Raw genomic sequence first — 44,481 nt, 5'->3', positions numbered from 1 at the left:
GAGCCGGCCGGCGTCTGCCGGCCGGCCCGCCGGTCCGCCCGGTCCGGGGCGGATCGCCGCCGCCCTGCGCGCCCGCCTGGCCGAGGGCGAGCGGGGCGCCAACCCGGTCGAGCTGGCAGTGGTGATGCCGGTGATCCTGGTGATGTTGTTCGGCTCGATCCAGGTCGCCGTCTGGTTCGTGGCCCGGTCCACAGCGCTGAACGCCGCGCAGACCGCGGTGAACGCGCAGCGCACGATCGACGCCGGGCCGGACGCCGGCCGGCAGCGGGCGATCAGCTTCCTGCAACAGTCCGGGGACTGGCTGATCGGCTGGGAGCAGACCGGCCCGACCTGCGTCGAGAGCACCACCGGCGTCACCTGCACGGTGCAGGGACGCTCCCTGTCGGTCATCCCGGGCGTCTCGTTCGAGGTCACGCAGACCGCGCACGGCCCGGCCGAACGCTGGACCACCGGATGAGCGCCGGGCCGCGGCGGGACCGGGGTTCCGTCTCGATCGAGGTGGCGGTGCTCGCGCCCGCCTTCATCGGGCTGATGGTGCTGGCCGGGGTCGCCGGGCGGACCGCTGTCGCGGACGAGGCGGTGGAGTCGGCCGCCCACGACGCCGCCCGGGCCGCCTCGCTCGCCCGCAACGCCGACGACGGTGCGGAGGCCGCCGAGGAGGCGGCCCAGGACCAGCTCGGCTGGGCGGGGCTGAACTGCACCGGCCCACCCCGGATCGAACTCGCGGGCTCGGTGGCCGGGACGACGACGAGCTTCGCCGCCGCGTACGCAAGCGCCGCAGGCGTGCCGGCGACCGTGACGGTCACGGTGACCTGCACCGTCTCCTTCGACGACCTGAGCGCGCCCGGCCTGCCCGGCGTGCCGGGTGGCAAGACCGTCTCGGCGAGGTTCACCTCGCCGCTGGACACCTACCGGAGTCGCGGATGACCGGGCGGCGCGAGGCGGAGAGCGGCCGGGTGAGCCTGTTCCTGGCCGTGGCGATGACGGGCGTACTGGCGATCATCGGCCTCGCCTACGACGGCGCGGGTCAACTGCGCACACTCCAGCGCGCGGACAACCTGGCCGCCGAGGCGGCCCGCGCCGGCGGCCAGATGATCGACCGCGCGCGGGCCATCGAGGGTGGCCCGAAGCAGATCGACCAGGTCGCCGCCCGCGCCGCTGTCGCCGCCTACCTCGACGCCGCGGGCGGCGTCCAGGACCACGACGTCGACTTCCCCGTGGTCGGCACCGAGACCCAGATCCGGGTGAGCGTGCAGATCACCTACAGCCGGGACCTGCTGAGTCTGTTCGGCGTGCAAGAGACCGCCACCGTCACCGGTGAGGCCACCGCTCGGGCGCTCACCGGACCACCGTAGGAAGGGAAGGCCGCCATGGGCGCACCCCGACGCTCCCCCGTCCGCCGCGCCGGCCAGGTTCTCACCGGCCTCGGCGCTCTCGTCGTGCTCGTCGGCGTGCTGGCCGGCGGGCCGGTCGCGCTGCTGGCGTTCGCCGGCAACCCGCTCCCGGATCACCTGCCCACGCTGGCCGAGGTCGGTACGGCGTTGACCAGCCGCGACGACGGTCAACTGTTCCTGCGCGCGCTGGCGGTGGTGGGCTGGTTCGGCTGGGCCACGTTCGCGTTCTCCGTCGTGGTGGAGCTGCTCGCCGCGGCGGTACGCCGGCCGGCGCCGAAGCTGCCCGGCATGCACCGCCAGCAGAAGGCCGCAGCCGCCCTCGTCGGTTCGGTCGCGCTGATCCTGGTCGCGAGCCCGGCCGCGGCGAGTGCCGCCGCGCTGACCGCCCCGCAGCCGGCGGTCGCCGCCGTCACCTCACCGGCCGTGGCCGCGAGCCAGGTCACCCCGCCGGCCCCGGTCGCGTCGAAGGCGGACGACCCGGCCGTGTACCGGGTGGCGAAGGGCGACTACCTGGGCGAGGTGGCGGATCGCTACCTGGACGACTTCGACAGGTACAAGGAGCTGGCCCGGCTGAATCGGCTCGCCGACCCGGACCGGATCCGCCCGGGTCAGCTCATCACGCTGCCGGACGGCGCGACGGATTCGGGTGCCCGGCGGCACGCCGCCGGACGGATCGTGGTCACCAAGCCGGCCGAGACGGCACCGGTGAAGCCGGGTGGCGGCGGCGCCTCGTCGACCACCCCGAAGGCGAAGCCCAAGCCCACGCCGCGCGACGCGACGCCCACCGTGGAGGCGCCTGTCGGTCAGCCGCCGGCCATGTCGGCGGGCGCGTCCCGGGCCACCGCCGAGGAGGGCATCAACCGTCCGCTCGCCATCTCGGCGGTGCTGGCCGTGGCGAGCATCGTCGGCGCGCAGATCGGCGCGCTGCTCGGGTTGCGTAAGCGGCCGGTGCCGGCCCGGGCACTGTCCAGTGGGCGGCACCGGCGGGACTGACTCAGGGCAGCCGGGCCTCGACCTGGCCGGACACCACGCGGGTGGGCAGCACGACCTGGTCGTTGGCGGCCGGGCCGTGCACCACCTCGCCGCCGTCGAGCCGGAACGCGCTGCCGTGCCAGGGGCAGACCACACAGGCGTGGCCGTCGACCTGCTCGATCGTGCCTTCGCCGAGCGGGCCGCTCTGGTGCGGGCAGCGCTCCAGCATGACTGTGACGTCGTCGCCGTCCCGGTAGAGGATCACCGAGACGTCATCGATCTTCTTGGTGACCAGTTCGTGCCGGGGCAGGCTGCTCAGGTCGCCGACCCGGTGCCAGCCGTCGCTGATCAGGTGCAGCTCGGAGACGCTCTGGCTGGCCTGGGCACCCTGCTTGTACGCCAGGTGCCCACCCAGGTACGCCCCACCGCTCGCGGCGGACAGCCCCAGGTAGGACAGCGTCCGGCCGAGGCCGTGCCGCCCGTTGAGCCGGGCCGCCAGCGAGCCGGCGAACAACGCCAGGCCGACCGTGTTGGCGGCGGCGTGCACCAGCCCGACCCGGCGCTGGTCGCGGGAGAGCGTGGCCCAGTCGTTGAGCCCGGCGACCGCCGCGGGCAGCGCGCTGACCGTACCGAGACCCACCAGGGCGGTGGCGGCGCGGCGCTGGCCGGGCAGCAGGTCCACCACGGCGGCGGAGATCCAGGCGCCGACCGGCACCTGCACCATCGCGGGGTGCAGTGGATGGCCGAGCCACACGCCGTGCAGCGCGTCGCGTACCCGCTGGGAACGCAGCGTGCCCTGGACGGCGCGCTGCAGCCGGTCACCCACCCGGTCGAGCCCGGTGGCCTGTTCGAGCTTCGTCAGTAGTTCGCGCACTCGTTCCGACTTCCCGGCAGGAGAGCCCCCAAACCGGACGCCCCGGAATTCCCTCGCACGGAACCACCGCTGGATATACTCGGGCGGCCGACTGTATATAGGGAGCTGCGATGGCCAAGATCCTGGTGGACGTCGACGACGAGGCGCTGGCGGATGCCGCCGAGGCGTACGGCACGAAGACCAAGAAGGACACGGTGAACGTCGCGCTCCGCGAGGGCGCGGCAAGACTGCGCCGCGCCCGCGCGCTGGCGGAACTGGCCGAGCGCGGGCAGACCGGTGACTTCGACGAACTGCTCGACAAGGGCGCCTACCGCTCGTGAAGCTGGCCGACTACCTGATCGACACCAGTGCCCTGGTCCGGCTCCTGCGTGATCCCGACGTGCTGGCGCGGTGGGACCAGCAGGTGACAGCGGGCCTGCTCGCCGTGTGCCCCCTGGTCGAGCTGGAGTTCCTCTACACCGCCCGGTCCGTCGCCGACCGGAAGCGCCTGGCGGAGCAGCTCCGGGCCGCCTTCGGCTGGGTGGTGATGCCGGACCGGATCTACGAGCGCGCCGCCGAGATCCAGGGCGAGCTGACCGCGCGGGGCACGCACCGCTCGGCGGGCGCCGTCGACCTGCTCATCGCCGCCACCGCCGAATACCACGGGCTCTCGCTGCTGCACTACGACCGGGACTTCGACCAGGTCGGCGCCGTCACCGGCCAGCCGATGCGCTGGCTGACCCGGCCCGGCACGATCAAATAGACCGTAGCCACGACGGCGCCGTCGCGGGCATGCTGGGCCCATGGGGGTACGCGTCGAGCACGCCGGTGCCGTGACCACTGTGATCCTGGACCGGCCCGAGGCCCGTAACGCCGTGGACGGGCCGACCGCACGAGCGCTGGCCGACGCGTTCCGCGCGTTCGACGCCGACCCGGACGCGGCGGTCGCGGTGCTCTGGGGCGCGGGCGGCACGTTCTGCTCCGGCGCCGATCTCAAGGCCGTCGGCACGCCGCGCGGCAACCGGGTCGAGCCCGACGGCGACGGGCCGATGGGCCCCACCCGGATGCGGCTGTCCAAGCCGGTGATCGCCGCGATCTCCGGGTACGCGGTGGCCGGCGGCCTGGAGCTGGCGCTCTGGTGCGACCTGCGGGTCGCCGAGCCGGACGCCACGCTGGGCGTGTTCTGCCGCCGGTGGGGCGTGCCGCTGATCGACGGCGGGACGGTCCGGCTGCCCCGGCTGATCGGGGAGAGCCGCGCGATGGACCTGATCCTCACCGGCCGTCCGGTGGGCGCCGACGAGGCGTACGCGATGGGTCTGGTCAACCGGCTTGTCGCGCCGGGTGCGGCCCGCGCGGCGGCCGAGGAGCTGGCCGCCGCTGTCGCCCGGTCTCCGCAGACGTGCCTGCGCAACGACCGGGCGGCGGTGCTGGACGGCGCGGGGCTGCCGGAGCCGGAGGCGATGGCGACCGAGCTGGCCTACGGCCTGGAGTCGCTGGCGGTGGACGGGGTACGCGGCGCCGGCCGGTTCGCCGACGGTGCCGGCCGGCACGGCGGGCCGGCCGGCTGAGGCGTCACTTCAGCGCGCGCAGCGCGTCCTCGATGGCCCTGTGGAACGTCGGGTACGCGTAGATCATGTGCCGGAGCTGGCTGATCGGCACCGCCGCGTGCACCGCCACGACGAGGGCGGAGAGCACCTCCCCGCCGGCCGGTCCGGCCGAGGTGGCGCCGACGAGGACGCCCTGGTCGGCGTCGGCGATCAGCTTGATGAACCCGGCGTTGCCGGTCTTGTGGATCCAGCCCCGTGCCGACGAGGTGAGGTCGGCGTACCCGACCTGGACGTTGACGCCGCGCTCGCGGGCCTGCTGCTCGGTGAGGCCGACCGCGCCGACCTCGGGGTCGGTGAACGTGACCCGGGGCAGCGCCCGGTAGTCGGCGACCGGGACGCTGCCGGGCGCGACGCTCGACCCGCCCCCGCTCATCGCGCCGCCGACCGCACTGACCACCCCGGCCGCGCCGCCGACCACGCTCGCGGTGCCGCTGGCGTCCGGGCCGCCCTTGGTACGCCGCATGTGGTCGAGCACGTCGGCCACCACGATGCCGGCCTGGTACATGGCGATGTGGGTGAACGCGCCCTCGCCGGTGAGGTCGCCGACCGCCCAGATCCCGTCGGTGACGTGCATCCGGTCGTCCACCGGCAGGTAGCGCTGCCCGGCGTCCACCCCGACCGTGTCCAGGCCCAGCTCCTCCAGGTGCGCCTTGCGGCCGGTCACCACGAGCAGCTTCTCGCCGGTGAACTCGGCGCCGTCGGCGTACACGGTGAACGCGCCGCCGTCGTGGCTCACCCGGCCGGCCTTGACCCGGGTGTGGATCTCCACCCCGTCGGCGCGGAGCGCGTCGGCGGCGAGCGCTGACGCCTCCGGCTCCTCGACGGCGAGCACCCGGTCGGCCGCCTCGACGACGGTCACCCGGACGCCGAACCGGGCGAAGACCTGGGCGAGTTCCAGCCCGATCGCGCCGCCGCCGAGCACCAGCAGCGACGCGGGCAGTTCCTCCACCTCGATGGCCTGGTGGTTGGTCCAGTACGGCGTGTCGGCCAGCCCGTCGATCGGCGGGACCGAGGGCCGGGTGCCGGTGCCGAGGACGATCCCGTAGCGCGCCTGGAACACCTGGTCGCCGACGCGTACCCGGTTCGGGCCGTCGAGCCGCCCGCTGCCCCTGACGAACCGGCCGCCCTTGTCGGTGAACCGGTCCACCGCCACCTTGTCGTCCCAGGTGTCGGTGGCCTCGGCGCGGATCCGCTTCGCCACCGGCGCCCAGTCTGGCCGCACCTGGGCGGACCCGGCCAGCTCGTTGACCCGGTGCGCCTCGGCCAGCGCGTTCGCCGCCCGGATCATCATCTTGCTCGGCACGCACCCCCAGTAGGGGCACTCGCCGCCGACCAGGCCCCGTTCGATGCCGACCACGGTGAGGCCGGCCTCGGCGAGCCGCCCGGCCACCTCCTCGCCGCCGACGCCGAGCCCGACCACTACTACGTCCACCAGTTCCGGCTCCGCCATTGGGCAAGCATTCCGCACCTTCGGGACACCGACCACCGCACCGGGCCCGAATTCCCGCGCTCGTCCCGAACGCGACCGCCTACCGTGGCCGCATGCACACGCGCTTCACTCCGGTCCGGGACTGTTTCCACGACCTGTTCGCCACCGGCCGGGAGACGGGCGCGTCACTGGCGGTGTGGCACGACGGCGTACCGGTGATCGATCTGGTGGGCGGCACCACCGCAGCGGTCCCGCCCGGCGTGGTCGTACCGGTTTCCGGGGCGGACCGGCCGTGGCGGCCGGACACGCTCGTCGACGTCTACTCGACCGGCAAGCCGGTGGTCGCGCTCTGCCTGCTGCTGCTCGTCGAGCGGGGCCGGGTCGACCTGGACGCGCCGGTCTCGGTCTACTGGCCGGGCTTCCGCGCCCCGGCCACCGTCCGGCAGGTGCTCGCCCACACCGCCGGGCTGCCCGCCTTCCCGGTGCCCCGGCCCGCCGCCGCCGTCGCCGACTGGGACCTGCTCTGCGCCGACCTGGCCGCGGCCGAGCCCGAGTGGACGCCGGGCACCGTCGCGGCCGAGCACGCCTGGACGTACGGGCACCTGGTGGGCGAACTGGTCCGCCGGGTGGACGGACGCTCGGTGGGCCGGTTCCTGGCCGAGGAGATCGCCGGACCGTGGCGCCTGGACCTGGCCTTCGGGCTGGGTGAGGCCGACCGGCGGCGGTGCGCCGATCTGTCGTACGCGGATCCGGCCTGGCCGGACGCGATGCGCGGCGAGCCGGGCTCGCTGCGGGCGCGGGCGCTGGACAACCCGCCGGGCGGGCGCGACGTGGCGATGGTGAACAGCGACCTGTGGCGGGCCGCCGAGATCCCGGCGGTGAACCTGCACGCCACCGCCGCCGGGCTCGCCCGGCTCTACGCGGGCCTGCTCGCGGGCGGCACCCTGGACGGGGTACGCCTGTTCAGCCCGGAACTGGTCACCGAGGCGACGCGGGCGCAGTATTCCGGCCCGGACCTGCTGCTGGACCGGCCGGTGGACTGGACACTCGGCATGCAGTGGGAGCCGGACGGCAGCTGGGGCATGGGCGGGATCGGCGGCAGCAGCGCCTGGGCCGACCCGGAACGCGGCTACACCTTCGCGTACGCGACCGCCCGGCTGGCCGACCACGACCGCGTGGAGGACCTGGTCGAGGCGTTGCACTCCTGCCTCTGACAGTCGGTCACCCTCGGTGATTCCCGGACGTCGTCACGCAGCGCATTCGGCCAGCCGGGCGACCCTGTCTCCCCTCTTCCGACTTTGCTCTGCAGCCATCGGCGCAGCACCGCACTGAGCAGGGATTTCCTCGCAGGTCCGAAAACCGCGCGAAGCCCTGGCGGTGACGTTCCGCAACCGATGCGGATATGGCTGCAGAGCAAAGGGGACCGGAGGTGGACGGTGCCGGCCCAGCACGCAATCACCGACAGTACGCGGGCGACACAGCGGTCAGCGGAGCCAGACCGGGTCGGCGCCCGGCACCTCCAGCGGCGGCGGGTAGTCGAGCGTGCGGCGCACCTCGCCGGGCAGCCGCCACGGCTGGTGGACCGCCTTGCCCGCCACCGACGCCAGCTCGGGCACCCAGCGCCGCACGTACGCGCCGTCGGGGTCGTAGCGCTCGGCCTGCCGTACCGGGTTGAAGCCCCGGTACGGCCGGGTGTCGTTGCCGATGCCGGCCACCCACTGCCAGTTGCCCGAGTTGTTGACCCGGTCGCCGTCGAGCAGCCACCGGAAGAAGACCTCCAGGCCGGGCCGCCAGTCCAGGCCGAGGTGCTTGGTCAGGTAGCCGGCGGTGATCAGCCGCGCCCGGTTGTGCATCCAGCCCTCGGCGCGCAGCTGGCGCATGCCGGCGTCCACGATCGGCATGCCGGTACGCCCCTCGGACCAGGCGTCGAGCGCGTGCGCGTCGTCGCGCCAGTCCTCCCGCGCGCCGCGCCGGTAGGCGACCGTGGACAGGTCGGCGAAACCGGCCACCACCTGGTGGTAGAAGTCGCGCCAGCAGAGCTGCCTGACGAAGGGTCCGTCCCGCTCACCCGCCCGGTTCGCCACGGCCAGCGGCGACACGCATCCGAAGCGCAGGTACGGGCTGAGCCGCGAGGTCTCGTCGCCGGCCATGTCGTCGTGGATGTCGTCGTACCGATCGAGGGTGGGCAGCCAGGCGGTGAGCCGGCGCCTGGCGACGGCCTCGCCGCCGACGGCGGCATCCGGGCTGTCGCCCTTCGGCGGATCCGGCAGCCGGCCGGGGTCGACGCCGTCGGGCAGCCGGACCCGCTTCGGCGCGGCCAGCTCGTCCCGCCACCGCACGCCCTGCCAGACCCGGAAGTAGGGGCTGAAGACGCGGTAGTGGTCGCCGCCGCCGGGGCGCAGCGCGCCGGGCTCGACGACGGTCAGGCCGGGGAACACGCGCAGGAACATCCGGTGCCGCTCACACTCGGCGCGCAGCCGGCGTTCCCGGCGGTGGGCGTAGCGGCTCACGTCGGCGGAGAGCCCGATGCCCTCGGCGCCCACCTTCCGGGCCAGCTTCACCGTCTCGGCCACCGGGTCGCCACGCCTGACCACCAGGTCGCCGCCGCGCTCGCGCAGCGCCTCGCGCAGGTCGGCCAGGCTCTGGTGCAGGAAGCGGGTGCGGTTGGGCGAGAGCTTCTGCAGCGCCGGGTCGAGCACGTAGAGCGGCACCACCCGGTCGAACGCGGAGCAGGCGGCGGCGAGCGCCGGGTGGTCGTGCACCCGCAGATCACGGGTGAACAGCACCACCGCCGTACGGCCGGTCATCCGGCCAGGGCCGGTTCCAGGGCCGGGCCGGGCACCCGCACCGGCGTGCCGGGCGGCGTGAGCAGCGCCCGCGCGGCCACCGCCATCCGGCGCCGCTGCGGCACCAGGGCACGGCGCACGAAGACGTCGTAGTCCTGGGCGGCCACCTCGTCGAGGATGCCGCCGTAGAGCGCGTACGCGGTGCGCATGCACGCCTGCGAGGCCGGCTCCAGCAGCGGGATGCCCGGTGCGGCGGCCACGTAGTGGGCCTGGGCGCGGGTCACCTCGTACTCGATCAGCTCGCGGATGCGCGGCGTGGTGCGGCCGGCGGCCTTGGCGGCGAGCAGGTCGTCGCGGGTGAGGTCGAACTTGGCCATGTCCTCGTCGGGCAGGTACGTCCGGCCCCGGTCGAGGTCCTCGGAGACGTCCCGGATGAAGTTGGTGAGCTGGAACGCGAAGCCGAGCTGGCGGGCCGGCTCGCGGGCGGCGGCCGGGTCGGAGCTGCCGAGGATCGGCAGCATCATGGTGCCGATGACAGCGGCCGAGCCCTCCATGTAGTCGAGCAGGTCGTCGTAGGTCGGGTACGACATGACCGTCAGGTCCATCGCCATGCTGCGCAGGAACGACGCGAAGTCGTCGCGGTCCAGGTCGAACACGGCGATGGTGTGCAGCACGGCGGGCAGCAGCGGGTCGTCGACCGACGCACCGTGCAGCCCGGCGACGAATCGATCCGACCACTCGCGCAGCCGGGCGGCACGCTCGGCCGGCGGCAGGTCCTCGGTGCGGTCGACGATCTCGTCCGCGTACCGGGTGAAGCCGTACAAGGCGTGCACATGCCGCCGTTTCCAGGCGGGGAGCAGCCTGGTGGCGAGATAGTAGGTACGGCCGTGACGCCGGTGCAGCTCGCGGCAACGGTCATAGGCAGCGGTCAGATCCGTGTCCATCGGCCCTCCTCGGTTTCGACGCAGCAATCGACGCAACTCGTAACCCTAGGGTACGCTCGCCGACATGGCCAACGACGCAGTTGCGGGTAATGCGCTCCGCGTCGCGCCGGCTCAGGCCGGGGCGACGGACGATCCGGTCCGCGGCGTACTGGCCGCGTTCACGAAAGACCTGATCAAAGGGGTCGATGAGACGCTGGCGGCGTTCCTGGCCGCGGAAGTCGAATCGCTCACCGAGATCGACGCAGCGATGGGTGGTTTCGCCGCGACGGCACGTGACTGCGTGCTGGCCGGCGGCAAGCGGGTCCGCCCCACGTTCGCGTACTGGGGATGGCGGGGTGTGGTCGGCGGTGAGGAACCGCTGTGCTCGGTGCTCCCCGCGCTGTCCGCGCTCGAACTGCTGCACACGTTCGCGCTGGTGCACGACGACGTGATGGACGCCTCCGACACCCGGCGCGGGCTGCCGACCGCGCACCGGGCCGCCGCCGCCCGGCACCGGGCCGCCGGGCACACGGGTGACCCCGACCGGTACGGCGAAGCCGTCGCCGTCCTCATCGGCGACCTGTGCATGGTGTGGGCCGACCGGCTCATGGCACACGCGGCGGTCCCGGCGGACCGGCTGCTCGACGTGCGCCGTTGCTACGACCAGATGCGGGTCGAGACGGTCGCCGGGCAGTTCCTGGACGTGCTCGGCGAGAACGACCCGGCGAGCTGGACCGTCGACCGGGCGCTGCGGGTGGCCCGCTACAAGACCGCCAGCTACACCGTCCAGCGCCCGCTGCTGTTCGGTGCCTGCCTGGCCGGCACCGACGCGGACGACCCGCTCATCGCCGCGTACACCAGGTACGGGCTGGCCGTCGGCGAGGCGTTCCAGCTCCGCGACGACCTGCTGGGCGTCTACGGCGACCCGGAGACCACCGGCAAGCCGGCCGGGGACGACCTGCGTACCGGCAAGCCGACAGCGCTGCTGATGCTGGCCCGGCAGCTCGCCGACCCGGCGCAGCACCGCGCGTTGGAGCGGGCCGGCTCGGTCACCGCGGCACACGAGGTGGACCGGCTGGCCGACGTGGTCCGGGACACCGGCGCCACCGCCCGGGTGGAGCGGATGATCTCCGACCGGGTGACCGAGGCGCTCGCCGCGCTCGGCACCGCACCGATCGACGAGACCGCGCGCACCGCGCTGACCGGCCTCGCCACCGCCGCCACGGCGCGGCGGGCATGATGAGCAACTTCGTGAGCAAGGGGGCCGGAATGCGTACCGTCAAGGGACGGACCGACCGGGTGGTAGTGGTCGGCGCCGGGCTGGGTGGGCTGGCGTGCGCGCTGCACCTGGCCGGCAGTGGCCGGCAGGTGACGGTGCTGGAACGCGAGCCGGTGCCGGGCGGCCGCGCCGGGCGGCTCAGCGTCGACGGGTACGAGTTCGACACCGGCCCGACCGTCCTCACCATGCCCGACCTGATCGCCGAGGCGCTCGGCGCGGTGGGTGAGGAGCTGACCGACTGGCTCGACCTGACCCCGCTCGACCCGGCCTACCGGGCCTACTACCCGGACGGGTCGACGCTCGACGTCATCACCGACACCACCCGGATGGCCGCCGAGATCGCCCGCGTCTGCGGCCCCCGGGAGGCGGACGGCTACCTGCGCTTCGTCGACTACGCCCGCAACCTCTGGCAGTGGGAACGGGCCGACTTCATCGAGCGCAACCTCGACGCGCCGACCGACCTGCTCACCGGCAACCTGCTGAAGCTGTTCGCCAGCGGTGCCTTCCGGCGGCTCCAGACGAAGATCAACCAGTTCTTCCGCGACCCGCGTACCCAGCGGATCTTCTCCTTCCAGGCCATGTACGCGGGCCTGTCGCCGCACGACGCGCTGGCGATCTACGCGGTCATCGCGTACCTCGACTCGGTGGCCGGTGTGTGCTTCCCGCGCGGCGGCATCCACGCGGTCTCCCGCGGCATGGCCGGCGCGGCCGAGAAGCACGGCGTGCAGATCCGGTACGGCACCACGGTGACCCGGGTGGAGACCGCCAACGGCCGCGCCACCGGCGTCGTCACCGCGGACGGCGACTTCATCCCCGCCGACACGGTGGTGCTCAACCCGGACCTGCCGGTCGCCTACCAGGACCTGCTGCCGCCCAGCCGGCAGCGCAAGCTCACCTACTCCCCGTCCTGCGTGGTGCTGCACATCGGTTCGACGCAGGGCTATGGCAAGATCGCCCACCACAACATCCACTTCGGGCGCTCCTGGAAGGGGACGTTCGACGAGGTGATCCGGCGAGGCGAGCTGATGACCGACCCGTCGCTGCTGGTGACGAACCCGAGCCGCACCGACCCGTCGGTGGCGCCGGCCGGGAAGCACACCTACTACGTGCTCGCACCGGTGCCGAACCTGGAGCGGGCGCCGTTCGACTGGACCGGCGACCTCACCCAGCGGTACGCCGACCAGCTCGTGAGCACGCTGGAGGAGCGCGGCTACGTCGGCTTCGGCGACGGCATCGAGGTGATGCGGGCGGTCACCCCGGCCGACTGGGCGGCGCAGGGCATGGCCGCCGGCACCCCGTTCGCCGCCTCGCACAGCCTCTTCCAGACCGGCCCGTTCCGCCCCTCCAACCTGCACCGGACGCTGGAGAACGTGGTGTTCGTCGGCTCCGGCACGCAGCCCGGTGTCGGCGTGCCGATGGTGCTGATCAGCGGCAAGATCGCTGCGGCCCGGGTCACCGGGGCGATGTCGTGAGCGAGCGGGAGACCCACCTGGTCGAACTGGTCGACGACGACGGCCGGATGCTCGGCGAGACCACCGTGGCGGCCGCCCACCAGCCACCCGGGCGGCTGCACCGCGCCTTCTCGGTGCTCCTGGTCGACCCCGACGGGCGGGTGCTGCTGCAGCAGCGGGCCGCGGTCAAGACGCGGTTCCCGCTGCGCTGGGCGAACTCCTGCTGCGGGCACCCGCTGCCCGGGCAGTCGCCGGCCGAGGCCGCCAATCGGCGGCTCGCCGAGGAACTCGGCGTCGACCCCGTCGACCTCACCGAGGTCGGCGTGTACCTCTACTACGCCGAGGACCCGGCTACCGGACGGGTCGAGTTCGAGTACGACCACGTGCTGCGCGCCGACGTACCCGCCGACCTGGTCACGCGGCCCGACCCGGACGAGGTGGCCGACCTGCGCTGGGTCGACCCCGGCGCGGTGGTGGCCGACCTGGACGCCCACCCCCGCGAGTACGCCCCGTGGCTCGGCGGCGTGGTCAACCGGCTGCTGCACCCCACCGACGCGTCCCGGCCGGGCGTACCGGCCACCGAGGCACCGGAGCGGTCGGGTGGCCGATGAGGCGCTGAGCGCGGGGGCCGTCGCACGCCGACTGGGCGTGGCGGTCACCACGCTGCGTACCTGGCACCAGCGCTACGGCCTCGGCCCCAGCGAGCACGTGCCGGGCCACCACCGGCGGTACACGCCCGCCGACCTCGCCCGCCTGGAGATCATGCGCCGGCTGACCACCGAGGGGGTCGCGCCCGCCGAGGCCGCCCGCTGGGCCCGGCAGGCGCCGGCCGTGCCGCCCCCGGAGCGGCTCGGCCTCAAGGCGAGGGCCTCGACGGTACGCGACGGCGGCGGCACCACCATCCCGGTCGGCCGGGCCGGGCCGGCCGCGCGCGGGCTGGCCCGTGCCGCCATGCGACTGGACTCGGTGACCATCAGCCGGACCATCGCCGACGCGCTGGCCACCGACGGGGTGGTGGCGACCTGGGAGGGGCTGCTGCGGCCGGTGCTCGCCGGCATCGGGGAGCGGCACGCCGCCACCTCCGCACTGATCGAGGTGGAACACCTCATGTCCCGGTGCGTCTCCGAGGCGTTCGCCACGGTGGCGTGGGCCCACCCCACTTCCGGGCCGCCCCGGATCCTGCTCTCCTGCGCCGACGAGGAGCAGCACTCGCTGCCGCTGGAGGCGCTCGCCGCCGCGCTGGCCGAGGTCGGTGTGAGTTATCGCATGCTCGGTGCCCGCGTACCGGTGCCGGCCCTGGTCGAGGCGGTCAACCGGACCGGTCCGGCGGCGGTGGTGCTCTGGTCGCACATCCGCGCGACGGCCGACCCGTGTCAGCTCACCGCGCTGCTGGCGGTGCCGCGCCGGCCGCTGCTGGTGCTCGCCGCCGGGCCCGGCTGGCGGGCCGACTCGCTGCCGGCCGGGGTGGTCCGGCCGGTGGACCTGGCCGAGGCGTTGTCGCTGGCCGTGGCCGTGCGGGACTCGCTGGACCAGTCGACGACAAGCTGAGCCCCTCTCCCGTTCCGGGTCGGCGTCCACTACGGTCGGAAAGTCCGTCTGACCCCGACCCCTCCGGGAGCGACGAATGCGTCCACGCGCCCTGTCGGCGCTCGCCCTGGGCCTGGTGCTCCTCGTCACCGGCTGCGGCGACGCCGGCAAGTCACCCGAGAAGGCCGCCGCACCGGCGTCGGCCTCGGCGTCGCCGTCCCCGACGCCGGTGACGAAGCCCTCACCGACCCACACCACCCCCGCGAAGCCCAAGCTGCGCCCGCTGCCGAAGAAGCTGCCGGCGGGCCTGCACCGGGCCAGCGGGAGCGCCGGCGTGGCGCTCACCTTCGACGACGGGCCGGATCCCCGGTACACCCCGCAGATCCTGGCCCAGCTCCGGACGGCCCGGGTGAAGGCCACCTTCTGCGTCGTCGGCAAGCAGGCCAAGCGCTACCCGGAGCTGGTGGCCCGGATCGTCCGGGAGGGTCACCAGCTCTGCAATCACAGCTGGCACCACGACGTGAACCTGGGGCGGCGCTCCGCCGCCGAGATCCGATCCGACCTGGAACGGACGAACGAGGCGATCCACGCCGCCGCGCCCAAGGCGCCGATCACCTGGTTCCGGCAGCCCGGCGGCCGCTGGACGGCCGAGGAGGTCGTGATCGCCAAGCAGATGGGCCTGCGCCCGCTGCACTGGAGCGTGGACCCGCAGGACTGGGACCACCCACCGGCCAAGACGATCATCAAGCGGGTGAAGGGCGCCACCCGGCACGGTTCGGTGGTGCTGATGCACGACGCGGGCGGCGACCGGGCCCAGACGATGGCCGCGTGCCGCCACCTGATCCCGGACATCAAGCGGCGGTACGGCATCGCCCTGCCCCGCTGACCTGCGGTTCTACCCGGCACCACGGCCATCCCGATACCGGTTTTGTCGTCCGCGCAGGCATGACATATGCTTCTCCTGCCTCCGGCGGGGCCGGATGGGAGCAAGTCCGCTTGAAGTTGCGAGTGTGCAATGATGGCGGGGCCGCCCTCATCGTCTAGCGGCCCAGGACGCCGCCCTTTCAAGGCGGTAGCACGGGTTCGAATCCCGTTGGGGGCACGGTCCGGCTCACGCCGGATGCAACACCAGCCAGGTCCTGTGGAGCAGTTGGAGTGCTCGCCGCCCTGTCAAGGCGGAGGTCGCGGGTTCAAGTCCCGTCAGGACCGCAAGCGCTGACGCCGCGCAGCTCGATGCGCGGCGTTCTGCGTATCGGCCCGTGCGGTAGCATGTGCCGAGCACCACGGCCAGGTAGCTCAGTTGGTACGAGCGTCCGACTGAAAATCGGAAGGTCGGCGGTTCGACCCCGCCCCTGGCCACATAGCCTTTCGCCGGGCTACAGGAGCGCCGACCAGCGGGAACGCAGGTCGGCGTTCTGCTTTTCAGCCCAGGCGGGCCGCCTCCACCCGCAGATGCTCGAGAAAGTGCGTGACCGCCGGCGGCGGCGTCCTGCCCCGCACGGTCGCCGCGAATATCTGCCGTACCGACTCGTCGTCCGGATGCAGGCGTAGCAGGGCGATGTCCGGCGGGGTTCCGCGTACCGCCAGGGCCGGAACCAGAGCCACCCCCAGCCCGGCGGCGACGCATCCCAGCTTGCCGGTCCACTCGGCCGCGACGATGTCGACGCGTGGCGAGAAACCGCTGGGCAGGCTTGCGCGGAGCAGGCTGTTCTCCGCGGTGGCCGAGCCCACGACGAACGCCTCCTGAGCAAGGTCCGCCAGGCGCACCGAGCGGCGGCGCGCGAGCCGGTGGTCGCGCGCGACCGCGACCAGGAGCCGCTCGTCGAGCAGATGTCGCAGGTCGAATCGGTCGCGGTCCAGCTCGCCCGTGGGCGAGGTGCTGACCACTGCCACATCCGCCTCCTCCGCGAGCAGGCGCTCCAGCAGTTGCGGCGTCACGCCCTCGACCAGCGACAGCGAGATCTCCGGGTGGTCCGAGCGGAACGACGCCATCGCCCGGGGTACGAGAGCCGCGACAGCGGTCGGGAAGGCGCCCACACGCAGCCGCCCTCGGCCGAGCCCGCGCAGGTCGTCGAGGTCACGCCGGGCCGCGGCGAGCCGGTCGAGGACCGCCTCGGCGTGCGGGAGCAGCTCTCGCCCCTCCTCGGTGAGGGCGACGCCGCGGGGCAGCCGGTCGAAGAGCCGAGCGCCGATGTCGGCCTCCAGCGCGGCGATCTGCCGGGAGACAGCCGACTGGGTGAAGCTGAGGGCGCGGGCGGCGGTCGTGATCGAGCCGTGCTGCGCGACGGTGCGGAACACCTCCAGCAGCTGAGTCTCCATGGCAGGCATGTTACTCACGCATGGCATCTATGCGAGACATTCGTTGGCTGCATTGCTTCCATCGGCCTAGCGTTACCGCGTGAAGATCATCGCGGTCCTCGGGACCGGACACATGGGTACGCCGATCGCGCGCCGCCTCCTGTCCGGCGGCAACCGGGTCAGAGTGTGGAACCGCAGCCCGGAGCGTTCGGAGCCGCTCGCCGTGGCCGGCGCGACGGTAGCCGCGAGCCCGTCCGCCGCGGTCGACGGAGCCGACGTCGTCGTCGTCATGCTCGCCGACGCCGGCGCGGTCGAGACGGTGCTGTTCGGGCCGGACGGCGCCGCCACCTCGCTCCGGCCCGGGACGGTCGTGGTGCAGATGTCGACGATCGGGCCGGACGAAGTCCGAGCAGTGGCCGGTCGGCTTCCCGCGGGCGTCTCGCTCCTCGACGCCCCCGTCGGCGGCAGCGTCGACGCCGCCCGGGGCGGCACGCTGACGATCTTCGCGGGCGGCCCCGCCGATACCGTGGAGAGGGCGGCTCCGGTGCTGGAACAGCTCGGTTCTGTCCGTCACTGCGGCCCGATCGGGGCGGGCGCCGCCGTCAAGCTCGTCGCGAACACGGGCCTGGTGACGGCGGTCGCCGCGCTGCACGACGCGCTCGCTGTCGCCGCGGCGCTCGGTGTCGACAGGCAGACCGCCCTCGACGTGCTCGGCCGTGGGGCCCTCGCCGGCGCGGTCGGACGGGTCACCGCGCCGGGCGCCTCGTTCGCAGTCGCGTTGGCGGCGAAGGATGCGCGCCTGGCGCTGCGCCTCCCGGGGGCGGCTCCCCTGCTCGATGCCGCCCTGGACCTGATGCAGGCCGCGCCCGACCAGGACGCGGATCTCTCCTCCCTCGTCTCAGCCGACTCCCTGAAGGGATGCTGATGCACCTCACCCTGGACAACCCCGCATCCGTCGCGGCCCCGTTCGGCGACCGCTTCGCGCACGTCGCCCGGATCGATGTCGGCGGCGGCGCGCTGCTGATGCTCGCCGGACAGGTCGCCGTCGACGACGACGGCGAGGTGGTGGCCCCCGGAGACCCCGGCACCCAGGCCGAACGGATCTTCGAGATCGTGGGCGGCGTGCTCGCGGCGCACGGCGCGTCCTTCCACGACGTGCTGCACATCCGCACGTTCATGACGGACCTGGCCGACCTGCCGGCGTACGCGGCCGTCCGGCGCCGGCTCTTCCCGGGCACACCGCCGCCGGCGAGCACGACTGTCGAGGTCAGCAAGCTCTTCCTGCCGGGCGCTGTACTCGAGGTCGAGGTCACGGCCGTGGTCCGGTCCCGCTAGGGCTCGACACTCACGCGGCACAGAACTCGTGTGGGCCTCATGCCGGACGGTTGCGCTACTCCCGGTTCTTCCCCGCAACGGCGGATCCCCACCGGCGGGAGGGGTCCCCACCGGTGGGGACCCCTCCCGTATCCGGGTCAGACCGCGGCGGGCTGCTCCGCCGCGGCCGAGGTGCAGCAGGCGCTCTCGGTCACCTTCTCCAGCTGCGGCGAGTCGGCCTTGACCGTGTAGACCTCCCACGGCTCGTCGCCGGGGCCGCGCACCCAGACCTTGTCCTGGAGCGCGTAGCAGCACTCGGTGTCGTTCTCCTCCAGCGTGATGAGGCCGGACTCGGTGAGCCGGCTGGTCGCGGCGTTGACCTCCTCGGTGGTGGCCACCTCGACCCCGAGGTGGTCCATCACCGTCGGCAGGCCGGGCTCACCTTCGAGGAGTACGAGCTTCAGCGGCGGGTTCTCCACCGCGAAGTTGGCGTAGCCGGGGCGGCGCTTGGCCGGCTCGACGCCGAACAGCTTGCTGTAGAAGGCCACGGAGCCTTCGAGGTCGGAGACGCGCAGGGCGAGCTGGACGCGGGACATGACTGACTCCCTGTCTCGATGTTTATCGAAGCAGCCTCCACCCTGCCTTCTATTTAGAAGTCTGTCAACCTAGAGGAATATCGAAACAAGCGCTCGCCGGTGGTGGCGCCGACGGTCGAGCCCTCCTTGCGCCATTAGGTTTGCAATGCAAACCTATTTGAGTCACAGCACATCGGCTGCCGGGAGGAACCATGCCGTCCGAGTCACCCCGCGAGGACAGTGCCCAGGAACTGCTCGCCTCGATGACCAACCTCCGCCGGCAGGCCCGGGCGGCTCGTCAGGCGTACTGGCTTCCGCTCCTGCTCTTCGGAGTGCTCATCGCGGCGGCCGCGCCGCTGTACGTCGAGTCGACGGAACCAGCCCCGCTGCGCGCCGGGACCGACGGCCCTGCCCTGAGCGGTCTCGGCGGCGGCTTCCTGGAGAAGTCGACCGCGCTCGGCTGGTACTGGCTGGCCGCGCTCGTCGGCGGCTACCTGGCCGGCCTGACGTGGTACCGCTGGCACGGCCGGCGAGCCGGCGTCCAGACCCCGACCCGGTCGTACGTCATCGCCGGCCTCGCGGGCACTCTCGTCGGCCTCGCCCTTCCGGTCGTCCTGGAGTTCCTGCTGTTCAACACCAGCGGGCCGGTGTGGGGCGGCACCAGTTGGCTGACCGGTCCGCTGCTCGGCCTCGCCAACCGGGGCATGCTGCCGCACCTCGTCATCGCCGTCGGCCTGGCGGTCCTCGCCCGCCTGGAACGCAGCCGGAGCCTGTGGGCCGTGGTCGGTCTCTACACCGTCGTGCTGGTAGCCGTGAACGCCTGGTTCCAGCTCTCCGACCTGCAACCGGGTGATCTGACCCGGTTCAGCTTCATGCTGGCGGCCGTGCTCCCGGCACCGGTCCTGCTGATCGGCGGGGGTGTGGCGCTCGCCGCCGCCAAGAAGCAGCACAATCGGTAGCCGTGAGCACCGTGGACGACCCTCGCGCGAGCGGGCCATTCCCAACGAACGGCCTCGACGACACGGTCCACCAGCGGCACCGGCTCGGCATCCTGACCATCGCCGCTGAAGGCGAGCGGGTGGAGGTGGCCTATCTCCGCCAGGCCCTCGAACTCACCGCGGGCAACCTGTCCCGGCACCTCACCGTGCTGGAGGAGGCACGCCTGATCGAGGTGGAGAAGGGCTACCACGGCCGTCGTCCGCGGACGTGGATCCGGATCACCCGGGAGGGCCGTCAGGCCCTGCACTCCGAGATCACCGCACTCCAGGAGCTGCTCCACCGCCACCAGCAGACCGCGCCGGACGACTCCCCACCCCCGTAACGCCCTCTCCTGCACGACGGCCCCGGCCTCGCCCGGTGGGCGGGCGGCGGGCCCGGGAGTGCCGGGAGCGGGTGGGACAGTCAGGTTTGTGGGGGGCGGCGGTTGTGGGTGGGGCTGCCCTGGATCGCCTCCCAGACGCTTCGGCCGGCCAGCCGCAGTGCCTGTCCGGCTTGTCCCGCCAGTTGTGCCGCCTCGGCGGCTGCGCTCGCCGGCTGGCCGGAGCGCTCCGGGCCGCGCTTCTTCCCGGCGGGACGTTCCGCCGACGGGCCCGCCCCGGCGCCCTGCCCCGATCCGGCGGCACGCTCGGACTCCGCCTTCCCCTCCCGCCCGGCACCGGGCGACGGTGACGGCTCGGCCCGCCCGGAACCGGGCGGCGGCTCGGTCCGCTCGGCACTACTTCGCCGAGGACTACCACCAGCAGTACCTGGCGCCGACGAAGAACCCGGACGGCTCGGTGGTGGCGGCTCCGTCCGCGATGGGCGCCGGGGCGGTTCGGGGGCCTCGATCGGGCCGGACACGGCCGGCCCCGCCCGATCGGCCACCGCCGGAGCGGCCGGGTCGACCACCGCCGGCCCGGTGCGGTCGACCACCTCGCCGGCCGCGGCCACCGTACGGCCGGTCTGGTCGACCACCGGCGCGGCGAGCCGGTGCACGTCGTCCAGGGTGACGCCGGCCGAGCGCGCCAGCGCGTCGATCAGCTGCGGGTTGCGGTCGATGGTGGTCAGCGCCCGGTCCAGGATCTGCACCAGCTTCTCCAGCCGTACCTTGAGCAGCGCCTCGGCGCTCACCCCGGTGATGTCCAGCTCGACGCCCTCCAGGTGCACCCGGACGCCGGCGTCGAGCTGGAGCAGGTTCGCCAGCCGGGCGCGCAGCGACAGGTCGGCGTCGAGCCCGTCCACCGCGAGCCGGATCTCGTCGACGGTCAGTTCCGGCACGTCGAGCAGGACGTCCGGCTCCGACTCGGGACCGGCCGGCGAGCCGGTCGGTTCGTCGCCGGGGTCCGGCACTGGTGCGGTGGCTCGGCTGTCGGTCATGCTGCCCGCTCTCCCATCGGTCCGGTCGGCGGCGCTTACCCGCTTCCGGCACCGCACCCGTCGCCTCTCCTACCGCCCGGAAGCCCGCCCTGACCTGCCGAAGCACCGCCACGGGCCTTGCGCAGAGCGCCTGTCCCACCACTCAGCGCTGTCGGGAACCGGTGTTCCCGGTGTCCGGAAGCGGGCGGAACGGAAGCTGCACACCGAGACATGAGCCGGTATGGTCCGGACCTATGGGACAGGAGATGGCCGATCCGGATGAGGTCCGGCAGGAATCCGATCGCTTCTCCCTCCGCAGCAGCCTGCTCGTCCCGGCGTCCGCCGAGCGGGCGTACGCCGTCTTCACCGGCGCGCTCGCCGACTGGTGGGTGCGTGAATACACCTGGTCCGGCCCGGAGGCGCTCGCCGCGCTCGGCATCGAGCCCCGGGCCGGCGGCATGCTCTACGAGATCGGCCCGTACGGCTTCCGCAACGACTGGGGCCGCGTGCTGACCTGGGATCCGCCGCGGCGCCTGGTGTTCACCTGGCAGATCGGCCCGGACCGGGTGCCGGTGCCGGACCCGGCGCGGGCCAGCGAGGTGGAGGTCCTGTTCCACGCCGCCGGTCCGGAGCAGACCCGGGTGGACGTCGAGCACCGCTACTTCGACAGGCACGGCACGGCGGCCGAGGGCTACCGCGAGGCGCTCACCGCGGGCTGGCACGAACTGCTCTGCCGCTATCTGGCAACGGTCGCCCGTACCGCCTGAGATCGGTCAGCCGGCGATACCGGGCGCCGCGCCGGTGCCGGCCACGCCGGTGCCACCGAGGTCGGCCCGGCGGCCGGCGTCCGCGCCGGAACCGAAGCCACCGCCCGCCAGCCGCCGTCGCGGGGCGGCGCGCAACCGGGGGTACGCCTCGGCGACCCGGCGCTGGACCCGATCGGAGCGGTCGGCGAGCACCAGAGCCGTGGAGGGTCCACCCGACTCCGCCACCGCCTTGCTCTCGGCAGCGCGCAGTCGTTCCGCGACGACGTACGCGAACCCGGCCAGCCAGGTGCGCCGGAACGCGGCCGGATGTTCCCCGGCCGGTACGACGGCACCGGCGAGCCCGTGCGCGGCCTGCACGAGCAGCGAGGTGAACAGCAGCTCGACCCGTTCCAGGTCGCTGGCGAAGCCGAACAGGTGCATGACGAAACCGTTGCCGTGCCGGCGGCGTACGCATCGGCACCGCAACGGTTCGGCGACCGCCGCGAGCAGACCGGCCTTGTCCCGGGCGTACGGCGCGATCACCTCGACGGTCCGGTCACCGACCGGGTCGGCAGCCGGGTCGCGGGCGGCGAGCAGCGCCCGGTCGACGCCGTAGCGGGCGATCAGTTCGGTGGCCTTCGCCATGAAGGCGGACGACTCGGCGGGTGTGCAGGCCGGGTCCTCCGCCTGGGCGAGGAGCTTGCGCACCTTGCTGAGCATCGCCTCGGACATGCACCCAGAGCTACCACAGCCGGGGTGCCGGGCCGCGCGCCGGGCTCAGTCCGAGCGGCTGCGCAGCGTGGCGATTGTCGACCCGGCGAGCGTGAGCAGGCAGTCGGGCAGCAGGCCGTCGGCGGCCGCCGCCCCGAACAGCGCCTCGCCGGTGTCCGCGTCGTCGTTGGCGCACGCGCTGACGAAACGGGCCACCCAGCGGGTGTCGTAGTCGGCCTGGTCGATGCCGGGGAAGTCGAGGGCGGCGCCGCCGCCCGGGGCGTCGTCGCCGAGCATGGTGGCGGCGAGGCACCACGCCACTCCGTACGCCCCGGCGAGGCCGGAGCGGTCCACCACCGCGTCGAACGTGCCCACCACGCCGGCGCCGTCGCCGGCGAGGGCGGAACGGAGCACGGCGGTCGCGTCGTCGAGCGTCTGCTGTGCTTCGTCGTTCACCCGCGGAACAGTATCGCCGGGGGTCAAGCGGTGACCCGGAAACGGCTCGTCGACCACGCAGAGTGATACCCGCAGTCGGGGTGCCGACGGAGCCGACTCCACAGTCCCGCGTGCCGCGTGAGCACGCTAAGGTGCGCAGCGGACCTTCGCCGGAGGAAGGACGACCATGCTGAGAACACGCACGTCGCGCGCGGCCCTGTCCATGGCCTGCGCGGCGCTTCTGCTCGCCACGAGCGCCTGCGGGAGCGACGAGCCGGAGGAGACGCCTGCCACCCAGGTACGCCTCTACGGCACCGACGGCAACATGCTCAATTCGTACGCCGCGGAACTCAAGGACCGGGCGGACCTGGTGAACGGGATGAAGGGCACCACGCCCCTCACTCCGCTTGCCGAGAGCTTCAAGGAACGACTACTCGCCGTAGACCCGAAGCTGGGTGACTTCCTCTACTCCGCCGAGTCGTACGACGCGGTGGTGATCAGCGCGCTGGCCGCCCAGCTCGCCGGCACCACCGCTCCGGCCGAGATCGCCAAGCAGATCGTCGGGGTGACCACCGGCGGTGAACGCTGCGACGACGTGGCGGCCTGCCTGGAGCTCGCCCGTGCGGGCCGGGACATCGAGTACCGGGGCGTGTCGCTGACCCGCGCCGGGTTCACCGACACCGGCGAGCCGGCCACCGCGAGCTACGGCACCATGCACTTCGACAACCAGAAGATCGACGACAGCAAGACCGAGTTCGTCGGCGCCGGTGAGGAGTCGGGGGCCAGCACGAAGGCCCCGCCGCGTGGGCGCAAGCTGCGCGACGGGAAGGCGAAGGACGCCCCGCTGGTCCTCGGCGGGCTGCTGCCGAAGACCGGTGACCTGGCGCTGGCGAACCCGCCGCTGGCGGCCGGCGCGGCGCTCGCGATCCGTGAGGTGAACGCCGCCGGTGGTGTGCTCGGCGAGCCGGTGAAGTGGATCGAGGGCGACGACGGCACCAACCCGGCGGTCGCCAAGGCCACCGTCGCCTCGCACGTCAGCAAGGGCGTGCAGGTCATCATCGGCGCGGGCGGCTCCGGCATCTCCCGGGCCGTGCTGCCGGACGTGGTCGCCGCCGGGCGGATCCTGTTCTCCCCGTCGAACACCGACGCGGGCCTGAGCGCCGTGGACGACAACGGCCTCTACTTCCGTACCGCGCCGCCGGACAGCCTGCAGGGCCGTGCGCTGGCCGACGTGATGCTCCGGGACGGGCCGCGCAAGATCGCGATCCTGGCCCGTAAGGACTCGTACGGTGAGGGCCTCCAGGAGAACGTCCGCTCGGAGCTGGAGAAGGCCGGCATCGGCGCGGACCGGATCAAGCTGCTGACCTACGAGCCGCCGGCCGACCCGAAGACGCCTGTCGACTTCGGCGGCACCGCCAAGGAGATCAAGGCGTTCGGACCGGAGGCGCTGCTGCTCATCGGCTTCGCCGAGTCCGCGCCGGCGATCACCGCGCTGGACGACGCGGGAGTCGACATCAAGCACTGACGCGTACCGACGCGTAGGGCCGCACCGGAGACACCGGTGCGGCCCTCGTCGTCTCTCCCGGGCTCAGCGGGCCCGGCGCCGGTCCAGGAACTCGGTCATCCGCCGGTGCTTCTCCTCGTCCTCGAAGAGCACCGCCTGGCTCAGCAGGTCGAGCTGCGGGTGCGCGGCCGCCGGGGCGTCCACCGCCATCTTGGTCAGCCGCAGCGCCAGCGCGGAACCCTTCGCCATCTCGTCGAGCAGGCCGTGCGCGGTGGGCAGCAGCTCTTCCGGGTCGGCCACCACCCGGTTCACCAGCCCGATCCGCAGCGCCTCCTCGGCGTCCACCCGCCGGCCGGTGAACAGCAGCTCCTTGGCCCGGGCCTCACCGATCAGCGCCGGCAGCCGGTAGGTCGCGCCCGCGCCGGCCAGGATGCCCAGCCGCACCTCGGGCTGGCCGAACACCGCGCGGTCCGTGCACACCCGGAGATCGCATGCGTACGCCAGCTCGGCGCCGCCGCCCAGCGCCGGGCCGTCGACTGCGGCCACGGTGGGCATCGGCAGTGCCCGGATGCGGGCGAAGACGCCCTGGTTGATGGCGGCCAGCGCGTCCAGCCGGCCGCGCTCGCGGAGCTGGGCGATGTCGGCGCCACCGGCGAAGATGCCCGCCGTCCCGCCGGTGAGCAGCAGCAGCCGGGGACGCGCCTCCAGGTCGGCGCAGACCGCGTGCAGCTCGCCCACCAGGTCGGCGTCGATGGCGTTGCGCTTCTCCGGCCGGTCCAGGGTGACCACGAGCCGGTCCGGCAGCTCCTCGATCCGCAGCCCACTCATTTCTTCTGGCCGTCCTTCCACGTGTAGAAGCCCTGCCCCGACTTCTTGCCCAGCCTCCCGGCGGCCACCATCTCGACGAGCAGCGGCGGCGGCGCGAAGCGGTCGCCGTACGCGGCCTGGAGCGTGCGCGCGATGTCGAGCCGCACGTCCAGCCCGACCAGGTCGGTCAGCTCCAGCGGGCCGATCGGGTGCCGGTAGCCGAGCACCATCGCCTTGTCGATGTCGGCCGGGCTCGCCACCTCGTCGGCCACCATCCGGATCGCCTCCAGGCCGAGCGTGACGCCGAGGCGGGAGGTGGCGAAGCCGGGCATGTCGCGTACGACGACGGGGTCCTTGCCCAGCCGGGCGGCCAGCGCGACGGCCGCCTCGGTGGTCGGCGGCGCGGTGGCCGGGCCGACCACGACCTCGAGCAGCGCCATCGCCCACACCGGATTGAAGAAGTGCAACCCGACGAAGTCGGCGGGCCGGTCCAGCCCGGCGGCCAGTTCGGCGATCGGGATGCTGGACGTGTTGCTGCCCAGCAGCGCGGGCCGGCGGCTCTCCGCCTCGCGCAGGACGGCGCGCTTGAGGTCGAGCCGCTCGGGCACCGCCTCCACGATCACGTCGGCGCCCTCGGCCACCTCGGCGAGCCCGGCCCGGAGCGTGACGCGCTCACGGTTGGCGGTGGCGGCCTCCTCGGTCAGCTTGCCGCGCTGCACCCCTCGGTCCCACAGCTCGCCGAGCCGGTGCACGGCCTCGGCGCCCCGGGCGGGGTCGACCTCGACCAGTTCGACCGCGTACCCGGCGCCGGCCGCCACGTACGCGATGCCGAGGCCCATGGTGCCGGCCCCGACGACCACAAAACGACCACTCATCGGTGTCCCCTCGCCGCGGCGGGGGCGCGCGGGGTCTCCGCCGCCGGGCCCGTCCGCTCGTTCCTGCATGCGACCCTATGCAGGGCCGGGCCGCCGGGATGCGTGGGGGCGGAGCGGACGGGGTAAGGACGGCCGTCAACGCCGAAGGAAGGAACGAGATGAGCCAGGCACCGGAGAGCGCGGAGAACACCGAGACGGTCGAGACCCGCGGCGACGAGCGGGTGGACCTGCTCCGCGCGGACACCAACAACGACGGCAAGACCGACGTGTGGGTGGTGGACACCGACGGCGACGGCAAGGCCGACCTGTTCCAGTTCGACACCGACGGTGACGGCAAGGTGGACATCACCATGGTGGACATCGACGAGGACGGCACGCCGGACGAGGTGGTCGACGGCGACGGCGGGCTGCCCCCGGAGCAGACCACCCCCACCGTCCAGGTCTGAGTGGTGCGGGGGGAGCCGCCGGATCCCGGCGGCTCCCCCGCTCACCGCAGCGTCAGTGTGGCGAGGTAGTAGGGGTGGTCGGTGTCGTCCACGTCGGCCAGTCGCCACGGTGAACCGTGGACCAGCTCGGCGAACTCCTCCGGCGAGCAGACCAGGTAGTCGAACCAGTCGGTGCCGAGCAGCCGGTAGCGCAGCCGCAGCCGCAGTTGCCCGCCGATCCGGCCCCGCTGCCGGTTGCGCTCGTGGTAGGCGGTGTGTACCGGGTCGGTGGTCCCGTACGGGTCGGTGCCGTGGGCGATCACCCGGGCACCGGGGCGGGCCAGCGCGGCGAGCGCGGCGAGCATCGCCGGGGCGCGTTCCCGCCCCTCGAACAGTCCCAGGTTGTTGCCGAGCAGCAGGAACGTGTCGTACCGGTGGCCGTCGGCGGCGTGCTCGTCGACGGTGCCGTGCACCAGGTCGCGTACGCCCCGGTGCCGGCTGACCCGCAGCGCGCCGAGCGACGTGTCCAGCCCGGTGACCGGCACGCCGCGCTCCTGGAGGTGCAGCGCGATCCGGCCGGCGCCGACGCCGACGTCGAGCACGCGTCCGCGTACCCGGTCCACGGCCCGGTGGTCGTGCGGCTGCCACCGCTGCGGCGGGTCCAGGTAGTGCCCGGCGGGCGCGCCGTTGATCAGCCCGTCGTCGCGCTCGATGATCTCGATGACCGGGCGCGGGAGGCGGCCGCCGGCCATCGGGCGCGGGCCGATCCCGGTGGCGACCGCGTACGCGTCGCGGATCATCTCGCCGAACACGTCGCCGATCTCGGGTTCCCCGGTCATGAGAGCACGCTATCCGGCGGTCGGCGGCACCCTGACCGCCGTATCCTTGGCGGCGTGACCGACCTGGACCGCCTGGCTGCGGAGAAGTACGTCCTGCTCACCACGTTCCGCAAGGACGGCCGGGCGGTGCCGACGCCGGTGTGGGCGGTACGCGACGGCGACGGGCTCGCGGTGTGGACGGTGGCCGACTCCGGCAAGGTGAAGCGCATCCGGCGCGACGGCCGGGTCACCGTGGCGCCGTGCGACGTGCGCGGCCGGCCGCACGGTGAGGCGGTGCCGGGCCACGCGACGATCGCCGACCCGGAGAGCACGAACCGGGTGCGAGGGCTGCTCAAGCAGAAGTACCGGCTGATCGGGCGGCTGAGCCTGCTCGGTAGCCGGCTGCGCCGGGGTGAGCGTGGCACGGTGGGGCTGCGGATCGTGCTGGACTGAGCGGCCCCCGGACGCGACAAAGGGCGGCGCCGCGACGGCACCGCCCTTGATCGGAACGCCGGAGAACGCCGGTTCGTCAGTCTCCCTGGCGCTGCTGGGGGATCTGTCCCTGCAGCAGGGCCCGAACCTCCGACTCGCGGTAGCGGCGGTGACCGCCGAGGGTCCGGATGGCGCTGAGCTTGCCAGCCTTGGCCCACCGGGTCACCGTTTTCGGGTCGACACGGAACATCGACGCCACCTCGGCCGGTGTGAGTAGCGGCTCAGGTTCGTGCGTTCGCGATGCCATCGGGGTCACTCCTCCACATGTATAGACATCGGCCGGGGTCCCGCCGGCCGACGCGTCTCCCATGGTCCGGCTAGTCCCCGATGTCCGACATGGGCCGAACGGCTGAAGGTCCCTAGACGGACGGATGAACCATGCCCGATTTTTACGACTTTTATGCCGCAGAAAGTACCTTATTCGGACTCATGATCACGGTTCGTGACGCATCAGTTACGAGACACTCTCGTGTCCAAGGCCACTTAGCAGGGCAAACCGGGCGTCAGTTGCACCGTTCGAGCAGCTGCACCGCGCGCCAGCGGGCGACCAGTTTGTCGTACGCGGCGGACGCCTCCTCGGCCTCGCCCCGGCCCAGTCCGGACAGTCCGGCGGCCACCAGATCGGTCGAGTCGTCGGCTTCGAGCGTCTCGTCCGGCAGCAGCTGCACCAGTCCGCCGTAGTCCAGCTCGACCACCGAGCGCGGGTGGAACTCCTCCAGCCACCGGGCCGCCTCCTCGACCGCCTCGGTGATCGGCGCCTCGCCGATCGACTTGCGCAGCACCGACAGCGCGCGGGACGCCCGGCGGCGCGCCTTCGAGATCTCGGTGCGGTAGCGCAGCGCCCGCCGCCCCGGATCGGTGACCAGGTGCCGCTCGCCGGCCTCGAACAGCACGAACCAGCGCAGCGGCACGCCCCAGGTGGCGATCTGCTCGTGCACCCGGGGCACCCCGTGCTCCAGCACCCGGGCGCCGCTGCGCCAGTCCTCCACCACGGCCTTGGCCTGCCCGGCGAGCACCGGCGGCACGAACGCGTCGGCGAGCACCGAGGGCACGCCGTCGCGGGCGCTCAGCGCCGCCTCGGCGACCCGGATACGCAGGTTCCACGGACAGACCAGCAGCGCGTCGTCGGACTCCAGGACGTACGCCTCGTCGGGCAGGTCGGGCAACCGGGTCCAGCCGGCGCCGAGCGCCTCGATCACCGCGGTCCGCTGCCGTACCGGCCCCTCCAGCGGAGCTATCGCACGGCCCTCGCTGACGTACCGGCGCCAGTACGACTGCCGATCCCGGTCGAAGGCGGTGAGCGGCTCGTACACGCGCAGGTATGAAGCGAAGAGCGACGGCACGGCGCGATCCTCCCACGAGACGGGACCGCCCGTCGCCGCCCTCGGGCCCGTGGCGTGACATGCGCGACAGTACGGTTCGGGCCGATATTAGGCTCAACGACACCGGCAGCATCCCGCCGGCGTGCCACCCGGGTTCCGCGCCCCACAAGGGCGCACACCGACACAGGAGTCAGCCATGGGCGTATTCGCCAGTACCGACGACCCCGTCTCCACGGGGCATGAGCAGGTCGTGTTCTGCCAGGACAAGCAGTCCGGCCTGAAGGCGATCATCGGGATCTACTCGACCGCGCTGGGCCCCGCGCTCGGCGGCACCCGGTTCTACCCGTACGCCAGCGAGGACGAGGCCCTCGCCGACGTGCTCGACCTCTCGCGCGGCATGGCCTACAAGAACGCCCTGGCGAACCTCGACCTCGGTGGCGGCAAGGCGGTCATCTGGGGTGACCCCGACCAGATCAAGAGCGAGGCGCTGCTGCGCGCGTACGGCCGCTTCGTCGAGTCGCTCAACGGCCGCTACTACACCGCCTGCGACGTGGGCACCTACGTGGCGGACATGGACGTGATCGCCCGGGAGACCCGCTACGTGACCGGCCGCAGCGTGGAGCACGGCGGCGCGGGCGACTCCTCGATCCTCACCGCCTGGGGCGTGTTCCAGGGCATGCGGGCCGCTGCCGAGCACGTCTGGGGCAGCCCGACGCTCGCGGGCCGCCGGGTCGGCGTGGCCGGGCTGGGCAAGGTCGGCAAGTACCTGACCGCCCACCTGCTCGACGACGGCGCCGAGGTCGTGGCGACCGACGTCAGCCCGCGCGCCCTGGAGTGGGCGCGCACCACCCACCCGCAGGTCACCCTGGTCGACGACACCGCGGCGCTCGTCGCCTCCGACATCGACGTGTACGCCCCGTGCGCGCTCGGCGGCGCGCTGAACGACGACACCGTGCCGGTGCTGCGGGCGAAGGTGGTCACCGGGGCGGCGAACAACCAGCTCGCCCACCCGGGCATCGAGAAGGTGCTCGCCGACCGGGGCATCCTCTACACGCCGGACTACGTGGTCAACGCCGGCGGCGTGATCCAGGTGGCCGACGAGATCGAGGGCTTCAACTTCGACCGCGCCAAGCTGCGCGCGACCCGGATCTTCGACACGACCCGGCAGATCCTCCAGCTCGCCGACGACGAGGGCGTGCCGCCGGCGGTCGCCGCGGACCGGCTCGCCGAGCGGCGGATGGCCGACGTCGGCCGGCTGCGGACGATCCATCTGCGGTGAAGCTCACCTCCGGGGGCGGGGCGACGCTCCTCCCCCGGAGGCGGTGCGCGTTAAGCTGATCCTCGGGCTTGTTCGTACCGGTATGTCCGGTGTCACGGCCAGCCCCGGGGCTTACCCCTTACCCGGTACACTTTGTGACAGCTGGACCACCGCGACGCGCAGGTCCGGTCGACGGTGACCCGAGGTGCCGAACGATGGCATCCCCATGTACCGTAAGAGCCACGAGAGATGCCTGACGTCATCGGGGCCCGCCTTCGGGCTGCCCCGCATTCTGTGCGAGGGGGTCGAGCCATGGGGCGCGGCCGTGCTAAGGCCAAGCAGACGAAGGTGGCCCGGGAGTTGAAGTACCACTCCCCGAACACCGACCTAACCGCCTTGCAGCGCGAACTGGCGGGTAGTGGAAAGTCTGAGCACAACTTCGACGACGACTACAAAGAGTATGTCGACGACGATGACGAGGACCACGCGGACGACGACCCGGACACCTGGGCTCGTCCGACCCGCTGACCTCCGGTCACATCTGAGCACGCGGTAACCCCCGCGTGCTCACGCATGTGCTCTGCTGAGCCGGCGTACGACCGACGATCAGGGACCTGCCGGCGCTCCGGGGCGCCCCGCTCCGACGCGCCGGCAGGTCCTTGATCGCGGAACCGTCCCCTCAGCGCGGCCGGTTGTTCCAGTTGTAGAACGTCGGGATGTTCTCGAAGTGGTTCCACGCGCAGACCGCGTCGGCGCCGTCACCACCCGACACCTCCGCCCGCAGCAGCCGCGCCGCCTCCGCCTCGTGGAGCAGAGCGGTAAGCCCCGCAGCGGCGTCCCGCACCCGGTCGGCGACCGCCTCCCGGTCGGTGTCACTGATGGTCTCGGGCATGCTCCAACACTCCCTCCAGTAGGCGGATCTTGCTGTTACGGCAGTGCTCGGTCTCCGTACCGTCGAAACGCCCCAGCTCGAAGTAACGGTTGGCGGCGTGCCCACCGCCGCAGAACCCGAAGTACGGGCAGGACGCCCGGCACGCCTCAACGCCGGCGAGGAACTCGCCCACCCACGGTGTACCGGCCGCGCCGGCGAGGATGTCCCCCAGCGGCGTGGTGAGCACGTTCCCGCTGGCGAAGTCGCCGTACCGGGGGTCGGTGAAGCCGGCCAGCTCCGGCGAGAGCACCACCACCGAACCGTCGTGCCCGACCGTCGGGATCGGGTCGAGGCTCCGGGGCAACAGGTCGTCGGCGGTGCCGGCCAGGACCGCGCCCGCGTACCGCAGCGACCACTCCACCTCACGCAGGTGGATCCGGGGATCCCGGCGCCAGGCCGCCACCAGCTCGGCCCAGAACCCGGTGACCGCGCCCTCGTCGCGCGCGTTCGTCCGGGTGTTGACGCCCTCGGTCTCCTCGATGTTGACGCCGAGCACGTCGCAGCCCAGGTCGAGGAAGTAGTCGTACAGCTCGGTCGCCAGGCCCGGCTCCGGCCGCGACACCACCGCGAGCGCCGAGAACGGCAGGCCGTGGCGGCGCAGCGCCGCCACACCCGCCACGATCCGGTCGTACGCGGGCCGCCCGCCCCGGGTGACCCGCTCGCCGTTGCGCGCCCGCGGCCCGTCCACGCTGACGCTGACCCGCACCCGGTGTTCGGCGAAGAACGCGCACCACGCGTCGTCGATCAGCGTGGCGTTCGTCTGCACGTGGTGCTCGACGTCCGGCCCGAACGGCGCCAGCAGCGCGGCCAGGTGCTCCCGGCCGGCCGCGAGCGGCTCGCCCCCGTGCCAGACCACGGAGAAGCGACCGCCCGCCGCCCACGGGTTCACCGACGCCGCCACCGCCTCGGCGACCGCCACCGGCATCCGCCTGTCGACCGCCCGGAAGGGCAGGTAGCAGTAGGCGCAGTCGAGGTTGCACAGCGTCGTCGGCTGCATCACCACGTACGACGGGACGGCGGCGATGCCCCGCATCCCTTCGGGTGTGCGCGCAGCCATCAGCACCTCCCCCGCCTGCCTGAAAACCGAACCTCCAGGCTAGGCCGCGGCGACCGCTCGGGTGAACCCCCGATAAAGTGCCCGGCCGATCGGCGCAGGGTGATCAGCCTCGGGTGTGCTGTCCGACCATCTGCACGTTGCCGGACCCCTCGATGATCTCGCCGGCCTGCCAGGCGTCCACGCCCCGGCCGGTCAGGGTGGCCAGCGCGCGGTCGGCGTCCTCGGCGGAGACGATCGCGAACATGCCGACGCCCATGTTGAACGTGGCCTCCATCTCCGGGTCCTCGATCCGGCCCTTGGACTGGATCAAGTCGAAGATCGGCTGCGGCTTCCAGGTGGAGCGGTTCACCACGGCGTCGACGTGCTCGGGCAGCACCCGGACCAGGTTGCCGGGGATGCCGCCGCCGGTGACGTGGGCCAGCGCCCGCACCTCGGCCTCGGCGATCAGCTTGAGGCAGTCCTGGGCGTAGATCTTGGTCGGGGTGAGCAGTTCCTCGCCCAGCGTCCGCTGACGGCCGAAGTCGTCGATCACCACGTCCAGCCGCATCCGGCCGGCGCCGAGCAGCACGTGCCGGACCAGGGAGTAGCCGTTGGAGTGCAGGCCGGACGAGCGCATGGCGATCACCACGTCGCCCACCTCGACCCGGTCCGGGCTGAGGATCTCGCTCTCCTCCACCACGCCGACGCCGGTGGCCGAGATGTCGTACTCGTCGGGGCGCAGCACGCCCGGGTGCTCGGCGGTCTCGCCACCAAGCAGCGCGCAGCCGGCGTACCGGCAGCCGTCCGCGATGCCGGCGCCGATCTCGGCGACCTTGTCCGGCACGACCTCACCGGTGGCGATGTAGTCGAGCAGGAACAGCGGCTCGGCGCCGCAGGCCACCAGGTCGTCGACGACCATCGCGACCAGGTCGATGCCGACCGTGTCGTGGATGTCGAGCTGCTGGGCGATCACCAGCTTGGTGCCCACGCCGTCGGTCGAGGACGCCAGGATCGGGTTCTTGTACTTCTTCGTGTCCAGCCGGAACAGGCCGGCGAAGCCGCCCAAGTCACCCATGACCTCGGGACGCCGGGTCTCCTTGACCTTGGACTTGAGCAGCTCGACAGCGCGGTCGCCCGCCTCGATCGACACCCCGGCGTCGGCGTACGAGACCGAGCGTTTGCGCTGCGTCCGGCTGGACCCCGCCGACCAGGGCTGGCGGTCGCCGCCGGCGCCCGTCGGGCTGGATCCTGCGCCGCTGCGCTCGGACACGTGCGTCACGGTTCTCCCCTTTGTGGTTCCCGCGAGCCCGGAGCGGCCGGACCCGCGTCGGTGGTGCTACGGGTGATGGGTCGGTGTGGCGACGAGCGGACCGGTCGGCCCGGCCGCCTCGGCGGCGACCCGGCGTCCCACTCCTTCGAGCACGTGCTTGCCGATCAGGTTCCCGGCCGGCAGTTCGATCGGGTACTCCCCATCGAAGCACGCCCGGCAGAGCCGGCTCTTCGGCTGCTCGGTCGCGGCGATGAGACCGGGCAGCGATACGTAACCGAGCGAGTCGGCGCCGATGGACCGCCGGATGCCGTCGTTGTCGAGCCCGTTCGCGAGCAGCTCGGCGCGGGTGGCGAAGTCGATGCCGTAGAAGCAGGGCCAGCTCACCGGCGGCGAGGAGATCCGGACGTGGACCTCCAGCGCGCCCGCCTCGCGCAGCAGCCGGACGATCGCCCGCTGGGTGGTGCCCCGCACGATCGAGTCGTCCACCACGACCAGGCGCTTGCCGCGGACGTTCTGCCGCAGCGGGTTCAGCTTCAGCCGGACTCCGAGCGCGCGCAGCGTCTGCGAGGGCTGGATGAACGTGCGCCCGACGTACGGGTTCTTCATCAGGCCCTGGCCGTAGGTGATGCCGGATTCCTCGGCGTAGCCGATCGCGGCCGGCGTGCCGGACTCCGGCACCGGGATCACCAGGTCGGCCTCGACCGGGTGCTCCTTGGCGAGCTGGCGGCCGATCTGCACCCGCGCGGCGTGCACGTTGCGGCCGGCGATGGTGGCGTCCGGCCGGGCGATGTACACGTACTCGAAGAGGCAGCCCTTGGGCTCGGGCGAGGCGAACCGGCTGGACCGCAGCCCGTTCTCGTCGATGGCGATCAGCTCGCCCGGCTCGACCTCGCGGACCACGCTCGCGCCGACGATGTCCAGCGCGGCGGTCTCGCTCGCCACCACCCAGCCGCGTTCGAGCCGGCCGAGCACCAGCGGGCGTACGCCGTGCGCGTCACGCGCCGCGTAGAGCGTCGACTCGTCCATGAAGACGAAGCTGAACGCGCCGCGCAGCTGCGGCAGCACCTCCAGCGCGGCCGCCTCGACCGACAGGTCGGGCCGGCTCGCCAGCAGCATGGTGACCAGCGAGGTGTCGTTCGTCGAGCCGTCCGAGTCGAGCCCCCGCACGGCGGCCTCGCGCTGCAACTCGGCGGTGTTGACCAGGTTGCCGTTGTGCGCCAGCGCGATGGTGGTGCCGGCGGTCGTGGCGCGGATGGTCGGCTGGGCGTTCTCCCAGGTCGAGCCGCCGGTGGTGGAGTAGCGCGCGTGCCCGATCGCGACGTGCCCGCGCAGGCTCGCCAGCGTCGGCTCGTCGAACACCTGGGCGACCAGGCCGAGGTCCTTGTAGACCACGACGCCGGAGCCGTCACTCACCGCGATGCCCGCGGCCTCCTGACCGCGGTGCTGGAGGGCGTAGAGCCCGAAGTAGGTGAGGTTGGCGACCTCTTCACCCGGCGCCCAGACGCCGAAGACGCCACACGCGTCCTGTGGGCCGGGTCGCTGGGGGTCAAGGTCGTGGCTCAGCCGGCCATCGCCTCGGGGCACCTGCCGCTCCCTCGCAGTGGGGTCTGGACTGGCCTGGCGGAGTCAGGGGGCAGCTCCGCACGCATGGGCCGGGACCGTCGTCGGATCTCAGTGTACGCGACCAGCAGTCGACACCGACAGTCACGGAGTCTACGCTCAGCGTGAGCAGGGTTTCCGCTGGCCGGCGTTCAAATCGGGAGGTACGGGGAGAGGTCAGCCCGGTTTCCGGAAACCCGGATGCGACCCTCAGTGACCGTTTCCGCCCACCCCCGGCGTCCGGTGGCGACTGCCAGCCAGGTCGCCGGATCCATCTCCACCACGTTCGGCGGCGTACCGCGGGTGTGTCGTGGACCACTCACGCACTGCACCGCACCGTAGGGTGGGACGCGCACCTCCACCGATCGGCCGGGGGCGCGATCCGCGAGGGCAGCCAAGAGGGTCCGGACCGCCTCCCGGAGTACCGGCCGTTCGGGCGTACGCCCCTCGTCCAGCGCCGCCAGGGCGGCGAGTACCGCTTCGGAATAAGCGTGCGGAGAGGACACGACGGGACGATACGACCCGGCAGAAGGCCGCCCGACGGCGGCCCTGGGTAGAGATGATCCGGTCAGACAAGGCATAGTTGCCGACGGCGTTATTCGTACCGTGAGTGATCAACCTCGGCCGAACGGCCGGCGGGGCGATCAGACCCGGAAGGCGGTGGACGTGTCAACACACCGACGTGCCTGGAAGCAGCGGGCCGGTGTGGTCGTAGCGCTGGTCTTCGGCGCCCTGCTCACCGTCCCCGCAACCCCCGCCCTCGCAGCCAACATCATCACGGCGGACAACTCGGTCACCATCGACGCTGGTCGGAGTAGCAGTGTCAACGTGCTCGTCCGCCTCGGCGCGGACGAGACGTCTGCCGACATCGACGTGACCGGTCTGCCAGACGGGGTCACCTGCGGAAATTGCGGCCCTATCGACTTCGGCGGCCAGCAGACGAAGGCAGTGAGCCTCAGCCTGTCGGCAGCCCCCAACGCGCCGGCCGCGAACGGTTCGCAGGCGAGAATCACGGTAACTGGTGACGGCGGTCGTCAACTGCGCGTCACCGTCCGGGCTGCCGCCCCGCCCACGCCCAACCAGCCGCAGACCGTCAAGACGGTGTCCGGCAAGGTGGTCAACGCCGACGGCGATCCGATCGAGGGCGCCCTCGTCATGCTCCGCGACAGCGCGGGCAAGGAACGCCGCACCAACACCAGCGGCAACGGCAACTTCAGCTTCAGCGGCTCCGAGTCCAACCCGATCGCACCCGGCCGGATCGACCTCGGCGCCTCCACCGACGGCGCCTCGCCGGTCGCCCGGTCGATAAACGCGAACGCCGGCCAGTCGGTGACCGGCGTCCGGCTCAGCATCCAGCTGAAGGCGTCGGCGAGCCCGAGCGCCACCCCGTCGGCGAGTGAGTCCGCCCCGCCGTCCGAGGAGCCGCTCGACGAGGAGGCCACCGACACCCCGTCGGCCGAGGCGCCCGCCGCGCAGCAGCCGGCCGCGAACGAGGACTCCGGCGGCTTCGGCTCCTGGCTGCTCATCCTGCTCGGCGGCCTGTTCGTCGCCGTCGGCGTGGGCACCATCGTGCTGCTCTACATGCGTCGCAAGAACGAGGGCGACGACGGTGACGGCGACGGTCCTGGTGGGCCGGCCGGTCCGGGTGGACCCGGCGGGGCCGGTGCGATCCCGGCAGCCCGGGGCGCCTACCACGGCACCGACGACCAGACCCGGGTGGTGAACGGGATGGGCGCCGGGCCGGCCGCGACGATGGTCGGCGGCCCCTCGATCAGCGACGCCCCCACCATGCTCCAGCGGCCGGTCGTGGACGACGTCCCGCCGGACCCGTACGGCGCGCCGCCCGGCCCGGCGTACGGCGCAGGCGGCGGCCAGGGTGGCTACGGCTACGGCGACGACGCAGCGGGCCAGGCCGGTTACGGCGGCGCGGGCGGCTACGGCAACGCGCCCTCCTCGGGCGGCGGCTACGGTAACGGCCCGTCCTCCGGTGCCGGCTACGGCAGCCCGGACTACGCGGCAGGTGCGGCGGCGGGCGCGGCCGGATACGCGGCCCAGGGCGGCGGCTACGGCAACGAGCGCTTCGACGAGCCCACCGGCCGCTACACCGGTGACAGCACGCAGTACGCGCCGGCGGCCGACCCGTACCCGACCAGCACCTACCAGCCGGAGCAGGACCGCGGCTACGACCAGGCCGGCACGGCCCCGTACGGCCGTGGCCCGGAGCAGGGCGACGGTTACGGCGCGGCCGGTGGCTACGGCGGCGCGTCGGGCGGCGGCTACGACAACGGCGCGACCGGCGGTTACGACAGCACCCGCCCGCAGGGCGGATACGGCGAGCCGACCGGCGCCTACGGCAACGCCGCGGGCGGTGGCTACGGCGACAACCCGGCCGGCGGGTACGGCGACGCCCCGGCCTACGGCGGCGGTCGCCCGGCCGGCGGCGGCTACGGCGACGCGCCGACCGGCGGCTACGACAACGCCCCCGCCGGTGGCTACGGCGACGCCCCGGCCGGCGGCTACGACAGCACCCGCCAGCAGGGCGGATACGGCGACGCGCCCGCAGGCGGATACGACAACCCCGCCGGTGGCTACGACAGCCGGTCGCAGGGCGGCTACGACAAGGGCGCCGGGGGTTACGACAGCGGCGCGACAGGTGGCTACGACAGCACCCGTCAGCAGGGCGGATACGGCGACACGCCGGCCGGCGGCTACGGCAACACCGGTGGCGGTTACGACGGCGGTCACCAGCCCGGCGGCTACGGCCAGCAGGCCGGCGGGTACGGCGACGGCTACGGTCAGGCCCCGCAGGGTGGCTACGGCCAGCAGGGCGGTTACGGCCAGGAGCCGCCGCAGCAGCGCGGGGGCGGCTACGACAACGGCTACCCCAACGACCCGGCGCAGGCAGGTCGCGCCCGCCCGGACGGTCAGGCGGACCGGAGCGGACGACGCCTCGACTGGCTGGACGACTGACAGACAGCAGATGTGAGAACTGTGGCCGCCCGCGAACAGCGGGCGGCCACAGTCGTCAGCGGGCCCCGCAGGACGGGAGCGGAAGCGGTGCTCAGGCGGGGGCGAAGTAGCCCTGGCGGAGCACCGGCACCACGTCGGAGACGCCCACCTCGGTCGCGACCGTGACGTCCTCGGCGAAGCCGCCCTCGGCGAGTTCCCGCCCGGAGACGCAGCCCCGGACCGCCGCCGGCACGTCCGGCGTGCTCGCCAGCGCGGCGAGCGCCATCGCGGCCTCCACCGAGAGCCCGCCGGGCACCCCGGCGAGCGCGTCGAGCACGCAGGCCGCACCGAGCTGGTCCTCCACGCACGGCCGGAGCGACCCGTCGGGCCAGCGCTCCCCGGCCGCCACCACGCCCACGGGTGCGTCCTTCGAGCCGTACCCCTCGGCCAGGAGCCAGCGCCCGACGGCGGGTGCGTTACGCAGGCACGCCGCGACCACCGGCACTCCGGTGGCGCTGGCGGCGGCGCTGATCGCCGAGCCGTTCGGTGACGGCAGCACCAGGTCGGCGACGACCGGCGCGGCCCGCAGCGCCGCCGGGGACAGCGACCACTGGTGCTCCGCAGTCGTCTTCCGGCGGCCCACGGCGGCCACGGCCCCCACCCGGCGCGCGTAGTCGGCGGCCTGCTCACCCCACGGGAACGGGTGCACCCGCATGCCGCGGCTCACCGCCACCTCCACGGCGGTGGTGAACGACAACACATCCACCACCACCAGGGCGGCACAGACCCGGCCGAGTTCCGCCGCCCCGGTCAGTCCCCAGTCGAACCGGGCACCGGAGCCGGGTTGGGCGAAGACGGCCAAGGCCAGCGCCTCAGCGCTGACCCGGCGCCGGCTCACCGGGAGCCGGACCGTCGGACCCGTCGGCGGGCGCCGACTCGTCCCGGTCCGGGGTTCCGTCGACTGCCGGCGTCGCCGTACCGTCGGCCGGCTCGGCCTCGTCGGACGCCGCAACGGGCGCCTCGGGCTCCGTCGCGGCGGCGGGTGCGGACGCCGCGGCGTCGGCCGCCGGGATGTCCCGGCCGGCCTCGGCGATCGGCTCGGCGTCGACAGCGGCCGGGTCCACGCCGACCGGCTGCTCGGCGGTGGCCGGAAGCACAGTGGTGGTCCCGGTACGGGTCGCCTCCACCTCCACCCGGGCCGCCTCGGCGGCGCCGAACAGGCGCGGGAGCGTACCGGTGTGCGCCTCGCGCAGCTCGTCCAGGCCGATCCGGAACTGGCCGTGCACCTCCAGCGCGCCGGAGGCCGGGTCGGTGACGCCGATGAACTCCCACGGCACGCCGCGCTCGGCGCACAGGGCGGTGAACGCCTTCTCGTGGCCGCGCGGCACCGACACCAGCACGCGGCCGGCGGACTCGCTGAACAGGAACACGAACGGCATCGAGCCACCGGCGAAGTGCTCCGGCACCACGACCCGGGCGCCCACGCCACGGCGCAGGGCCGACTCGACGAGGCTCTGCGCCAGACCGCCGTCGGACAGGTCGTGCGCGGAGCTGAGGTGCCCGACCCGGGCCGCCTCGGCCATCAGCTCGGCGAGCTGCCGCTCACGGGCCAGGTCGACCTGCGGCGGGATGCCGCCCAGGTGCTCGTGCGTCACCCAGGCCCACTCCGAGCCGGACAGCTCGACGTGCGTCTCGCCCAGCAGGAACAGCTGGTCGTGGTCGCCGGCCGGGCGCGGCACGAAACCCATCGGCACCCGGTCGGCGACGTCGTCGAGCACGCCCAGCACACCGACCACAGGGGTCGGGTGGATGGCGGCGGCGCCGGTCTGGTTGTAGAAGCTGACGTTGCCGCCGGTCACCGGGATGCCCAGCTCCAGGCAGCCGTCCGCCAGGCCGCGCACGGCCTCGGCGAACTGCCACATCACGCCCGGGTCCTCCGGCGAGCCGAAGTTCAGGCAGTTGGTCACCGCGATCGGCTTCGCGCCGGTCACCGCCACGTTCCGGTACGCCTCGGCCAGCGCCAGCTTCGTCCCGTGGTACGGGTCGAGGCGGGCGTACCGGCCGTTGCCGTCGACGGAGAGCGCGACACCGAGGCCGCTGCGCTCGTCGATCCGGATCACGCCGGAGTCCTCCGGCTGGGCGAGCACGGTGTTGCCGAGCACGTACCTGTCGTACTGCTCGGTCACCCAGGTCTTGTCGGCCAGGTTCGGCGACGCGATCATGCGCAGCACGGTCTCCCGGAGCGCCTCCGGGGTGCTCGGCCGGGGCAGCGTCTCGGCGCGGTCGGCCTGGAGCAGGATCAGGTCGGCCGGCTCGCGCATCGGCCGGGCGTACACCGGACCGTCGTCGACGAGCGAGCCCGGCGGCACGTCCACCACGAGCTGGTCGCGCCAGGTGATGACCAGGCGGCCCGGCTGGCCGTCCGCGGACGGCGCGGTGACCTCGCCGATGGCGGTGGCCCAGACGCCCCACTTCTCGGCGGTCTTCAGCACGGCGTCGAGCTTGTCCGGCGAGACGACGAGCAGCATCCGCTCCTGGGACTCGCTGGCCAGGATCTCGTGCGGCTCCATCGACGGCTCGCGCAGCGGCACGCGCTCCAGCCAGACCCGCATGCCGGTGCCGGCGGAGGCGGCGGTCTCGGTGAGGGCGCAGGTCAGGCCGGCGCCGCCGAGGTCCTGGATGCCGACGACCAGTTCGGCGTCGTACAGCTCCAGGCACGCCTCGATGAGCAGCTTCTCCATGAAGGGGTCGCCCACCTGCACGGACGGGCGGCGCTGCTCGCTGCCCTCGTCGAAGGTGGCGCTGGCGAGCACCGACACGCCGCCGATGCCGTCGCGGCCGGTCTTGGCGCCCATCAGCACCACGATGTTGCCGGGGCCGGTGGCGTCCTTCTTCTGCAGCCGGTCGACCGGCAGCACGCCCAGGCAGAGCGCGTTTACGAGCGGGTTGCCCTGGTAGCAGGGGTCGAAGACGACCTCGCCGCCGATGTTGGGCAGGCCCAGGCAGTTGCCGTAGCCGCCGACGCCGGCGACCACGCCGGGCAGCACCCGGGCGGTGTCCGGGTGGTCGGCCGCGCCGAAGCGCAGCGGGTCCATCACGGCCACCGGGCGGGCGCCCATGGCGAGGATGTCGCGGACGATGCCGCCGACGCCGGTCGCCGCGCCCTGGTACGGCTCGACGAAGCTCGGGTGGTTGTGCGACTCGACCTTGAAGGTCACCGCCAGCTCGTCGGAGACCCGGACCACGCCGGCGTTCTCGCCGATGCCGGCGAGCAGCCGGTCACTCGGCGGCGCCTTCTCGCCGAACTGGCGCAGGTGCACCTTGCTCGACTTGTAGGAGCAGTGCTCGCTCCACATGATCGAGTACATGGCCAGCTCGGCCTGGGTCGGACGGCGGCCGAGGATGTGCCGGATCCGGTCGTACTCGTCGTCGCGGAGGCCCAGCTCGGCGTACGGCTGAAGCTCCTCCGGCGAGTCGGCGGCCCGGGGAACGGTGTCCACGCCCAGCGCCCAGTCGTCGTTCGGGCCGGCCTGCGGCACCACGCCCTGCGCCTCGCGCAGGGCCGGGTCCGGATGGGTGGTCATGACGTCTCCTTGCTGCGCTCGCCGCCGGTGCGGCGGGTGAGCCGCCCGATGTTCCCGGCCACCATCACGCCGGCGCTCCCACCAGATGCTTGAGCACCGAGGTGAAGAAGCCGAGGCCGTCCAGGGAGGGGCCGGTGAGCGCCTCCACCGCGTGCTCGGGGTGCGGCATGATGCCGACGACGTTGCCGGCCTCGTTGGTGATCGCCGCGATGTCGCGCTGCGATCCGTTGGGGTTGCCGCCGACGTAGCGGGCGACGACGCGGCCCTCGCCCTCCAGCCGGTCGAGCGTCGCGGGGTCGGCGACGTAGCAGCCCTCGCCGTTCTTGACCGGGATGAGCACCTCCTGGCCCGGCTGGAACGCGTTCGTCCAGGCGGTGCCGGTGCTCTCGATCCGCAGGACCTGGTCCCGGTTGCGGAAGTGCAGGTGCTGGTTGCGGGTGAGCGCACCGGGCAACAGATGGGCCTCGCAGAGGATCTGGAAGCCGTTGCAGATGCCGAGCACCGGCAGGCCACCGCGCGCGGCCTGGACGATCGTCTCCATCACCGGGGCGAACCGGGCGATGGCGCCGCAGCGCAGGTAGTCGCCGTAGGAGAAGCCGCCGGGCAGGACGACAGCGTCCACCCCGTGCAGGTCCGGGTCGCCGTGCCAGAGCCGGACCGCCTCGGCGCCGGCGATCCGTACGGCCCGGGCCGCGTCCCCGTCGTCGAGCGAGCCGGGGAAGGTGACCACACCGACCCGGGCGGTCACGACTGCGCGCCCGCGGTCTCGTCGGCGGTGACCACGCGGACGGTGAAGTCCTCGATGACCGGGTTGGCCAGCAGCTTGTCGGCGATCTCCCGGGCCCGGTCCAGGTCCGGTTCGCCGGTGAACTCGATCTCGATCCGCCTGCCGATCCGAACCGAGGCGACGTCACTGACGCCGAGGCGGGGCAGCGCGTTTGCGACGGCCTGGCCCTGCGGATCGAGGATCTCGGGCTTGAGCATGACGTCGACTACGACGCGAGGCACTGGGCACTCCTGACTGTGTACGCAGTTGGGTGCCGGCCCAACAATCGGGCGAGCGCAGCCAGCCTACCTGGCAGATACCGCCCGGCCCGCACCGGCCGGGGGCAGTTCCGGCACTGATCGGCCCCGCCGGCGGCACCGGACGGGCACCGTTGCCCGTTCGTTGCGGCGTCGATGCGAATTCGTTGCGCTGCGTGCTCGCCGGCGCCCTTCGACAACGCCTCCCAGCAGGCATTCTGCCGCGAAACACCCCACCTTGGACCGGTATCCGACAGCACCCCCGCACGGCACGCGGCGCGCGTCACGCCATCGGTGTGATTCGATCCGCACCTTGTGACAGAGGGTGTCGCGGCCGTAGCATGCATCGTCAGATGTCGATGAGTGAGATCGATGTCCCTCGCCGGCCCACCCCACCCGGCGGGTGTCACCCCCTGCCCGGCAACCCCGGGCGTCCGCGCAGAAGGAGCCCCGACATGCGCCTCCGTCCCCTGCTCGCCGTGCTGACCACCGCGCTGGCCGGCGTCCTGGCCACCGCCTCCGGCGCCACCGCCGCGCCGGCCGGCCCCCAGCCGATCATCGGCGGCGGCACCGTCTCGTCCGCGCCGTGGGCCGCCGCCGTCTTCAGCAACGGCTCGTTCACCTGCTCCGGCAGCGTGATCGCGCCCCAGTGGGTGCTCACCGCCCGGCACTGCGTCAGCGGCACCATGTCCGTCCGGGTCGGCAGCGTCTACTACGCCTCGGGCGGCGTGACCCGCACCGTGAGCGCCTCCTACACCCGCTACGACCTGGCCCTGCTGCGCCTGTCCAGCACGGTCAGCACCTCCGCCGTCTCGCTCGCCAGCAGCAACCCGCCGGTCGGCTCGACGAACACGATCTACGGCTGGGGCATGACCTGCTACAGCGGCTGCGGCGCGTCGCCCCAGCTCAAGACCGCGAGCGTACGGGTGACCAGCACCAGCGTCACCGACGCGTACGGCGGCCAGGCGATCCGGAGCACCCGGGTCAACGGCAACGCGTGGCGGGGCGACTCGGGCGGCCCGCAGTTCTACAACGGCCGGCAGGTCGGCGTCGCCTCCACCGCCGACGGCCAGAGCATCCAGAACTACGGCAGTGTTGCGTACAACCGGGCCTGGATCACCTCGACGGCCGGTGTCTGACGGTTGATGCCGATGCGGCGCGGATCGGTCGGGTGCGGCCCGACCGTCCGCGCCGCGCCGTTTTTCAGCATCCGATCAGCTGAACACGGCTCGCGAACCACCCGGCCGAGGACTGACAGCATCGGAAGTGTGCTGGTCGTGACGACGGATCAACTGCCCGGCTACGAGATCCGCCAGATCCTCGGCGAAGTGGTCTCCTCGATGGCGAGGACCCGCAACCCGTACCGCGAGGGGGTCAAGAACCTGCGCGGTGGCGCCTACGACCCGATGGCGCCGGACAACCTGACCCGGTGGCGTACCGACTCGGTGGCCCGCCTCGGCGAGGAGGCGCGCCGCCTGGGCGCGAACGCGGTGATCGGCATGCGCTTCGACAGCCGGGACTGCGGCGAGATGTGGATGGAGATCTGTGCGTATGGCACGGCGGTGATCGTCGCGCCGAAGATGCCGGACGTCATGCCGCCGGACCAGCCGGCGATCGCGGCCGAGACCGCCCACGACCCGGAGATCGCCTCCGCCCCAGGCGGTATCGCCGAACCGGCGTCCGCCCCCAACCTGAGCTCCGCCGCCGAAACCCCCACCGGCCCCTGACCCCCGCTGCCCGCCCTCTCTGCCCGCCCCCTCTGCCTGCCGCCTCTGCCCGCCCTCTCTGCCGCGTCGATCATGAAGTTGACGGCAGGAATGATCTCCTTGAGTGCCGCCAACTTCATGATCGACCGGAAGAAGGGGATGCTCCTATAGAAGTCAAGGGGTGTTGAGGGTGGTGAAGTCAGCGAGGAGGGCGGTGTGGACCTCGCGGACGATGTAGCGCTTGAGGC

49 protein-coding genes and 3 tRNA genes are annotated in these 44,481 nt (G+C 73.0%); 29 read left to right on the top strand and 23 right to left on the bottom strand.

Annotated features, from left to right (window positions below; translation table 11 throughout):
- Positions 1-52 precede the first annotated feature (52 nt).
- From AC2CHG_RS09815 to AC2CHG_RS09800, 4 genes are read left to right on the top strand one after another with little or no spacing between them, the layout of a single operon-like run.
- Positions 53-457, top strand: coding sequence for a TadE family protein (locus tag AC2CHG_RS09815; RefSeq protein ID WP_484524591.1), 405 nt, complete (start codon positions 53-55; stop codon positions 455-457).
- On the top strand, positions 454-927 hold the full coding sequence (locus AC2CHG_RS09810) for a TadE/TadG family type IV pilus assembly protein (protein WP_484524590.1): 474 nt from the start codon (positions 454-456) through the stop codon (positions 925-927). The genes AC2CHG_RS09815 and AC2CHG_RS09810 overlap by 4 nt, the downstream gene beginning before the upstream one ends.
- Complete coding sequence (locus AC2CHG_RS09805; protein WP_355513485.1) at positions 924-1,355, top strand: pilus assembly protein TadG-related protein; 432 nt, start codon at positions 924-926, stop codon at positions 1,353-1,355. The genes AC2CHG_RS09810 and AC2CHG_RS09805 overlap by 4 nt, the downstream gene beginning before the upstream one ends.
- A gap of 15 nt (positions 1,356-1,370) precedes the next feature.
- Positions 1,371-2,387 carry a LysM peptidoglycan-binding domain-containing protein gene (locus AC2CHG_RS09800; RefSeq protein WP_366618637.1) on the top strand — a complete coding sequence of 339 codons (1,017 nt, stop codon included), beginning with the start codon at positions 1,371-1,373 and terminating at the stop codon, positions 2,385-2,387.
- Between the two features lies 1 nt (position 2,388).
- On the opposite strand, the gene AC2CHG_RS09795 is transcribed toward AC2CHG_RS09800, so the two are convergent.
- The gene (locus tag AC2CHG_RS09795) at positions 2,389-3,240 is read right to left on the bottom strand and encodes a Rieske (2Fe-2S) protein (protein WP_262015961.1); all 852 of its coding nucleotides are present in this window, start codon (positions 3,238-3,240) and stop codon (positions 2,389-2,391) included.
- Positions 3,241-3,350: 110 nt separating this feature from the next.
- On the opposite strand from AC2CHG_RS09795, the gene AC2CHG_RS09790 reads away from it, so the two are divergent.
- Genes AC2CHG_RS09790 through AC2CHG_RS09780 form a run of 3 tightly spaced genes read left to right on the top strand, consistent with a single transcriptional unit; the run spans position 3,351 to position 4,787 of the window.
- Positions 3,351-3,560 (top strand): type II toxin-antitoxin system VapB family antitoxin, encoded by a 210-nt coding sequence (locus AC2CHG_RS09790; RefSeq protein WP_355513478.1) that lies wholly within the window; start codon positions 3,351-3,353, stop codon positions 3,558-3,560.
- Positions 3,557-3,982 carry a PIN domain nuclease gene (locus tag AC2CHG_RS09785; RefSeq protein WP_366618639.1) on the top strand — a complete coding sequence of 142 codons (426 nt, stop codon included), beginning with the start codon at positions 3,557-3,559 and terminating at the stop codon, positions 3,980-3,982. Before AC2CHG_RS09790 ends, AC2CHG_RS09785 begins: the two co-directional genes overlap by 4 nt.
- Positions 3,983-4,022: 40 nt before the next feature.
- Positions 4,023-4,787: a crotonase/enoyl-CoA hydratase family protein gene (locus AC2CHG_RS09780; protein WP_366618641.1), complete on the top strand. Its 765-nt coding sequence runs from the start codon at positions 4,023-4,025 to the stop codon at positions 4,785-4,787.
- 4 nt (positions 4,788-4,791) lie between these two features.
- Here AC2CHG_RS09780 and AC2CHG_RS09775 read toward each other — a convergent pair whose 3' ends face one another.
- Positions 4,792-6,276 carry a dihydrolipoyl dehydrogenase family protein gene (locus AC2CHG_RS09775; protein ID WP_366618643.1) on the bottom strand — a complete coding sequence of 495 codons (1,485 nt, stop codon included), beginning with the start codon at positions 6,274-6,276 and terminating at the stop codon, positions 4,792-4,794.
- A gap of 92 nt (positions 6,277-6,368) precedes the next feature.
- Here AC2CHG_RS09775 and AC2CHG_RS09770 point away from each other — a divergent pair, with 92 nt between their 5' ends.
- Positions 6,369-7,469 (top strand): serine hydrolase domain-containing protein, encoded by a 1,101-nt coding sequence (locus AC2CHG_RS09770; RefSeq protein ID WP_366618645.1) that lies wholly within the window; start codon positions 6,369-6,371, stop codon positions 7,467-7,469.
- 270 nt (positions 7,470-7,739) lie between these two features.
- Here the strand turns inward: AC2CHG_RS09770 and AC2CHG_RS09765 are convergent, their stop codons facing one another.
- Both AC2CHG_RS09765 and AC2CHG_RS09760 read right to left on the bottom strand, forming a co-directional pair.
- Positions 7,740-9,062: a cryptochrome/photolyase family protein gene (locus AC2CHG_RS09765; RefSeq protein ID WP_484524589.1), complete on the bottom strand. Its 1,323-nt coding sequence runs from the start codon at positions 9,060-9,062 to the stop codon at positions 7,740-7,742.
- A complete protein-coding gene (locus AC2CHG_RS09760) occupies positions 9,059-9,985 on the bottom strand; it encodes a phytoene/squalene synthase family protein (RefSeq protein WP_262015965.1) in 927 nt (308 codons plus the stop codon). Before AC2CHG_RS09760 ends, AC2CHG_RS09765 begins: the two co-directional genes overlap by 4 nt.
- A 64-nt stretch (positions 9,986-10,049) precedes the next feature.
- Between AC2CHG_RS09760 and AC2CHG_RS09755 the strand changes: the two genes are divergently transcribed.
- The 8 genes from AC2CHG_RS09755 to AC2CHG_RS09720 all read left to right on the top strand — a co-directional run bounded on the left by AC2CHG_RS09755 (position 10,050) and on the right by AC2CHG_RS09720 (position 15,580).
- The gene (locus AC2CHG_RS09755; RefSeq protein ID WP_366618649.1) at positions 10,050-11,204 is read left to right on the top strand and encodes a polyprenyl synthetase family protein; all 1,155 of its coding nucleotides are present in this window, start codon (positions 10,050-10,052) and stop codon (positions 11,202-11,204) included.
- 29 nt (positions 11,205-11,233) lie between these two features.
- Positions 11,234-12,715: a phytoene desaturase family protein gene (gene crtI / locus AC2CHG_RS09750; protein WP_194802179.1), complete on the top strand. Its 1,482-nt coding sequence runs from the start codon at positions 11,234-11,236 to the stop codon at positions 12,713-12,715.
- The gene (idi, locus tag AC2CHG_RS09745) at positions 12,712-13,305 is read left to right on the top strand and encodes an isopentenyl-diphosphate Delta-isomerase (protein WP_366618651.1); all 594 of its coding nucleotides are present in this window, start codon (positions 12,712-12,714) and stop codon (positions 13,303-13,305) included. The genes crtI and idi overlap by 4 nt, the downstream gene beginning before the upstream one ends.
- Positions 13,295-14,242, top strand: coding sequence for a MerR family transcriptional regulator (locus AC2CHG_RS09740; protein WP_262015968.1), 948 nt, complete (start codon positions 13,295-13,297; stop codon positions 14,240-14,242). The genes idi and AC2CHG_RS09740 overlap by 11 nt, the downstream gene beginning before the upstream one ends.
- 76 nt (positions 14,243-14,318) lie before the next feature.
- Entirely contained in the window at positions 14,319-15,107 is a 789-nt protein-coding gene (locus AC2CHG_RS09735) for a polysaccharide deacetylase family protein (protein ID WP_366618653.1), read from the top strand.
- Positions 15,108-15,250: 143 nt separating this feature from the next.
- Positions 15,251-15,323: transfer RNA gene (locus tag AC2CHG_RS09730), tRNA-Glu, on the top strand.
- 33 nt (positions 15,324-15,356) lie between these two features.
- A tRNA-Asp gene (locus AC2CHG_RS09725) sits at positions 15,357-15,430 on the top strand.
- A gap of 76 nt (positions 15,431-15,506) precedes the next feature.
- A tRNA-Phe gene (locus tag AC2CHG_RS09720) sits at positions 15,507-15,580 on the top strand.
- A gap of 63 nt (positions 15,581-15,643) precedes the next feature.
- Here the strand turns inward: AC2CHG_RS09720 and AC2CHG_RS09715 are convergent.
- Complete coding sequence (locus AC2CHG_RS09715) at positions 15,644-16,540, bottom strand: LysR family transcriptional regulator (protein ID WP_366618655.1); 897 nt, start codon at positions 16,538-16,540, stop codon at positions 15,644-15,646.
- A gap of 79 nt (positions 16,541-16,619) precedes the next feature.
- On the opposite strand from AC2CHG_RS09715, the gene AC2CHG_RS09710 reads away from it, so the two are divergent.
- Both AC2CHG_RS09710 and AC2CHG_RS09705 read left to right on the top strand, forming a co-directional pair.
- A complete protein-coding gene (locus AC2CHG_RS09710; RefSeq protein WP_484524588.1) occupies positions 16,620-17,444 on the top strand; it encodes an NAD(P)-dependent oxidoreductase in 825 nt (274 codons plus the stop codon).
- On the top strand, positions 17,444-17,854 hold the full coding sequence (locus AC2CHG_RS09705; RefSeq protein ID WP_366618659.1) for a RidA family protein: 411 nt from the start codon (positions 17,444-17,446) through the stop codon (positions 17,852-17,854). Before AC2CHG_RS09710 ends, AC2CHG_RS09705 begins: the two co-directional genes overlap by 1 nt.
- 137 nt (positions 17,855-17,991) lie before the next feature.
- Here AC2CHG_RS09705 and AC2CHG_RS09700 read toward each other — a convergent pair whose 3' ends face one another.
- Positions 17,992-18,429, bottom strand: a complete 438-nt coding sequence (locus AC2CHG_RS09700) for an ArsI/CadI family heavy metal resistance metalloenzyme (RefSeq protein WP_355513450.1) — start codon at positions 18,427-18,429, stop codon at positions 17,992-17,994.
- A gap of 191 nt (positions 18,430-18,620) precedes the next feature.
- Here AC2CHG_RS09700 and AC2CHG_RS09695 point away from each other — a divergent pair, with 191 nt between their 5' ends.
- Both AC2CHG_RS09695 and AC2CHG_RS09690 read left to right on the top strand, forming a co-directional pair.
- Positions 18,621-19,367, top strand: coding sequence for a hypothetical protein (locus AC2CHG_RS09695; RefSeq protein ID WP_484524587.1), 747 nt, complete (start codon positions 18,621-18,623; stop codon positions 19,365-19,367).
- Between the two features lie 2 nt (positions 19,368-19,369).
- Entirely contained in the window at positions 19,370-19,729 is a 360-nt protein-coding gene (locus tag AC2CHG_RS09690; protein ID WP_262015975.1) for a winged helix-turn-helix domain-containing protein, read from the top strand.
- Positions 19,730-19,809: 80 nt separating this feature from the next.
- Here the strand turns inward: AC2CHG_RS09690 and AC2CHG_RS09685 are convergent, their stop codons facing one another.
- On the bottom strand, positions 19,810-20,763 hold the full coding sequence (locus tag AC2CHG_RS09685) for a hypothetical protein (protein ID WP_484524586.1): 954 nt from the start codon (positions 20,761-20,763) through the stop codon (positions 19,810-19,812).
- 233 nt (positions 20,764-20,996) lie between these two features.
- Between AC2CHG_RS09685 and AC2CHG_RS09680 the strand changes: the two genes are divergently transcribed.
- A complete protein-coding gene (locus tag AC2CHG_RS09680) occupies positions 20,997-21,509 on the top strand; it encodes an SRPBCC family protein (protein WP_484524585.1) in 513 nt (170 codons plus the stop codon).
- Positions 21,510-21,515: 6 nt separating this feature from the next.
- Here the strand turns inward: AC2CHG_RS09680 and AC2CHG_RS09675 are convergent, their stop codons facing one another.
- Both AC2CHG_RS09675 and AC2CHG_RS09670 read right to left on the bottom strand, forming a co-directional pair.
- Positions 21,516-22,220, bottom strand: coding sequence for a DUF2786 domain-containing protein (locus AC2CHG_RS09675; RefSeq protein WP_355513446.1), 705 nt, complete (start codon positions 22,218-22,220; stop codon positions 21,516-21,518).
- 45 nt (positions 22,221-22,265) lie between these two features.
- Positions 22,266-22,655: a hypothetical protein gene (locus AC2CHG_RS09670; RefSeq protein ID WP_260032910.1), complete on the bottom strand. Its 390-nt coding sequence runs from the start codon at positions 22,653-22,655 to the stop codon at positions 22,266-22,268.
- 166 nt (positions 22,656-22,821) lie between these two features.
- On the opposite strand from AC2CHG_RS09670, the gene AC2CHG_RS09665 reads away from it, so the two are divergent.
- A complete protein-coding gene (locus AC2CHG_RS09665; protein WP_262015979.1) occupies positions 22,822-24,159 on the top strand; it encodes an ABC transporter substrate-binding protein in 1,338 nt (445 codons plus the stop codon).
- A 63-nt stretch (positions 24,160-24,222) separates the two neighbouring features.
- Here the strand turns inward: AC2CHG_RS09665 and AC2CHG_RS09660 are convergent, their stop codons facing one another.
- Together AC2CHG_RS09660 and AC2CHG_RS09655 are read right to left on the bottom strand one after the other, a co-directional pair.
- The gene (locus AC2CHG_RS09660; RefSeq protein ID WP_262015980.1) at positions 24,223-24,966 is read right to left on the bottom strand and encodes an enoyl-CoA hydratase/isomerase family protein; all 744 of its coding nucleotides are present in this window, start codon (positions 24,964-24,966) and stop codon (positions 24,223-24,225) included.
- A complete protein-coding gene (locus AC2CHG_RS09655; RefSeq protein WP_484524584.1) occupies positions 24,963-25,820 on the bottom strand; it encodes a 3-hydroxyacyl-CoA dehydrogenase family protein in 858 nt (285 codons plus the stop codon). The genes AC2CHG_RS09660 and AC2CHG_RS09655 overlap by 4 nt, the downstream gene beginning before the upstream one ends.
- A 158-nt stretch (positions 25,821-25,978) precedes the next feature.
- On the opposite strand from AC2CHG_RS09655, the gene AC2CHG_RS09650 reads away from it, so the two are divergent.
- Complete coding sequence (locus AC2CHG_RS09650) at positions 25,979-26,266, top strand: hypothetical protein (RefSeq protein WP_043327533.1); 288 nt, start codon at positions 25,979-25,981, stop codon at positions 26,264-26,266.
- A gap of 41 nt (positions 26,267-26,307) precedes the next feature.
- Here the strand turns inward: AC2CHG_RS09650 and AC2CHG_RS09645 are convergent, their stop codons facing one another.
- Entirely contained in the window at positions 26,308-27,084 is a 777-nt protein-coding gene (locus AC2CHG_RS09645) for a class I SAM-dependent methyltransferase (RefSeq protein WP_262015982.1), read from the bottom strand.
- Positions 27,085-27,138: 54 nt separating this feature from the next.
- Between AC2CHG_RS09645 and AC2CHG_RS09640 the strand changes: the two genes are divergently transcribed.
- Positions 27,139-27,516 carry a PPOX class F420-dependent oxidoreductase gene (locus AC2CHG_RS09640; RefSeq protein ID WP_262015983.1) on the top strand — a complete coding sequence of 126 codons (378 nt, stop codon included), beginning with the start codon at positions 27,139-27,141 and terminating at the stop codon, positions 27,514-27,516.
- A 76-nt stretch (positions 27,517-27,592) separates the two neighbouring features.
- On the opposite strand, the gene AC2CHG_RS09635 is transcribed toward AC2CHG_RS09640, so the two are convergent.
- Positions 27,593-27,802: a BldC family transcriptional regulator gene (locus tag AC2CHG_RS09635; RefSeq protein ID WP_007073996.1), complete on the bottom strand. Its 210-nt coding sequence runs from the start codon at positions 27,800-27,802 to the stop codon at positions 27,593-27,595.
- A 256-nt stretch (positions 27,803-28,058) separates the two neighbouring features.
- On the bottom strand, positions 28,059-28,898 hold the full coding sequence (locus tag AC2CHG_RS09630) for a DUF8083 family protein (protein WP_135242753.1): 840 nt from the start codon (positions 28,896-28,898) through the stop codon (positions 28,059-28,061).
- 175 nt (positions 28,899-29,073) lie between these two features.
- Here AC2CHG_RS09630 and AC2CHG_RS09625 point away from each other — a divergent pair, with 175 nt between their 5' ends.
- Both AC2CHG_RS09625 and AC2CHG_RS09620 read left to right on the top strand, forming a co-directional pair.
- Positions 29,074-30,156, top strand: a complete 1,083-nt coding sequence (locus AC2CHG_RS09625; RefSeq protein WP_355514082.1) for a Glu/Leu/Phe/Val family dehydrogenase — start codon at positions 29,074-29,076, stop codon at positions 30,154-30,156.
- 291 nt (positions 30,157-30,447) lie between these two features.
- Positions 30,448-30,663, top strand: a complete 216-nt coding sequence (locus AC2CHG_RS09620; protein ID WP_013283429.1) for a DUF3073 domain-containing protein — start codon at positions 30,448-30,450, stop codon at positions 30,661-30,663.
- Between the two features lie 151 nt (positions 30,664-30,814).
- Here the strand turns inward: AC2CHG_RS09620 and amcA are convergent, their stop codons facing one another.
- From amcA to AC2CHG_RS09595, 5 genes are all read right to left on the bottom strand, one after another.
- On the bottom strand, positions 30,815-31,027 hold the full coding sequence (amcA, locus tag AC2CHG_RS09615) for a multiple cyclophane-containing RiPP AmcA (RefSeq protein WP_135242751.1): 213 nt from the start codon (positions 31,025-31,027) through the stop codon (positions 30,815-30,817).
- Complete coding sequence (amcB, locus tag AC2CHG_RS09610) at positions 31,008-32,099, bottom strand: cyclophane-forming radical SAM peptide maturase AmcB (protein ID WP_262015992.1); 1,092 nt, start codon at positions 32,097-32,099, stop codon at positions 31,008-31,010. The genes amcA and amcB overlap by 20 nt, the downstream gene beginning before the upstream one ends.
- Positions 32,100-32,226: 127 nt before the next feature.
- Complete coding sequence (gene purM / locus AC2CHG_RS09605) at positions 32,227-33,381, bottom strand: phosphoribosylformylglycinamidine cyclo-ligase (protein WP_135242749.1); 1,155 nt, start codon at positions 33,379-33,381, stop codon at positions 32,227-32,229.
- Positions 33,382-33,438: 57 nt separating this feature from the next.
- Positions 33,439-34,956, bottom strand: a complete 1,518-nt coding sequence (purF, locus tag AC2CHG_RS09600) for an amidophosphoribosyltransferase (protein WP_013283425.1) — start codon at positions 34,954-34,956, stop codon at positions 33,439-33,441.
- A gap of 167 nt (positions 34,957-35,123) precedes the next feature.
- Positions 35,124-35,477 (bottom strand): sterol carrier family protein, encoded by a 354-nt coding sequence (locus AC2CHG_RS09595; protein WP_262015986.1) that lies wholly within the window; start codon positions 35,475-35,477, stop codon positions 35,124-35,126.
- A 160-nt stretch (positions 35,478-35,637) separates the two neighbouring features.
- On the opposite strand from AC2CHG_RS09595, the gene AC2CHG_RS09590 reads away from it, so the two are divergent.
- On the top strand, positions 35,638-37,941 hold the full coding sequence (locus AC2CHG_RS09590) for a carboxypeptidase-like regulatory domain-containing protein (protein WP_484524583.1): 2,304 nt from the start codon (positions 35,638-35,640) through the stop codon (positions 37,939-37,941).
- A gap of 91 nt (positions 37,942-38,032) precedes the next feature.
- On the opposite strand, the gene AC2CHG_RS09585 is transcribed toward AC2CHG_RS09590, so the two are convergent.
- The 4 genes from AC2CHG_RS09585 to purS form a co-directional block, all read right to left on the bottom strand.
- Entirely contained in the window at positions 38,033-38,782 is a 750-nt protein-coding gene (locus tag AC2CHG_RS09585; protein ID WP_194802214.1) for a 2-phosphosulfolactate phosphatase, read from the bottom strand.
- A gap of 10 nt (positions 38,783-38,792) precedes the next feature.
- Complete coding sequence (gene purL / locus AC2CHG_RS09580) at positions 38,793-41,504, bottom strand: phosphoribosylformylglycinamidine synthase subunit PurL (RefSeq protein ID WP_484524582.1); 2,712 nt, start codon at positions 41,502-41,504, stop codon at positions 38,793-38,795.
- A 64-nt stretch (positions 41,505-41,568) separates the two neighbouring features.
- Complete coding sequence (gene purQ / locus AC2CHG_RS09575; protein ID WP_018785472.1) at positions 41,569-42,252, bottom strand: phosphoribosylformylglycinamidine synthase subunit PurQ; 684 nt, start codon at positions 42,250-42,252, stop codon at positions 41,569-41,571.
- Entirely contained in the window at positions 42,249-42,512 is a 264-nt protein-coding gene (purS, locus tag AC2CHG_RS09570; RefSeq protein WP_013473439.1) for a phosphoribosylformylglycinamidine synthase subunit PurS, read from the bottom strand. Before purS ends, purQ begins: the two co-directional genes overlap by 4 nt.
- 470 nt (positions 42,513-42,982) lie before the next feature.
- Here purS and AC2CHG_RS09565 point away from each other — a divergent pair, with 470 nt between their 5' ends.
- Together AC2CHG_RS09565 and AC2CHG_RS09560 are read left to right on the top strand one after the other, a co-directional pair.
- Positions 42,983-43,666 (top strand): S1 family peptidase, encoded by a 684-nt coding sequence (locus tag AC2CHG_RS09565; protein WP_013473438.1) that lies wholly within the window; start codon positions 42,983-42,985, stop codon positions 43,664-43,666.
- Between the two features lie 12 nt (positions 43,667-43,678).
- On the top strand, positions 43,679-44,254 hold the full coding sequence (locus tag AC2CHG_RS09560; RefSeq protein WP_209310384.1) for a YbjQ family protein: 576 nt from the start codon (positions 43,679-43,681) through the stop codon (positions 44,252-44,254).
- Positions 44,255-44,481: the final 227 nt, after the last annotated feature.

The organism is Micromonospora sp. ATLC20 (assembly GCF_057196585.1).
Note: the sequence above shows the minus strand (reverse complement) of the source record. Positions and strands in the feature narration are given on the sequence as shown.

Bases quoted from the DNA above. Each gene is read 5' to 3' on its own strand.
- AC2CHG_RS09810 (WP_484524590.1), top strand. From the start codon at position 454: ATGAGCGCCGGGCCGCGGCGGGACCGGGGTTCCGTCTCGATCGAGGTG.
- AC2CHG_RS09805 (WP_355513485.1), top strand. From the start codon at position 924: ATGACCGGGCGGCGCGAGGCGGAGAGCGGCCGGGTGAGCCTGTTCCTG.
- AC2CHG_RS09800 (WP_366618637.1), top strand. From the start codon at position 1,371: ATGGGCGCACCCCGACGCTCCCCCGTCCGCCGCGCCGGCCAGGTTCTC.
- AC2CHG_RS09790 (WP_355513478.1), top strand. From the start codon at position 3,351: ATGGCCAAGATCCTGGTGGACGTCGACGACGAGGCGCTGGCGGATGCC.
- AC2CHG_RS09780 (WP_366618641.1), top strand. From the start codon at position 4,023: ATGGGGGTACGCGTCGAGCACGCCGGTGCCGTGACCACTGTGATCCTG.
- AC2CHG_RS09775 (WP_366618643.1), bottom strand. From the start codon at position 6,276: ATGGCGGAGCCGGAACTGGTGGACGTAGTAGTGGTCGGGCTCGGCGTC.
- AC2CHG_RS09770 (WP_366618645.1), top strand. From the start codon at position 6,369: ATGCACACGCGCTTCACTCCGGTCCGGGACTGTTTCCACGACCTGTTC.
- AC2CHG_RS09765 (WP_484524589.1), bottom strand. From the start codon at position 9,062: ATGACCGGCCGTACGGCGGTGGTGCTGTTCACCCGTGATCTGCGGGTG.
- AC2CHG_RS09760 (WP_262015965.1), bottom strand. From the start codon at position 9,985: ATGGACACGGATCTGACCGCTGCCTATGACCGTTGCCGCGAGCTGCAC.
- AC2CHG_RS09755 (WP_366618649.1), top strand. From the start codon at position 10,050: ATGGCCAACGACGCAGTTGCGGGTAATGCGCTCCGCGTCGCGCCGGCT.
- crtI (WP_194802179.1), top strand. From the start codon at position 11,234: ATGCGTACCGTCAAGGGACGGACCGACCGGGTGGTAGTGGTCGGCGCC.
- AC2CHG_RS09735 (WP_366618653.1), top strand. From the start codon at position 14,319: ATGCGTCCACGCGCCCTGTCGGCGCTCGCCCTGGGCCTGGTGCTCCTC.
- AC2CHG_RS09715 (WP_366618655.1), bottom strand. From the start codon at position 16,540: ATGGAGACTCAGCTGCTGGAGGTGTTCCGCACCGTCGCGCAGCACGGC.
- AC2CHG_RS09705 (WP_366618659.1), top strand. From the start codon at position 17,444: ATGCACCTCACCCTGGACAACCCCGCATCCGTCGCGGCCCCGTTCGGC.
- AC2CHG_RS09700 (WP_355513450.1), bottom strand. From the start codon at position 18,429: ATGTCCCGCGTCCAGCTCGCCCTGCGCGTCTCCGACCTCGAAGGCTCC.
- AC2CHG_RS09695 (WP_484524587.1), top strand. From the start codon at position 18,621: ATGCCGTCCGAGTCACCCCGCGAGGACAGTGCCCAGGAACTGCTCGCC.
- AC2CHG_RS09685 (WP_484524586.1), bottom strand. From the start codon at position 20,763: ATGACCGACAGCCGAGCCACCGCACCAGTGCCGGACCCCGGCGACGAA.
- AC2CHG_RS09680 (WP_484524585.1), top strand. From the start codon at position 20,997: ATGGGACAGGAGATGGCCGATCCGGATGAGGTCCGGCAGGAATCCGAT.
- AC2CHG_RS09675 (WP_355513446.1), bottom strand. From the start codon at position 22,220: ATGTCCGAGGCGATGCTCAGCAAGGTGCGCAAGCTCCTCGCCCAGGCG.
- AC2CHG_RS09665 (WP_262015979.1), top strand. From the start codon at position 22,822: ATGCTGAGAACACGCACGTCGCGCGCGGCCCTGTCCATGGCCTGCGCG.
- AC2CHG_RS09660 (WP_262015980.1), bottom strand. From the start codon at position 24,966: ATGAGTGGGCTGCGGATCGAGGAGCTGCCGGACCGGCTCGTGGTCACC.
- AC2CHG_RS09655 (WP_484524584.1), bottom strand. From the start codon at position 25,820: ATGAGTGGTCGTTTTGTGGTCGTCGGGGCCGGCACCATGGGCCTCGGC.
- AC2CHG_RS09650 (WP_043327533.1), top strand. From the start codon at position 25,979: ATGAGCCAGGCACCGGAGAGCGCGGAGAACACCGAGACGGTCGAGACC.
- AC2CHG_RS09645 (WP_262015982.1), bottom strand. From the start codon at position 27,084: ATGACCGGGGAACCCGAGATCGGCGACGTGTTCGGCGAGATGATCCGC.
- AC2CHG_RS09635 (WP_007073996.1), bottom strand. From the start codon at position 27,802: ATGGCATCGCGAACGCACGAACCTGAGCCGCTACTCACACCGGCCGAG.
- AC2CHG_RS09625 (WP_355514082.1), top strand. From the start codon at position 29,074: ATGGGCGTATTCGCCAGTACCGACGACCCCGTCTCCACGGGGCATGAG.
- AC2CHG_RS09620 (WP_013283429.1), top strand. From the start codon at position 30,448: ATGGGGCGCGGCCGTGCTAAGGCCAAGCAGACGAAGGTGGCCCGGGAG.
- amcA (WP_135242751.1), bottom strand. From the start codon at position 31,027: ATGCCCGAGACCATCAGTGACACCGACCGGGAGGCGGTCGCCGACCGG.
- amcB (WP_262015992.1), bottom strand. From the start codon at position 32,099: ATGCGGGGCATCGCCGCCGTCCCGTCGTACGTGGTGATGCAGCCGACG.
- purL (WP_484524582.1), bottom strand. From the start codon at position 41,504: ATGACCACCCATCCGGACCCGGCCCTGCGCGAGGCGCAGGGCGTGGTG.
- AC2CHG_RS09565 (WP_013473438.1), top strand. From the start codon at position 42,983: ATGCGCCTCCGTCCCCTGCTCGCCGTGCTGACCACCGCGCTGGCCGGC.
- AC2CHG_RS09560 (WP_209310384.1), top strand. From the start codon at position 43,679: ATGCGGCGCGGATCGGTCGGGTGCGGCCCGACCGTCCGCGCCGCGCCG.